The organism is Carboxylicivirga mesophila (assembly GCF_018271975.1).
In the GTDB taxonomy this organism is placed as follows: Bacteria; Bacteroidota; Bacteroidia; order Bacteroidales; family Marinilabiliaceae; genus Carboxylicivirga; species Carboxylicivirga mesophila.
Genome location: NZ_JAGUCN010000002.1, coordinates 230,685 through 288,355, shown reverse-complemented (window position 1 = coordinate 288,355; position 57,671 = coordinate 230,685). Strand labels below are relative to the sequence as shown.

Below are 57,671 nucleotides of genomic sequence, written 5' to 3'. Positions count from 1 at the left end.
AGCCAGTTATGAGCTTTGGTGTAATGGGTGGTGACTTTCAACCGCAAGGGCATGTGCAGGTTTTAATGAATATTATTGATTTTGGGATGAATCTGCAGGAAGCAGGAGATGCACCACGATTCAGTCATACTGGCTCATCGCAACCAACAGGTATAAAAGTAAAAGGGAAAGGTCAGCTAAATATCGAAACCGGCTTTAGCGACAAAACCATTTTAGAACTCTCAAAAATGGGTCACTCAGTAGGCTTCCTGCCAGGTTCTTATGGCGGCTATCAGGCTATATGGTACGACAGTAAAAGAGGAGTATACATTGGTGCATCAGAAAAACGGAAAGATGGAATGGCTGCCGGGTATTAAAGCATAAAATTATAAAACAGGCAAGTGTTTAACATTTTAATAAGCAATAATTCACCTTCAAACTATAAAAGTCGACCATTTGTCAAAAAAAGTTTAGAGCATATTCCTTTTTGAGTATTTTAAAAGTTCTTTAATCGGAAACCAGTATGAGTTTGACAAAACTGTTTGCAAATAAGAAATCTGTATTAAATCGTTTCAAAAAAATTGAACCGACCATTTATGACATTATTACACCCGTTAACCGTTATATTGGTCAGAAGTATTTTGAAGCCACAGCCATTCAGCTTTGTCAGCTAATCGAAGCAGATTATGTAATTATCGGTCGTTATTCAGCTCAAACCAATTCTGTTGAATCCATTGCCTTTGCCGATGGCGCTAAAGTTATGCCTCAGGTCAATTACAGTCTTGAAAATACGCCCTGCGACAACGTTATTGGCAAAAACACCTGCCGCATTACATCCGGTGCCTGGGAGCGTTTCCCCAAAGATAGCTTTTTGGCTGACAAGAAGATAGAAGGCTATATAGGTATTCCGCTTTTTAATTCAGGCTACCAACCCAATGGCATTTTCATCGCTCTTTATCGCAACCCAATTGCACAGGCTGAAGTTATCGAGTCACTTGTTTATCTCTTCACTCCACGTATGAGTAGTGAAATTGAGCACATAAAGGCCAAAGAGGAACTCAACCTTAGAAATAAAGAGCTTGAAATCACACATCTCGAACTCAAAAGAAAAAACACAGAACTGGATATCTCGTTAAAGAAGCTGCATGAGGCACAGAAAAAATCTGCAGAAAACGACCAGCTAAAATCAACCTTCCTGGCCAACTTAAGTCATGAAATTAGAACACCCATGAACGTTATTCTCGGTTTTTCAGAATTACTAAAGACCGAATCCTTAAGTTCCGAAGAGAGAGATGAGTATATCGGTATTATTAATCTCAACGGGCTGCAATTGCTCAAGGTTATGGATAACCTGATAGATATTTCCAAACTACAAACCCGTTTAATTCAGGAAGGCCCTAAACTTTTCAACCTCAATAGTCTGCTTGAAAACATGCTGAAGCATTACATGCGGGAGGTTAAATTAATGCATAAACCGCTACAACTATACCTGGAAAAGGGACTGGAAGATAGCAATGACCAAATTATTACCGATCAGCAAGGCCTGCTTAAGGTGTTAAACCATTTGCTTGACAACGCTGTAAAATTCACCAAAGACGGCTGGGTTAAGTTTGGCTACACTGTTGCTGAAGACCGTTTATGGTTCTTTGTGAAAGATACCGGCATAGGAATTCCTGAAGGGAAAGAAGAGGTCATCTTTGACATGTTCAGACAGGTATCCACCTCCAACAACCGCGAATTTGGCGGCAACGGCTTAGGCTTGGCCATTTCACAAAAATACATCGACACACTAGGGGGTGAAATTTGGCTCGACAAAACCTATAAAGAAGGTGCTAAATTTTGTTTTACTATCCCATTCCAAAAAACCCATAAACTTAACAATGAAATACCCAAAACAAGCCTTATGTAGCAATCAGAACGCTGCCATCAACAAGCCAATATCTTTATAAGGCATATTAAACCTACGGCCAATATAACTATTGGTCAGTATACCTTTATAAAGGTATACACCATTACTCAGCCCAATATCCTCTTTAATAAGATGATGTACACCTCCAGCCTCACCCAATCGTAGGATGATAGGTGCAAAAATATTACTTAGCGCAATGGATGATGTGCGTGAAACGCGGGATGCTACATTTGGTACGCAATAATGAATAACCCCATGCTTTGTAAATACCGGATGATCGAAGTCGGTACATTTACTGGATTCGAAACAGCCACCCTGATCCATACTCAAATCAATGATTATAGAGCCCTTTTTCATCTGAGCGACCTGTTCTTCGGTTACCATAAAAGAGCGTCCCGCATGCATATGACGTATGCTTCCCAGCACTGCATCGGCACTTTGCAATGCTTTAGTCAGCGCCTGCGGATGCAATACGGAAGTGAAAATTCGTTGGCCAACATTACGTTCCAGCTCCCGTAGCTTGTGATAAGAATTATCAAACACTTTGACCGAAGCACCTAGACCCAAAGCAGCTTTGGCGGCAAATTCACCAGCCGTACCTGCTCCTAGTATCACCAAATCAGCAGGAGAGATACCTGTTACACCTCCCAATAAAACTCCTTTTCCATTATGAGCTTTACTGAGGTACTCGCTGGCTATCATAACCGAGGTAGTTCCTTCTATCTCACTCATGCTGCGTACAACCGGATAGCAGCCATTTTCATCCTTTAGTAGTTCAAAAGCTATGGCATTCAAGCGCCTATCGAGCATCTTCTGCAAAGATTCGCGCGTTTGATTATACAAATTCACAAGGGAAATAATCAGCTGATTAGGTTCTAACTGATTGATCTCATCTTCGGTTAAAGCTGATACTTTAAGGATGATATCAGCTTTTAGTACTTGCGATTTTTCCTTAACAATCTGAGCACCGCATTCAGCAAAATCATGATCAAAATAATGCGCTCTATCACCCGCTCCAGATTCAAACAATACATTATGCCCATTTTCGACCAATAGCTCGACACCCTGCGGTGTCAAAGCCACTCGGTTTTCAAAATGAGAACTTTCTTTTGGTATACCTATTGATAGTTTTTTCTTCCGTCTGCCTACCTCTAACATTTCCTCCTGCGGAAGCAGGTGGCTTTGTCCCATTGGGAAATAGGAAGTTTTATCGCCCATCATATTCTATCTGTTTACCTTTAATACAAGGCATCAAGATAGCAAAAAAAGACTAATAAAGGAATTAGCTAAACCTTCTGAACAGATATCTTTCTGCGTCCGTCTGTCATTTCCTCAAGGGTAACTTCAAGGCGGCCTTCAGGCAGCAGAGATGCAATCTTTTCAGGCCACTCAATCATACTATAATGCCCTGAATACAGGTAATCCTCGTAACCCATATCATAGGCTTCTTCCTCCTCCTTCAGTCGATAGAAATCGAAATGATAAACAATATCATCCTGAGCTGTGTGATACTCATTTACAATGGCAAAACTTGGACTATTAACCGTGTCCTCCACATTAAGCTCTTCACAAAGCGCTTTAATAAACGTTGTTTTACCAACACCCATAGAACCATAAAACGCCAACACCCGTTCGCTGTTATATTTTGATAAAAACTCTGCAGCAACAGCATTAATGGTATCCAAAGAATCAATGTAAAAAGTATCCATCGCATCAAATAATTAGTGAGGCAAAAATAATTGAAGTGCTTGAATAAGCAATAAAAGTAATACTAGTTTAGTACCGTTTTGTGTCATTAAACAACCAGATAAGACGTTTACAAAAAAGCTAAATTTCAGTCAATAGCAGATTGGAATAACAATACCTGGTTAATGCTGTTAAGAACAATATCAATTCTATAGGTCCGCCCCTATCAATTTCGAGATGTTCAGCTACCAATTTTCATTATCTACAATATGAATAATGAATAAAAACCCTGCACCACCAGGTGCTAATTTATTCTCCAGTTACTTCACCTCGTAACTCAATCCTTTTTCTCTGAAACAACAAACCAGGTAATTTATCACTTATAATCTATCACTTAGCTACTACTACAAACAGATGACAAACCTGCCACCAAAAACCAAATACTGATTGACTGATGAGCAATACAACTATTGTATTGTATTAACTTTAATTAGATATTTGCTTAAACAACAAGGAGCATAATTTAATATATTTGCTCAACACACTTTGTACATTTATTGGGAAATTGACAACATATTTATGAGCACATTAACTGATAAAAAAGGCTTTGGAACAGCACCTGTATTTTTTACTGCTATTTCAACAATTTTAGGTGCTATCCTGTTCCTGCGATTTGGAATGGCCGTTGGCAACCTGGGTTTCTACGGAGCACTAGGCATCATTATTCTGGGTCATATGATTACCATCCCAACAGCTTTGGCTATATCCGAGATAGCCACCAACAAACGAGTTGAAGGAGGTGGAGAATACTTTATAATATCCCGTTCATTCGGTTTAAATATTGGTGCCACTATTGGCATGGCTCTATATTTCTCTCAAGCCATTAGTGTAGCTTTTTATGTCATTGCATTTACCGAAGCATTTGAGCCTTTCTTTAATTGGATGCTATCATCTTTTGACATTGCATTGCCAAGACAGGTCATAAGTGTGCCTGCTATATTGATTTTAGCCTATATTGTATTACAAAAAGGATCGGACATGGGTGTTAAAACACTATATGTTGTAGTGGCAGTGCTATTTATTTCATTAACTCTCTTTTTTGTTGGTCGCACATATTTTTTTGAAGCCGGTGATTACAGCCAAAACTTTGTGTTTAATAATCGTAACCAGTTTTTTGTGTGGTTTGCCATCTGTTTTCCGGCATTTACGGGCATGACTGCTGGTGTAGGACTTAGTGGCGATCTTAAAAATCCTACCAAGTCAATACCTCGTGGTACTATGTGGGGCACCATTTGTGGCATGCTTATCTACATCTTTATCATCTATAAATTCTCGATTTCTTTAACACCTGAAGAAATGAGCAGTTCACAGCTGGCCATGGCTAATGTGGCTGTTTTGGGTGCTATCATTATCCCCCTCGGATTGGGTGCTTCAACCATATCATCAGCCATTGGTTCGGTGCTGGTAGCCCCACGCACTATACAGGCCCTGGCGGTGGATAAAAGCTTCCCAAGCGTTGCACTTAACAGGTGGCTGGCCAAAGGCAAAGGCGAAACCAATGAGCCTTATAATGCAACCCTTATTACCATAGCTATCGCTCTGGTTTTTGTACTGATGGGTGAAGTAGATTTTGTAGCGCAAATCATCTCCATGTTTTTTATGATTACATATGGCTCTTTATGCCTGATATCCTTCCTGAATCATTTTGGAGCATCACCATCATACCGCCCACAATTTAAATCGCATTGGGCCATTTCACTCATTGGCTTTTTATTATCAATGTGGGTAATGTTTAAAATCAATGCGGCTTATACAATAGCGGCCTATGTGGTTATCACGCTCTTATACCTGTACCTGAATTACATTCATAAGGAAAGAGGCGGCTTGCAAAAGATTTTCCTGGGAGCACTGTTTCAATTGAGTCGCCGCATTCAACTCTACATGCAAAAACACCGCAGCTATGAGACTGATGACGAAGAGTGGCGACCATCAGCCATTTGCATCTCATCCAACTCATTTAAGCACAGTAAGGTGTTTGATCTGATGAAATGGATTTCATACAAACATGGCTTTGGTACCTATTTTCACTTTCTGAAAGGGTATTACTCTAAGAATACAACTACAGAGGCCAAACAAATTGTAGATAAGCTGATTGATGAACACCACGATCAGGAAAGCAGCCTGTATGTTGATTGTATGATTTCACCATCCTATACTACTGCCATTGCACAGGCAATTCAGAGCCCAAGTATCAGTGGTATGGAAAACAATATGATTGTGTTTGAGTACAGACGAAACGAAGCTGAGGCAATTGAGGCCATTTTGGATAATATTAGCCTGACCAGGGCTGGTGATTACGATGTATGTGTCTTTTCAGATGCCAATAAAAATACGCATTTTAAAAATGGCATTCATATCTGGATACGTTCCATTGACATATTGAACGCCAACCTAATGATATTACTTGGCTTTATCATATTATCGCACCCAGACTGGAAAAAGGGTTTCGTAAAAATATTCAGCATCTGCGACAAAGAAGATGTAGCCACAACGCGCAAACAACTGCAAGAACTGGTTCAAACCGGGCGTTTACCGATAACACTTTCAAATATTGAGATTATTGCTCAGGAGGAAGATAAATCGTCAAAAAGTTTGATTAAAGATAAATCATCTAACGCTGGCCTAACCATTATTGGTTTTAGGGAAGAACAAACAAAGCACTCCGGATCTGAAGTTTTCGAAGGTTTTGATGATATGGGTGACATCCTGTTTGTTAACGCAAACAGGCAACAAACCATTGAATAAAAACTGATACAAGTTGGAGAAATGAATGTGGTTCTTTGTGAATTAATCCAGTTTTTTTTGAACTGCTCCAACTATGATAGGAAACTTAACAATTGGATGCACTTTCATAAGGCTCTTGCTCAGTGACAGAATGCGATAGTTTTATGATGCCATCTTAACTAAGCTTTACGTCTCTTCTAAAAATTAATAACTTTATTACTCATTTGATAAAACTCAAATAATGATGAGTCGTTTGGTTAGTGCATCCCTATTGTTATTGCTCTTTCTTCCTTTGAGAGCGCAATATCCATCCATGCAAATAAATGAGGACTTGGAACTCATCCATCTGCAGGATTCTGTTTTTCTGCATGTTTCATGGGTCAATTCAGAAACTTATGGTCGCTTCTCATGCAATGGGATGGTGATTGTACGAAATAGTGAAGCAGTATTGATTGATACGCCGATGAGCAATGAGCAAACCAAGCAACTTTGCGATTACCTGGTTGAGCATTTCAAGGTGACAATTCGGGCTTTAATTGCCGGACATTATCATGATGATTGTATCGGCGGGCTGGAGTATCTCCATTCTATCGGTGCCAGGTCACTAGCCTGCCAGCTGACCATTGATAAATGTGAAGAAGAAGGAGTAGCTGTTCCTAAAATTGCATTTGACAAGGAATACGACTGCCTGTTTAACAACGAACTGATTGAATGTCGGTTCTTTGGGGCTGGCCATTCATTTGACAACATCACTGTGTGGTTACCCCAGCAAAAAATCCTTTTTGGCGGCTGCCTGGTTAAATCGGCTCAATCGAAAGGCCTTGGTAATTTATCTGATGCGAATATTGATGAATGGGACACCACCATAGAGAAAATTCAATATGCCTATCCTGATGCTAAATTAATTGTGCCAGGACATGGAAAAATAGGTGACGCCCAACTTCTTAGCCATACTATTGAACTCGTAAAAAAGCAGAAAAAGAAATAAGCATATGCCAAAATACATTTCCATCCTTCGGGGCATCAACGTTGGAGGCAAGCGAAAAATATTAATGAAAGAGCTGAAGGATCTGTATAAAGAGCTCGGTTTTACTAATGTAGTTTCATACATCCAAAGTGGTAATTTGATTTTTAATGCCAATGAAGCAACAATTTCCTCAATTGAACAGCGGGTTTCAAAGGCAATTCTTGAACGTTTCGGCTATAATGTGCCTGTATTAGTTTTAAGCAATCTCGAATGGAAACGCATGGTCAGTGAAAACCCTTTCTCTTCACACGACATAAACAAACTTCATGTTACCCTATTGAAAGACCTGCCAACTGAATATGATGTGGAAGTTTTTAAATCTAAAGATTTTGCCCCGGATTTATACCACCTCAACGGGCAATATATCTATATTAAATGCGATGGTAAATACCACCAAAGTAAACTATCCAATACTGCCATTGAAAGACATTTAAAAGTAGAGGCCACAAGCCGAAACTGGAAAACTGTGATCAAAATTTCTGAACTTCTAAATGAGTAAAAAATAAAAGCACCTAGAAGGTGCTTTTATTTAATTTTCTAATTGTCAACGGCAATTACCTCTACTATTTGTGGAACTGATTTTTTCACCACCATCTCCACGCCGCCTTTAAGGGTCTGCATACTAAGCGGACAGCCATCACACGAACCTTCCAAACGCACTTTTACAACATAGTCATCTGTGATTTCCACAAGGCTTATGTCTCCACCATCTCCTTTGAGGTAAGGGCGAATCTCTTCAAGAGCAGCCTCTACCTGCTGTGTCAATTGCAATTTATCCTCTCCCATGACTTATTATTTATTTCTTCATTTCAACAACCTTGGTTTCAGGCATGGTTTTATTTCTTAATTCCACCCTTTCAACCACTTTTTGTGCCAGATCTGCAAATGCCAGTCCCGTCATTGAGCTCTCGTTCAATGCCGCCGGTTCACCAGCATCACCACCCTCGCGAATGCTTTGCACCAAGGGAATTTGCCCCAGCAATGGGATACCCATTTTATTAGCCAGTCGGCTACCTCCATCTTTACCAAAAATATAGTATTTATTATCGGGTAACTCAGCAGGTGTAAACCAGGCCATATTTTCAACCAGCCCAAGCACAGGCACCTGTATATTTTTACTCTGGAACATACTCACCCCTTTCACAGCATCGGCCAGTGCCACATTCTGAGGGGTAGATACAATCACTGCACCTGTTATACTGATTGTTTGCACTATAGTCAGGTGTATATCACTTGTACCAGGCGGTAAGTCAATTAACAAGTAATCCAGCTCGCCCCAGTTACCATCATTAATCAGCTGACGTATGGCATTGGTTGCCATAGCTCCGCGCCATATCAAGGCATCATCGGGATTCACGAAATAACCTATACTTAACATTTTAACACCATACTTCTCCACCGGAAGGATTCTATCTTTACCGTCAATCTTCTCCAACACCGGACGAGCATCTTCCGTTTGAAACATGATAGGCACCGATGGTCCGAAGATATCAGCATCTAATAAACCAACTGAATAACCCGCTTTTGCCAAAGCAACGGCCAGGTTTGAAGTAACGGTTGATTTACCAACACCACCTTTACCTGAAGCAACGGCCACCACATTCTTCACATGTGGCAAAGATTTCTGCTCTACCGCCTTTTGTTTAGGTTTTATTTTCACATAGATATTCCCTTCAATCTCGGCGGCCTCATCCACATAGGTCTTGATAGCCTGTACACAAGCTTTTTTAAGTGAACCAACCATTGGATCGTTAGCTCTGTCGAAAAGGAGGCTAAAGCTGATACGCTTCCCTTCAATGCGTATATCATCTTCTACCATACCCAACGACACAATATCCGTTCCTTTGCCCGGATGCACCACATGCTTCAATGCATCCAATATGAGATTTGGATAGTATTCCATCTTATCTTTATTTAAACCTTTTTAAAATTAGACTCAAAGGTATAAAAAAAAGAGAAACGCACTTTCTCTTCTTTATTGTATTATAAATGCTTTACAACAACTCGCTGGACGGGTCCCAAAACACTTCACTAAAATTTACAATCTGATTATCCTCTACCTGAACACCTTCATTTTCCAACAGTTCTTTCATCGTTTCTCCACCTGGAAAATGGTGCTTGCCGGTTAACAAACCTTTTCGGTTAACCACGCGATGAGCCGGTATAAAACGGGGCCAGCTGCTGCATTTATTCATAGCCCAGCCAACCATACGAGCACTGCGACTGCTTCCCAGGTACGTGGCAATAGCACCATAAGAGGTTACGCGCCCTTGGGGAATCAACTCGGCTACCTGATACACGCGCTCGAAGAAATCTTTATTGTCAATGGCCATATTGCGAGATTACTTACCCTTTCGACGTGCATCGGCATGCTTAATAAGCGCCTCCTTTACTTTCACTACGCCTCGCCCGGCACTATGGTAGTTATCAAAATCTATTTCAATATCGGGTTCAATCCATTGCTCCCTGTCTTCGAGATGAAACTGCAGGTACTTAATACTAAGGCCATGCTTCAGCCATTTGGATTCGTAGTGGGTTTGAATCGACAAAATTTCATTGTCGTAACCTGAACCATATAAATCACTTTCGCTCACCTCAACCTTAAAGCCGTTTTCTTTAACCATCTCGGCCGTGTAGGTATAGAGAAAGTTAGAATCGGTTTTAAGATGAACCAAACCGCCCGGCTTCAGAAAGTTTTTATACAATTGCAAAAAGCGTGTGGATGACAGGCGCTTATTAACCTTCTTCATCTGCGGATCGGGAAATGTCAGCCAGATTTCATCTACCTCGCTGGCTTCAAAAAAAGCAGTGATAAACTCGATTCGGGTGCGCACAAAAGCAACATTCTTAAGCCCTTTGTTTTTAGCATCGGTAGCTCCACGGTGCATACGTGCACCTTTAATGTCGATGCCAATAAAGTTTTTGTCCGGAAATAATTCGGCCAGTCCAACAGTGTACTCACCTTTACCACAACCAAGCTCTATAACTATTGGATGATCATTTTTAAAAAAATTCTTATTCCAATTACCTTTCTGATAGAATGACTCTCCCTTCAGATCACTGTAATCGGCTTCAAAAACATGATCATAAGTTGCCATTTCGGCAAACTTCTTCAACTTATTCTTTCCCACCCTATTTATTCTTTTGCAACGTTGGCCCGCTCAACTCTCAGACCAATATTATGAATTCCTTCCAAATCCTCATCGCGCATACCCTGCACTATTCTGAAGGAGTATGCCCCTGTTTCGGCAAATTTCACACCCAATTGATACGGTATCTTTGCATGATACAAATCGCCCCAACCTGAGCCTATCCATCGCCCGGCATCATCAGCCAAAACACAATCCACTTTATCTTGCATTGTTTGCCCCGAAGGGCTGACCACCTCTACAAAAAGCCATAGGTTACTATTGGGATAATTGGAGCGGTTGCGCACATTTAATATCACATTGTATGGCTGCTCGGTGCTTTCTATATCAACTTTAAACACTGCCATCGAATCAACATGCCAGCCACCTTTGGGGATGGTTACATACTGATCAAATACAACCCCTCTATCGCAGGAACTCACAACAATGAGTCCTAACAATATAATTATGAGACTACTGTGTTTTATTTTGTCCATCGCCCCCTTGTTGTTTACGTTGATTATTAGGTCGGTAACGACGCTTGGATTTATTATACGGTTTCTTTCCTCCGCCAGACTGCTGCTGATTGCTTTGTTTATTTTCAGCTGGTTTAGCAGTTTGTTTACCTTCATTTTTTTGAGCTCCACTGCTACGTCTGCGACTAGGCCTCCGTTTTTTCTTTTTCTGTTCATCAAACCTGGTCAAACTCTCCTGACCAATCACGTTGTCATAGGTAGGCTCTGCCACCAAAGGCTTTAATACTTCATCTGCCAGGCGATCCACCTTTTTACCTCTGCGATTCAAACGGATAACCTCCTTCACACGGTCAACAGAAACGGAAACAATGCCAGCCGGGATATCTTTGTCGGTGCTATACCACATAGTACGCGAGAAGATATCAGTTTTAAAATGGTAGTAGTTACCATCAACCGTTTCCAGCACAATGTTTGTACGAGGGAAATCCTGCTGTGCATCAATATAGGCATCCAGCTCGTAGTTGAGGCAACACTTAAGTTTACCACACTGGCCTGCCAGCTTTTGCGGATTGAGTGATATTTCCTGATAACGGGCTGCATTGGTGGTTACCGACACAAAGTTGGTCATCCAGGTAGAGCAACAAAGCTCGCGGCCACATGGCCCAATTCCTCCTATTCGACCAGCTTCCTGGCGGGCACCAATCTGTCGCATTTCAATACGTACCCTGAAGGTTTCGGCCAACACTTTAATTAGTTGACGAAAATCCACCCGTTCATCGGCAATGTAATAGAAGATAGCCTTTGTTTTATCGCCCTGATACTCCACATCGCCAATCTTCATATCCAGATTAAGACGCTCTGCTATTCGGCGCGACTCCAGCATTGTTTCATGCTCAAGCCCTCTTGCTTCTTCCCATTTTTCAATATCAACGGGCTTTGCTTTCCTGTAAACGCGCTTAAACTCAAAAGTATCCAGGTTAATGTTATGCTTCTTCATTTGTAGCAGCACCAATTCTCCAGTCAGTGTTACTGTACCAATATCGTGCCCGGGCGAGGCTTCAACAGCAACAACATCCCCTTTTTCAATCCGAAGACCATTGCTGTTTCGGAAATAGCCCTTACGGGTGTTTTTAAACTGAACTTCTACAATATCGGTTGTATTGATACTGGCAGGTAAATCGTCCAGCCAATCATAAACATTGAGTTTTCCGCACCGACTGGCGCAACCCGAACAACCTTTTTTCTCTGTATCTTGAATAATTTCTTCCATAAAATAAAAATAAAAGGCTCAATGACCTTGTGAATCAATGCCTATTGCTTTAACAGCATAATTACCTTCAGGCACAAATCCATTAATATAATACGTGCATTCCCATTTTGTTCAAGATGAGAATGTGCCAAACTAAATTCCTCACTCAGTTGCAATACATTTCCATCGTTAATAAACGGTGAAAAACGTACCGAGAAATTTTCCTCTTCAGGTGTAAGATACAATAAATCCTTTTCCTGAATGTTCATCATAAAATTTTCGCGAATTAATCGCAAAGCAAACTCAAAGAAGTTTTTCTGACGCTCTTTGGATTGACGATTCATTTCATCGCACCAATCTATCAGTTCAAATAGCTTACGCCCATAAGCTAAACGCATCAGACTTACAAACTTATCAAAAAAGAAGGTACGCTCCTCGCTTTGATTGATTATTTCCCTGGCAGCCACATAATTCCCCACCGACAATTTAGCGTAGCGCTCGCACTCTTCAGCACTCAGGCTATACTCTTTATGCAATGCACCTGAGATATCCTCAATACTTAGGGCTGGTATATTCAAGCGTTGAGCCCGGCTCTGAATGGTTCCTAATATCTCATTAGGATTATCGGACACCAACAAAAACACAGTGCCCTCAGGCGGCTCTTCCAGCAGCTTCAGTAACTTATTGGCAGCTGCAACATGCATTTTCTCAGGCAGCCAGATGATCATTACTTTATATTTGGCCTCAAAAGTTTTTAGGCTCAATTTTTTAATAATCTCCTGACTTTCCTGGCTATAAATCAATCCTTGCTTATCGGCATCAAGGTTATTAAACCACTGGTTAATATCAAAATAAGCATTTGACAATACAAACTGACGCCATTCGGAGAGATAAGAGTCACTCACCGGATTTTTATACTTCGGGCTTTTAACAACGGGAAATACAAAGTGCAAGTCGGGATGAATCAGCTTGCCATATTTAACACATGAGGCACACTCTCCACAAGAATCGTCGTCCTGCCTGTTCTGACAATTAAGAAACTGGGCGAAAGCCAGCGCCAGGTTTACCTTTCCAACTCCCTCAGGACCACAGAATAACTGAGCATGACTAACACGATTTTCCTTCACCATGTTAATCAAATGTTTCTTAATACGTTCGTGCCCTATTACTTCCTTAAATTTCATTAAGCTGCCTAAAATTCAAGTCATCAAAGATAGCAATTTTGTTGGTTGTTAAAAATGCCATTTTCGTTGGATATCCAGCTAACAAAATGGCCTGTCATGATCCAAATCATTAAGTGAAAAAGATGTGCATTAGCATTAAAGAACTAGATTTGCAGAAAATTTGTAGCATGTCTGTTTTTCTTTTTGATGAAATTGTTTTTGGACCAGTAAACAGTCGTCGTCTCGGCGTATCACTGGGTATGAATCTGATGCCTGTTAACCGAAAGATATGTTCATTTGACTGCATTTACTGTGAGTGCGGGCTCAATGGACAATTAGGCGATAAAAATGGACAGATACCTGAAAGACAAATGGTGAAAGAATCCTTAGATAAGAAACTCACCAGCATGCTTAACAATAACTTAAAACCAGACGTCATCACCTTTGCCGGCAATGGCGAACCAACGCTTCATCCGGATTTCAAAGGAGTGATTGACGACACCATTGAACTGCGCAACAAATATTGTCCGGAGGCCAGAATAGCCGTTCTTTCCAATGCATCGAGGCTTCACAAGCCGGAAGTAGTAGAAGCACTGCTAAAGGTTGATGACAATATTCAGAAGCTTGATTCCGGATTAAAGGATACCATTCTGAAACTTGATCAACCGAACTACCCGTTTGACCTTAACACCACCATTGAGCAACTATGTGGCTTTAACGGTCAGGTGATTATTCAAACGATGTTTGTGGAAGGCGAAGCAAACAATGAAACCATAGATAACACAACAGAAGCTGATATTTTAGCCTGGCTGCAAGCTTTAGACAAAATCAAACCTGAAAAGGTCATGATTTACACCATCGAACGTGATACGCCCTACAACTCATTGAAAAAAGTACCGCTGGATAAATTAAAGCAGATTGCCCAAAGAGCAGAAGAACAAGGACATACAGTATCTATTTCGGGATAAGCACTACATGCGAGAGTTAGTTACTATATTTGTATAGTGACAGCCACCAACACATATCGCCGCATACTCGTTAGCCCACTGAATTGGGGATTAGGGCATGCTACTCGTTTAATACCCGTTGTTGATGCACTTGTCAAGAAAGGTCACTATGTGTTACTAGCTGGCCAATCACCGTCTCTGGATGTATTGCGCCAAACCTTTCCCGCGCTCGAGTGGGTTGAATTAAACGGATTTAATGTGCAGCTGGCCACCAGCAGGCATCAATGGCTGAGCTTAATGAAGCAAATACCTTCTTTCTTCAGTTCCATCAGACTGGAACACAAACTCACCCAAAGCATCATCAAACAATATAACATTGACTTAATTATATCTGATAACCGTTATGGCCTTTGGTCAAATGAAGTGCATTCTGTCATCATTACTCATCAAACAACACCATCGACAGGCAAGCACTTCTCTTTTTTTAAACCTTTATCGAATGCGTTAAGCAGGTATTGGCTCAGGAAGTTCAACGAATGCTGGGTACCTGATATAGAGTCCCCCACAAAATTATCGGGCACATTATCAGGAACCATCACGCAATTAAACACTCATCACATCGGATTACCATCCAGATTGTCACTGGTGGACTGTACTACCGATGACACCTGCGAGGTATTAATCATTCTTTCCGGTCCTGAACCCCAGCGAAGCATCCTGGAGCGCACCTTAATAAGGCGATTTAAGAATAGTCATTTTCAGACTATCCTTTTAAGCGGGACACCAGGTGGAGTCATCCGAAAAGAAGGCTCTGTTCAGATACTTCCCCATTGCCATGCCCGCCAACTAAAAAGCCTGATAATTAACAGCAGATACATCATCTGCCGTTCGGGCTATTCAACCCTGATTGATTTAATACATTGCCATCGGACAGCTTTACTAATTCCGACACCAGGCCAGTATGAACAGGAATACCTGGCTGTTAGAGCAAGCGATCTGTGGGGTTTTAGCTACATTAACCAGCAACAGTTAGAGGAAGTGGCGTTAGAACGTCTTTTACACGAACAAATAACACTGCTACCATTCAATGGCTCAACCGACATGAAGCTTCCAATGTGGCTTTAAATCCGTTTTTACACACTTTAACCATCATTTTATACCTTTCATCACACAGTTTTAATATCTCATCAACAAAAACGTAACTTTTCCTGTCCATACGAGTATTACTAATCAGCATCGGCAAACAGATGCTAAAAATAATTAACCCAGGTCTTTAATGGTTAAATATTATTAATAAGACAAAATGACAACGCTACTCGTAATATTATTCGCACTTCTTGGATTCGGACTATGGTTCTGGAAAAAAGGTTTGGCACTTTTGGCTGAGAAAAATGCTTCCAAAGAACTGGAGAAAATCCTGTTTCCTAAGGGCGCCTCAGAAAAAGAAGCGACACTTGTCTCATTACAAAAAATTACCAAAGACAAATACAACAACGATTTACTGTTAGATTATTTCCTTAAGATTAAAGGCTTACAAGTAATTAACATGTACGATCCGGTTAATTTCTGGACTCGTCGATTTTTGATGAGCCCTACGAAAGTTAAGCTCAACTACTTTGAACAGGTAAAATTTTACGAGAGCTTTTTAAATTATCCTCAAAGTTCAGCACGGATAATTTCAACTGCCAGTAAAGAATATATCACATCCGAATCAAATGGGGGCTTCTACAAGAAGCAACAACTGGCTTAGCCAGTTTAATAACAAAGGGAGCAAGCGGAAAACAATTGCCTCTTGCCAGGAAAGAGAAACGGGAAGCTAATGCTTCCCGTTTTGTTATATATCAAATCTGATTAAATTACTACTTCAACTCAAATGAACTTGTGCCAATATTAAATCCGTCAACAAACACATCAACCACATAAACACCTTTGAGCAATTCGCCATCTACAACTGAATAAAAGACGCATACATCAACATCTTCGCCACCATATTCAAACTCACGTTTAGCTGAAAAGTTAATGTCTTCCCCTTCATATTCAAACACATTGTCACGTGAACTTATCAGCAGCACCTCATCGGGTCGCATGATTCTTATATAGATGGTCTTCATTCCAACAGGTGCGGTAATATTTTTCTCAATAGTACAGCACATGCGAATTTTGGCAACATTTCTGATTTTTTTGGTATCGTTACCCTTGGCATTTAAGCCCATCAATTCAATGTTACGTGTTTCCAGTTGCGAGGCAATTTCCACTTTCTTATCCAGCGTTTCTTTTACCTTTTCCAGTTCCTTATAAGATTGTGCTATTTTATCGTGCTGCTTTCGGTACTGAATATTTTCCTGAACCAACTCCTCATTGCGCCGGTTTAATGAATCTATCTGAATCACAAAGTTACGCATCACCCCTCTCAAGGTAGAAAGCTCCTTTTTGTATTCCCTTATTTTACTGGCGTTGGTGGCTTTAATGGTCTTAATCTCTTCTATCAGGTGAGTAATTTTTTCCCGCTCCTGCTCCAACTGCAGATTCAGTGTATCATTATTACTGTGCAACGAATCATAATCCAAAGCCAAGGCCTGAAATTCTTCTGTCAATATCAGCTTTTCCTCTGTCATTTCTTCAACCACCGCCTGGTATTGCTGCTTATTTGAAATAAACAAATACAACAATACAGCTATCACTACCAGGGCAATACTCCCTATAATGTATATAGCCTTGTTCGACGACGGTTTCTCAATATTATTCTCCATAATCAACAGTATTCTTTAAGGTCCAGGCACAAAGTTATTATTTTTTAGGTGGTCTGCAATGAACAAACATTGTGTTAAGCATTGTCAAAAACAGGCTCTGAAATTATTATTATAGCACATGTATGCATAATCTTTATAAATTTGTGACGAATAAAAAGCATCTGTTTTGAAGAAAAAGATATTTCAGTTAACCTTACTTGTTCTGTTCACACAGCTTTTCTGGTATTGCGCCAATGTTGGTATGCCAACCGGAGGCACAAAGGATGAGATCCCACCTGTTGTAATCAGGTCAACACCCGAAGCTAATGCCCTTAATTACACAAAAAAAACGATTTATATTGAGTTCGACGAGCTGATTCAACTTAAAGACTACCGTTCAAAATTTGTTGTATCACCTCCGGTAAATAAACAGCCAATTGTAGAGGCCAGAGGTAACCGGCTGATGGTGACTTTTGAAGAAGACCTGCAACCAAACACCACTTACACATTAGATTTTGCTGATGCCATTGTGGATAACAATGAAGGTAATGTTCTGGAAAACTATTCCTTTTCTTTCGCTACAGGCGAATACATCGACTCACTGCAGGTATCTGGTAACTTGTACGATGCCGATGACTTATCACCCTCAGAGGGCGTTCTAATCTTCCTGCATAATAACCTGAACGATACAGCCATCCAAAAACTGGTACCCATCCGCATGGCTAAAACCAACAAACAAGGACGATTCAACATTAGAAATGTGAGCCCGGGCAAGTACCGCATCTATGCGCTGGATGATGCTAATCGTAATTACCTATTTGATCAGCCGGGTGAGGCCATGGCCTGGTCTGATATAGTTGTAGAACCAGGATTTGAATACCGCGAGTTTGCCGATACCATCCGCATTGATTCACTCGAAACAGATTCGATTCATTACTATGAAGAGCTGGTATATACGCCAGACAGTTTTCAGTTGTTTAAGTTTCAACACGATTATAAAAAACAATACCTGATGAGTGAGGAGCGAAAAGAAAGAGCCAAACTCACCTATTACTTTAATCGTCCGCTGGAGGAAGATGCTAAACTCGTACTCACCGGCCAAGACCAGCTGCAGGATGTTTTCATAATGGATCGCTCAGTGAAAAATGATACGGTCTCGTTCTGGTTAAGAGACAGCACTTACTACAATCAGGACTCCCTGTCGATATCGTTAAGCTACATTATGCGTGACTCGCTGGATAATCCTTACACCAAAACAGATACCATTGCCATGTACTTTTTCGAAGTAAAGGAGAAAAAGAAGAAACGCAAAAAGGATGATGAACCGGAACCAGTGCCCACCATTAAATTAAGAAATGTCAAAAACAAGCTGGATGTATTTGGGCAGTTTCACTTTTCGCTACCGGCACCAGCTGTAGCCTTCGACACAAATGCCATTAAGCTATATAATCATAAAGATACTATACCTGAGGAGGAAACATTTGAGTTTATCCACAATCAACAATCTATATTAAATTACACCATCAAAAACGACTGGGAACCGGGGGTTAAGTACGAAATGATTATTGACTCAGCAGCTATTCAAGATATTTATGGCCTGATGAATGATTCGACCAATCTGCAATTTACGGTAAAACCACTCGATAGCTATGGTAAGCTATTTGTTAATATAGTTAATCCTCAAGACAATTGGTTAGTGCAAATACTCAACCGTAAGGAGGAGATTGTTCAACAAACCTACATCAGAAATAAATCAGGTAAGATTGGTTTTCGCTATTTAAACCCGGGTGATTACATGCTTCGGATTGTGGTGGATAAAAACATGAATGGCCAGTGGGATAGCGGCAATTATTATGAGCGCATACAACCCGAAAGACTGATGTATTATCCACAGAAGATAACAGTGCGCAAAAACTGGGAGATTGATGCTGAAACGTGGGATCCGGCACTGTTTAATACCGATGAATTTTCGAAACAATTCCGCAAACCAAAGAAAAAAGAAGAATAATGTCTGTACTACTTAACTTTGCTATGTTTCCTACCGACAAAGGAGATAGCGTGAGCCAATATGTCAGCCAGATAATCAACCATATTAAGGAAAGTGGCGTCAGTTACAAGCTTAATCCTATGGGCACAACTATTGAAACCAATACCATGGAAGAAGCCCTTAAGATAGTGCAGGAAAGCTACGATATACTTGAACCAGTATCCAACAGGGTGTATTGTTCAATAAATATTGATGCTCAAAAGAACAAAGACAAACGTATTACCAGTAAAATAGCTTCCATTGAGGCAAAAATTGGTGATGTCAACAAGTAAACAGCCATGTAAAGGCACTGTTTTTGTTAGCTACCTGACTTTAATTTATTGATATGCAAAGATTAGTTTCGTTGGTTCTTTTAACGCTGATAACACTGCAGATAAAGGCGCAATGCAACGATATAAATACTGCTTTTAAAGCAGGTGAGCTTGTGAAATACCATGCCTATTACAACTGGGGTTTCATCTGGATCAATGCGGGTGAAGTTAGCTTTAGTGTAGATGCTGCCAGGGTTAACAATCAGCCTGGCTATCATCTGAAAGCACATGGAGCCACCTATAAATCCTATGATTTTCTGTTTAAAGTACGCGACACATTTGAAACAAAGGTAGACACACTTCACCTCGAACCATTTGAGTTTAAGCGGATCACCAACGAAGGAAGTTACAAGGCCAATTACCTGTACCATTTTGACCACAATAAACGCTTGATCAACGCTAGTATACAGAAAGAAAAGGCTCCTGAACGCGATACAACTTTACAATGGAAGGATTGTTCTTTCGACTTGCTCACAATGGTATACAAAGCACGAAATATTGATTACTCAAAATATAAGGTGAATGAAAAAATTCCCATCAGCATGGTGGTAGATGGAGAGATACATGATATTTACATTCGTTACCTGGGTAAAGAAACCATCAAGAACAGGGATGGCCGACGGTTCAAGTGCCTGAAATTCTCCCCACTGTTGGTTGAAGGGACTATTTTTAAGAGCGGAGAGGATATGACTGTATGGGTAACAGATGATGCCAATCGCATCCCCATCATTGTTGAAGCAAAGATACTAATAGGATCGGTGAAAGCAGTTTTTGTAGATGCCATCAATACCCGCCATCCGGTAACGGCAGAAATTACAAAATAAACCGTTTACGCCAGTCGGCAAGGGGAGCTTCCGTTACAGCACATAAGTTGGTAAACTGCTGCTTCAATTCATCAGGGGCATTATCAACCACATATGCATTTTTAAAGGCACCCAGCATATCCAGGTCATTATAATCATTGCCCACTACTGACACATTAGCTTGCTCGACACCCTCCATCTCACATACCTCCAGTATCCCATTGGCTTTTGACACCTCATTATGAAAGCACTCCATCCAGATACTAACGCCATCAATCGGTGAGGTTGCTCTTACCACCTTTACACCTGTCAGCTTTTGCTCAATGGCTTTAAACATTTCCACATCTGGCATAAAAGCGAGGGTCTGGGTATAATCCAACTGTGGTACGTTCCCGTTTATTACCTCTGCATGTGCCTGGTTAAACTCCAGGTATCGTTCAAAATCGGGATGCGGATCATCACCTTCGGGATGAAAAAACAAGTGGTTTTCCGGTATTGGATGATGCAGGGTATACTCCACATGATGCTGCTGAAAAACTGCCACCAGCTCTTTTGTTTTCTCATAACCAAGATGCTTTGTTATCAGCAACTTTTGTTCTTTCCAGCAGTAGATACCCGCACCAGATGAGAACACAAGGTAATCAATTGGGAAATCACGTTCTAAAACACTTAGAGCTGACTGCAAGGTACGCCCGGTAGCCACTACCCTCACAAAGCCTTCCTCTCCAAGTTGCTGCAATACCTCAATATCTTTGCGATGAAATGCACCCTTATGAGCCAATATTGTTCCATCCAGATCGGTCGCCAGTAGACGTTTCATAACTATTGTATTTGTTCAAGTTGAAAAGGAGTAGCCTGATATACGTAATAATTTAGCCAATTGGAATACAGCAAACTGGCATGACTGCGCCATAAGACCAAAGGTTCATTTTCGGGATTATCATCCGGGAAATAGTTATCCGGAATAGCAATATCCAAGCCTTTGGCTACATCGCGGTCGTATTCCTCTTTAAGGGTTGAGGCATCATACTCTGAATGGCCTGTTACAAATACCTGGCGCCTGTCTTTGGACATCACCATGTATACACCTGCCTTTTCCGATTTAGAAAGCAACACCAAATCAGGATGCTCCAATATATCATTTTCCTTCACCTCGGTATACCTCGAATGAGGCGCATGGTACAAATCGTTAAATCCACGCATAAGTGGTTCTTCGGGCTGTTCAACAGTATGCTTGAATATACCGAACATCTTTTTCTCAAGCGGATACTTTTTAATGCCGAAATGATGAAACAACCCGGCTTGTGCTCCCCAGCAGATATGAAACGTACTGGTAACATTCGTTTTGCTCCAATCCATTATTTCGGTCAGCTCGGGCCAATAGTTGACTTCTTCAAAATCCAGCAGTTCAACCGGTGCACCGGTAATAATCATGCCATCGTACTTATTGGAACGCACCTCATCAAACACCTTATAAAAGGCAAACAGGTGCTCTCTGGGTGTATTCTTCGAAACATGACTGGATGTCATCAGAAAATCAACCTCTACCTGTAATGGACTGTTAGACAGAGCCCTCAATAGGTGTGTTTCGGTGGCAATTTTAAGCGGCATCAGATTAAGAATCAGAATCCTTAGAGGTCTGATATCTTGATGCAGCGCTCGTGTTTCACCAATCACGAACACATTTTCATTCTCCAGCACATGACGTGCGGGCAATGCGTCAGGTATTTTAATTGGCATAATGTGGTATTAGTTGTGTGGTGGTTAATGTTTTGCTTGTTCTATCGTTTAACAATTCCAAAGAACAGAATATTCAGAATATTATCAATCTGTATCTTAAAATCATCAAAGTTATCCATTGCCTGAAACAGCGGTCCTTCCAATCCTTTCAGTGCAATAGCAATAGCGACGGCTGCCATATGTATATTTTTTACCTGGAAGCTGTTATCCTTCTGCCCCTCCTCCAACATCCTGGTTAGTAAAGCAGCTTCTTCGGCCTCTCCCTTACCTCTCAATTTGTCAAAGAAATCATAAACACCCAAAGCATCATCTTTCAGCACCTTCATATAGTTTTCAAGCATATGAATGGTTTTCATCCGGGTAATTACATACTCTTTAAACTTATCTTTAGGTGATAAATCAGAGTCCACCACCTTATTAAGCTCGGTAAAAAGTATGTCTTTCTCCTGCTCAATAACGGCCTGAAAGATTTCCTCCTTGTTCTTAAAGTAATAGTAAAGAGAACTTTTCCCCTTGCGCAGCGCATGCGCTATGTCTTCCATGGTGGTTTTCTTATACCCAAATTTGGCAAACAGCTCCCTGGCTGCTTCAATGATTGCCACGCGCATTCCATCACTGCTGGTTTCAGATGGATAAGCAACTCCTAGTGTCATCCCGTCTATGAATTTAGAATTTTATTGCAACAAAAATATAAATACTTTTTCCTATTCAAAATTGCCACCAGGCCGATTCTAAAATCAAGCCATACATCCATCTGAATACCTTATACTTATGCATTGTCGAATTATTTAGTCGAATCGGTCTCACCATCAGCTAAAGCGAAATCCAGCTGTTTCTTTTCAAGGTTAGCATTGGCTATCACAATCTTCAGTTGATCGCCCAATTGATACTTCCTGTTATATTTGCGGCCAACCAGGCAATAGTTGTCTTCGTCGAAATGGTAAAAATCATCATCCAAATCACGAATAGGAATCATGCCCTCGCATTTATTCTCAATAATCTCAACGTATAGTCCCCATTCGGTAACACCCGATATCACGCCTTCAAAAGTCTGCCCTATGTGGTCTTTCATAAACTCCACCTGCTTGTATTTAATCGAAGCTCTTTCGGCATCGGCAGCTCGTTGCTCCATATCAGAGCTGTGCTCGCACATCTCCTCATAGGTTTCTTCATTCACTGAACGGCCACCATCGAGGTAGCGTTGCAGCAGGCGATGCACCATCATATCGGGATAGCGACGGATGGGTGAAGTAAAGTGTGAGTAAAACTTAAACGACAAGCCATAATGGCCAATGTTATGGGTTGAATACACAGCCTTAGCCATGGTGCGAATAGCCAGCGTTTCAATCATGTTCTGCTCGCCCTTACCTTTCACCTCTTCGAGTAAACGGTTGAGCGAAGCACTAACGGTTTCAACACCTTTTGGCATAGCTTCGTAGCCAAAGCGCCTCACAAACGAAGCAAAATTTTCAAATTTATCAGGATTAGGTACATCGTGAATACGATACACAAAGGTTTTAGGTTTACCGCGACTGCCTTTATCCAGTTCCTTATTGCCAATTAACTGAGCTACTTTTTTATTGGCCAGCAACATAAATTCTTCAATGAGCTTATTGGCATCTTTCGATTCTTTAAAAAATACGCTTACCGGCTTCCCTTTTTCATCAATATTGAACTTTACCTCTACTCTTTCGAACCCTACAGAACCTTCACTGAATCGTTTATCACGCAGGGCTTTTGCCAGTTTATCAAGCGTCAGTATCTCGTCGGATAAGTCCCCTTTACCTGTTTCAATAATTTCCTGGGCTTCCTCATAGGTAAATCGCCTGTCGGAATAAATAACTGTTCGTCCGAACCAACTATTGATAACATTGGCCTGATCATCCATCTCAAACACGGCTGAAAAACAAAGTTTCTCTTCATGCGGACGCAGTGAACAAATAAAATTACTCAAGCGCTCTGGCAGCATAGGCACCACCCTGTCAACCAGATAAACGGAAGTTGCCCGGTCATAAGCCTCTTTTTCGAGGAGTGATTTGGGTTCCACATAATGTGTTACATCGGCAATATGTACCCCTACTTCCCAGTTACCATTATCCAGCTTTTGTAAGGATAAGGCATCATCAAAATCCTTGGCATCAACAGGGTCAATGGTAAAAGTTGTTACTTGACGAAAATCGCGACGCTTCTTAATCTCTTCCGGCGATATTTCCGCATCAATGGTTTCTGCCTCATCAATAACTTCCTGTGGATAGCGATACGGCAGATTAAACTCGGCCAGTATGGCATGCATCTCGGCCTGATTATCCCCCACATCACCAAGCACATCAATGATTTCTCCAATCGGGTTTTTAGCACGTTCGGGCCACTCAACAATTCGTGCAATGGCTTTTTGTCCGTCTTTAGCACCATTAAGCGCCTTTGGCGGGATAAAAATATCGTGGGGCATTACGCGGTCATCGACCACCAGAAAGGCCAGTCCCCTGGATATTTGCATCACTCCGACAAATGTCTCTCGCTTTCGTTTCAGTACCTCAATGATCTCACCTTCCGGCTGTCGATTACGCCGACGGGCATGCATAAACACTTTTACATGGTCGCCATGCAAAGCCTGATTCATATTATTACGGGGGATAAAAATATCGCCGCCCTCATTTTCCTCATCAGGCACCACATAGGCCGAACCGGTGGCAGTCATATCTACCACTCCAGTTAAAGTAGAGCCCCTGCTTAGTAACTTATATTTACCGGCAGCTACTTCGGTGAGGTAGCCCGACTCGAATAATTCATTTAGTATTATCTGAACCTGCTGTCGGCCCGTTTTCTTTTTCACTTCAAGCAAGCCCGACACTTGCTTGTAATTAAATGTTCGTTTGGGATTATTGAAAAATAATCCTTGTATCAATTGTCTTAATTCCGTCTTTCTGGATGACTTCTTTTTCTTCTTTCCCATTATTAAATATTTAAGGTTAAGGGAGTAACTTTTGAAACGACAGGATGTTTCATTGATGAAGGGAATCTATTATTCACCTGTCTGTATAGTAACCAAAGGTATAAAATAATTCCGTTACCAAATCTTTTTAGGTTTATGATAACCTTTTAGTGATTTTTGAGTATAAAAAGGTCTATTGCAAATAAACATTTAACTACTACTAGACACCCAAAATAAAATGCGACACGCTTTTATAATCATATGCCTGATAATAAGCAGCTCAGCACTAGCTCAAAGCTATGAGCTTTATAAGGGCGACACCATCAATTACACTGATCTACAAAAACGCAAGCAGGGTTTGTGGATTAAATTTAATAATACGGGCGACAAGCTACTGGAACAAGGCCATTACAAGGCTGACAAAAAAGATGGCTTGTGGGTTACGTATTTTCCTGATGGCAATATTAAGCACAAAATCACTTATAAGAATGGGAAAGCCATTGGACTGGCTCAGTTTTATTACGATAATGGTTTAATCTCAGAAGAAGGCATTTGGCACATTGACCACTGGCAGGGCAACTATAAGTTTTATAATAAAAACGGACGATTAGCTTATGACTGGCAATACGACGATAATGGCCAGCGAACGGGTACTCAAAAATACTACCACGAAAACGGCACCCTAAAATACACTGGCGAGTGGACAAATGGCAAAGCTACCGGCACATTAAAAATCTACAACGAAGAAGGATTATTGGTGACAGAGCGCGTGTATAATGATGGAGAATTCCTGGAAAACGTTGCCATAACAGAAACCATCACCACCGACGAAGTAGCTCCCCGGCAAACCCTGGCTCAGGCCAAGGACCATGGCACTTTTAAAGGAACTGGTAATCACACCGTCTACAACCTGCAGGGCTTGGTTGAAAAACAGGGATTCTTTGTCAATGGTAAAGTATTTACTGGCAAACATTTCTTCTATAATAACGATAAGCAGATAATAAAGGTAGTACACTACCAAAATGGCAATGTGGTGCAAACCGAAGAATATTAAAAGGTATTAACTAATAGCATTCAGCACCTCTTTCTCTCAGATTTTTGTAATTTAGCGGCTTGTTTAAACAATACGATTAGGTTTCAGCAAGCATGGAGAATACATTATACCTTTACAATACCCTTTCGCGTAAGAAAGAAGAGTTTCAGCCTATCAATCCCAAGCACGTTGGATTATACGTTTGCGGGCCAACGGTATATGGCGATCCGCATTTAGGTCACACACGTCCGGCCATCACTTTTGATATTTTATTTCGTTACCTGAAGCACAGCGGTTACAAAGTGCGCTATGTGCGTAACATTACCGACGTGGGTCACCTCGAAAACGATGCTGATGCCGGTGAAGATAAGATTGCCAAGAAGGCACGCCTGGAGGAACTGGAACCCATGGAAGTGGTGCAGTACTATACCGATCGTTACCACTACTATATGGACCTGCTGAACGTGCAGAAGCCCAGCATTGAGCCGCGCGCATCGGGTCATATCATTGAGCAGCTGCAAATAGTTGAAGACATTTTAAGCAAAGGTCTGGCCTACGAGAGTAATGGGTCGGTGTATTTCGATGTAGAAAAATACAACAAAGACAATCATTACGGAGCGTTATCGGGTCGTAACATTGAAGACTTGCTAAGTACTACCCGCGAACTGGACGGGCAAACCGAAAAGCGCAACAGCTTTGATTTTGCTTTATGGAAGAAAGCGGCTCCTGAGCACATTATGCGTTGGCCATCTCGATTCAGCGATGGATTCCCGGGCTGGCACCTGGAGTGTTCGGCTATGAGTGCCAGGTACCTGGGGACAGAGTTTGACATACACGGTGGCGGCATGGACCTGCTGTTTCCGCACCACGAGTGTGAAATTGCACAGAGCACTGTAGCCAATGGTCACACACCGGCCCGTTACTGGATGCACAACAACATGATTACCATCGATGGCCAGAAAATGGGCAAATCACTGGGTAACTTCATCACCTTGGAACAAATGTTCTCAGGGGAACACGATAAGCTGGCCCAGGCCTACAGCCCAATGACCGTTCGCTTCTTTATTATGCAGGCGCATTACCGCAGTACTCTTGACTTTTCAAACGAGGCATTGCAGGCATCTCAAAAAGGCATGGAACGTTTACTGGAGGCTACGGCCAATCTGGAAAAACTGCAGGCGTCTGACAGTTCTTCATTCAGCGTTGCAGAACTGAAGGAAAAGTGCTATGCAGCGCTTAACGATGACCTTAACACACCAATTCTGATTGCTCACCTGTTTGATGCGGTAAAAAGCATTAACAGCATGCTGGCCGGTAAAGCTTCGCTGACTACTGAAGATTTGCTAACGTTGAAGCAACTGATGCACGATATGGTGATTGACATCTTAGGCCTGTCAGTTAACACCTCAGGTTCGTCGGAAGGTAATGATGAGTTATTATCCGAAACCATTAACTTACTGCTTAACTTACGGATAGATGCCAAGACCAATAAGGACTGGGGCACTGCCGATAAGATTCGCAATGAATTGCAGGCTTTAGGCGTTGAGATTAAAGACACTAAGGACGGCTTTGAATGGAGCATAAAATAATACGATGCAGATGATATTAAAACATACAACAGCAGGTTTGGCACTGGTTGCCAGCCTGCTTTTTTTTAGCTGTAACTCAAAGAAATCGGATAACACATCAACCATTTCTACCAACAAAGCAACTCAAATAACAACGCCTGTTTTTAGTGGCGATTCGGCATACAACTATGTGGCCCGGCAAGTGGCTTTTGGCCCTCGTGTACCCAATACACCTGAGCATGAAGCTTGCGCCAACTACCTGGCAGGCGAACTGAAGCGCTTTGGTGCCGATGTAATTGTTCAGGAAGCTGATGTGGTGGCTTTTGACAACACCGTGCTGAAAGCCAAAAACATTATCGGACAGTTCAATCCTGAAAAAAACAACCGCATCCTTTTATTTGCTCATTGGGACACACGCCCTTTTGCTGACTATGACAAGGATGCATCGAAACACAACACGCCTATTGATGGTGCCAACGACGGGGGCAGTGGCGTTGGAGTATTATTGGAAATTGCCCGTCAGATTGGCCAGGCAGGCCACCACCTTGGCATCGACATCATCTTTTTTGATGCTGAGGATTATGGCCAACCCAATCATCTTGATTTACAATACAAGGAAGACACCTGGTGCCTGGGTTCGCAATACTGGGGAAAAAACCCGCATAAGCCCAATTATACAGCTCGATACGGCATATTGCTCGACATGGTAGGTGCTAAAAACGCGCTTTTCTACAAGGAACTCTATTCACTGGAATTTGCGCCTGAGCTGGTTGACAGAGTATGGAACACAGCTTCTGACCTGGGCTACGGACAGTATTTTGCCTACGACCAAGGCGGCATGATAACAGATGACCATGTATACGTCTATCAATTGACGAATATCCCATGCATCGACATCATCCAGCACGACCCATCGTCGCCAACCAGCTTCGGTAGCTTCTGGCATACGCATGAGGATAATATGGACAACATTGATAAAAACACGCTGAAAGCAGTTGGGCAAACTGTGCTTGAGGTGGTTTATAGTGAGAAGTAGATTGAATGTAATATTTAACCGCTGAGTTTAAGAAGTAAAAGGAGAAAGCTAACAAATGATTACTTTGTATTTTTGATGAAAATGACGATTACTTAACCATGGCCAATCCAAATGACATAACACGAAGTATAATTGAATGCGCATTAAAAGTCCATTCTGCACTAGGTCCAGGCATGCTAGAATCGGCCTATCAGGAATGCTTGTATTACGAACTGAAGAAGCAAGGCCACAAGGTTGAGAAAGAAAAAGAACTGCCATTGATTTATGATGAAGTCAAAATGGAATGTGGATATCGCATTGATTTATTAGTTGATAATACAATAATTGTGGAGCTTAAAGCTGTTAATGAGATAAACAACTTACATATTGCTCAGATATTATCTTATCTCAAGATGTCCAATAAACAAATTGGACTGATACTTAACTTCAATGTTACTATGCTGCGTGATGGCATAAAGCGGATTGTGAATAATTACCATAAAAACTGATTAACAAAACCATTAGAAAAACAAGAAGTTTGAGCATTTTATTCTCTGCGACCTTTGTGCACTCTGCGGTAAATGATTTGAAGCAATTCACTAATTTGTTAAAATAAATAACCGCAGTGTTTAAAGAGCAAAAGGAGAAAAGACACACACTTGTATATAAGCAAAACAAAAGATGGAGATTTTTATTCTCTGCAATCTTTGCGTTCTCCGCGGTAAATAATGTATTGCCAATATTAATTAACTGCTGAGACTAAAGAGTAAATGAAGAAAATAAACACACTTTAAATCAACTTGTAACAAACAATAAAAAAAGATGGAGATCTTTACTTCTTTTTTCTCTGTGACCACTGCGTGCTCTGCGGTAAATAATTTGAAGCAATACATTTATTTGCTAAAACAAATAACCGCAGTGTTTAAAGAGAAATCAAAAAACACATATAAACACTATAACTTTATTCATTAAAAGAAGACGAAGCTTTTTACTATTCTTTCTTTGAGACCTTTGCGTACTCTGCGCTAAAAACACCTAAAATATCCTCACTTCCATCTAATGACCACTGACTAATAATAATTCCATGGCAAATTTACTTTCCTACCTACATAAAGACCTGATAGAAGCCGGTTGTGACGAAGCCGGGCGCGGTTGCCTGGCTGGGCCGGTGGTGGCGGCAGCAGTCATTCTACCTCCCGACTTTAAACACGAGCTGCTAAACGACTCTAAGCAACTGACCGAGAAACAACGTCAGAAGCTGCGCCCCATTATTGAGCAGGAAGCTTTGGCATGGGCCGTTTCCTTTGTCGATCACCAGGAAATAGACGAGATAAACATTCTGAAAGCCTCATATGTGGCCATGCATCGCAGCGTTGATCAGCTTAAGACCAAGCCACAACATCTGCTGATTGATGGTAACCGCTTCATCCCCTACAAAGGCATCGACCACACCTGCATTGTTAAAGGCGATGGCAAATACCTGTCGATTGCGGCCGCCAGTGTGCTGGCAAAAACGCACCGCGACGAGTATATGGAGGCCATGCACGAGCAGCACCCACACTACGCCTGGAACAAAAACAAAGGCTATCCCACTAAAGCTCACCGGGCAGCCATTAAAGAACATGGCATATCCCCCATTCACCGGCGTACCTTTCGCCTACTGGACGAACAGATGAGTTTGTTTTAATACTGCTTACAGGTTTTCGGCAGCCCTCCAGGCTTCTGTTACATGCCTATAGCACTGCCTGGATAAAGAGCTTGCTGTAAGGCTGAAATCCATTATCCTTAGAAGCTATTCACAACTGTATTCAAGAAGATTTCCAAGTTAGTTTTTCATTTTAAGTATATACTTAAATACATTTTACCATATACTTAAACAAAGGTTTAGTATAGGGTAAAATATAAAAACACTTGCATATTAAACCGTGACCTGAGCTTACAAAGGGCATCTACTAAACCTTAAACATTCATTACCACGCTTGTGTAAACGCAAAAAGCCGGCTCATGGCCGGCTCTATTGTACTTTTATAGTATCTCTCAAAGACAAGATGCGGAAAATATCACCGATTCTCTTCACCAACTTCCATGAGAGTCTCTGCCGCACTACTCCATATACCAGCTCCATTACTGACGTTACTATGTATTTGCACTGGTTCCGCAAACGGGTCTTCATCGTAATAGATATGCGATTGCACAGAGCTATAGTACAAGAATAAATCTTCATTGAGGTGCTGTAGTATAATACGCATTGGTCGGGCTCCATATGCGTAGTACGAGATACCTACACGCAGCTGATAGGTTTCCCCATCGAACAATGCATCGTCAAATACCATGTAGTTATTATCAGGATAGTCGCTAAAATCACTCTCATCACCACTTACCTTATTAAAATTAAGTACAGGATCAGACGAATTGATAAATGCCTTTACATATCCTTCTTGAATTACATTACCATCATAATCATAAATGACATCATCTACATAAGCCAGCAATCGATAGTAATCATCGCCAGGCAGATCGGTTATAGCGAGTGTAACATCGTACATATAGGTATTTTCATTGTAAGCAGCCGATTGAATAATTGCATCTGCCCTGGTTGGAACTTTGGTTTGACCACTGATGGTTTCATAGCTTTCATGGCTAATATTAAATGAATAGTTTTGCCCCTCCACTGCTTTCAATGAAGCAGATCGGTAGTACCCATCCGGCGAATAAGGCAATACCTCCACCAACTCTTTATCCTGATACACTTCAACAGTTGCGTCTCCAATTACCTTTATCGTCTCATCATCGAAGATGGTATTGCTGCGGGTTACCCGGCAACTGAGCAGCGAGTCGGGCAATAACACCGAATTAACCACCATAAAATTTTCAAGCTCTTTGCCCTTGTAGGCTATTTCCTTTTCGCAACTGCTCATCAAAAAGGCAGTCGCCAGTAATATATATATCGCTCTCATACTATTAGAATTTATAGGAATAGGTGATTGATGGAAGTATTGGGAATAAGGACACCTGCTTCAGCACCTTTTTGCCACCATCGTTATGCCCGGTATAAATAAAGAAAGGATTTTTGCGGTTATACACATTGTATACACTGATATTCCAGGTGCGCACACCACGCTTCTTCTGCTTATGGAAATTAATCCCCACATCCATACGGTGATAATTGGGCATGCGATAGTTGTTACGGTGCTCGTAGTATTTAACCGTTGGATTATAATCACTGCCTCCATCAATGCGTTCAATCTCGTAGGTGGGTAAGGTTATGGCATTACCAGTGCCAAATACCCAGGTGGTACCAATGTCTATCTTATCATTTATTTTATGACTAAGGACAATACTGGCATCGTGCCGGCGATCATAGCGTGCCGGAAACCACTCGCCAAAGTTCAGGTTATCAAACTGACGTTCCGTTTTTGACCACGTATAACCAATCCATCCGGTAGTGTTTCCAACATCCTTCTTCAGCATCAGTTCAACACCATAGGCCTTACCCTGCCCAATCTCTACCTGCTCTTCCCATCCGCGCGATGAGCCAATAAATGACGCACCCTCTTTGTACTCAATCAGGTTATCCATCTCTTTATAGAATCCTTCGAGCGAAACATCAATATTTTTCAGGCCACCGTAAACAGCACCAATTGCATATTGATGCGATACCTGAGGCTTCACACGTTTGGTAACAGGCAACCACAGATCGGTTGGCAGGCCAATGGTTGAGTTGCTTAGCAAGTGCAGGTATTGCTGCATTTTGGAGTAGGCCGCTTTAAGTGTTATCTGATCAGATGCCAGGTAACGTAAGCTGGCGCGGGGCTCAAGCGATGTGTACCAGGTATCTTCCACATTAAATGCCGAAGCATGCAGCCCAAGGTTGGCCTTTAAGCGTCCGGTAAGTTCAAAATCATCTTCGATATACACATTCATTTCATGTCCGTAGGTATTGTTGTTACCAATGGTACGGTGCTCAATATCGCTCCCCTCACTATTATCCTTTATAACCTCAATACCTGGCTTAAAGGTATGGTAGATATAGGCCGACCCAAACTTTATCTGGTGGCGTGGCGCAGGGTACCAGTCAAACTCTATTTTAGCACTCCAGTCCTCAATACCCGATCTATACTCATAAAAGGTATCCTGCTCTTTGATGCCATTCTCATAGCTTTTAGAATGGTCGCTCACGTTAAAACGATAATCACTGAAGGTTAGAGTGGTATTGGCAAACAACTTATTATTAAAAATATAGTTCCAGCGCAAGGCTGTGGTAATATTTCCCCAAAACAGCTTACTGTCGTACTCACTTTTGGAGCTGCTACCCTCGTAACTGTAGCTATCGTCATATTTGTTGTAGGCCTTATCACGCCCGGCATAGGCGCTTAGGTACACACGGCTCTTATCCGAAAATTTATGATTCACCTTCACATTGGTGTCATAAAAGAAATAGCCATTTGTCTCCTCCTGATTCATAAAAGGACGGGCTATCAGGTCGATATAGGTTCGACGTGCTGACACATGAAAGGCAGTACGGTCTTTTACAATAGGCCCTTCGGCAAAAAAACGGGATGAAATAAGCCCGATTTGTGCTCCGCCATGAAATTCTTTTTCATTCCCTTCTTTCATGCGAATATCGACTACCGACGACAAACGCCCACCAAAACGAGCTGGAAAACCACCCTTGTAGAGTGATACATTCTTTACCGCATCGGTGTTAAACACCGAAAAGAATCCAAAGAGGTGGCTGGCATTATAAACCGGCACACCATCAAGCAACATCAGGTTTTGGTCAGGTCCACCACCGCGTACATATAATCCGCTTGATGCTTCACTGCCCGACTGCACACCCGGCATCAACTGGAGGGTTTTCATCACATCAGCCTCCCCCATAAATGCAGGCAGGCGCTCAATGGCCTCCATACTGAGGGTCTCCTTACTCATCTGCGAATCGGTTTGTTTATGGGTAACGGCTCCACCTACAACAGTCACTTCCTCAATAGCCTCAGCATAATCGAGGTTGACATTTAACTGCATATCCGAAGTGAGATTAACCGTTTTGGTGATGGCTTTAAAACCAACGTAGGAATAAATAATGGTATACTGCCCTGCCGGAAGAGTTAAACTGTAGAAGCCATAGACATTACTGACGGTTCCCCGAAGCTGTTCGGCCTCGTATACATTGGCATTTATCAGTTTTTCTCCACTACCTGCATCGGTAATATAGCCGCTGAGTGTGTACTGTTTTGATTGAGCCTGCCCAATAAAACAGCATAGCAGCACCATAGCTGCTAAAAAAAGCTTTCTCATAAGTATAAGTTAGTGTTACGCCTTATTGACAAGCCAACACAACTTTACCCGTATGTCATTAAGCTTTTTTAACAACCAGCGGCGAGTAATAAAAAAAGCCGGCACATGGCCGGCTTTATACTTATATGCAGTTGATAAAAATTACTTCTTACCACCACCAATCTCGAAACCAACTTTGAATGACAAGTAGTTACGAGATGGCAACACGTCATCAATACCTGTTATGATATTATACTCCAAGCCTAAACGGAAATGACCTAGAAGAAGACCAGCGCGCGGTGCAAAACCAAATTTAGTTCCAAACTCAGGCATAACTTCATCCACCATTAAGTCACCAGCATCAACAGTAACTCCACCAATAGACATTTGTGTATTTGAGGCGGTTACACTACCCATTGCGTAAATACCTGCGCCTAAACCTACAAATGGGCGAACTTTTGAGTCCCCAAAATAATAATCACCTGTAAGTTGATAAGTACCTAATGCAGAAATATCAACATCATACTCATCTGCAGCACCCATAATAGCCCATTCCATTTTTAAACCTAATGCAAGGTTATCTGTCATGTTGTACTTTGGCTCAATGTAGAAACCAAGACCTGATGCCATTTCCTCTGCCCCTGGAATAGCATACAGCGTACCTACATCTACTTTAAAGGCTTTGTAGTTTTCGCTCTGAGCGTTTGCTGAAGCAATACCTGCTACAAGTACTGCTACTAATAATAAAACTTTTTTCATGTTCGAATGTGTGTTAGTTATTAAATAACGAGCGGCTAAATTACATAATTTACTATACCCACATACATCTTTTATCAATGTTTTTCATCCATTCATCAACTCATACAGCCCTTTCATCAACTACAGCTTGACTTTTACACACTAACCGTTTGCTAATTAGCCCTATTTTGACCAATACACACCGATTAATTTTGTTAATAGCATAGCCTGCTATGGGCATAAAAAAACCGGCACTAAGCCGGCATTTTTATATTTTAAAATTATATTCTTAGAAATATAATGAGAATCCTACATTAACAGCCAGTCCTTTAACTTTCAATTTCATCTTTTCATCCTCTTTACTGGTAACGGTACCTCCTCCATAACCAAGACTAAAATCGATTGATGCAAATTCATTAATAAAGACTGCAGCTCCTCCGCCTATATCCCAGGCTGTAGCTTTTGCTTTACTTTCATCCACATCATTTTCTTCGGTTTGTGAACCAAAGTAGTAACCTGCCTGAACAAATGGCTTCACATTGGAGCTACCAATATAATAGCGTGCCATTGGGCCAACTAACAAAGAGTTACTGGTTATATCATCCTGTTTACTATTCTCAATATTGAAAGATAAACCCAAAGCCAATCCATCTGCAACAAAATACCCGATGGTAGGTGTAAAATTAAACGATGAAAGATCTGCATCTCCCATTTCTTCACCATCATACTCCAAAGTCATTGTTGTAGAAGTGAGGCTAAGATCAGATGAACCCATAATAAACACTTTACCTTTTTCGGTTTGTGCAGACGAGTTAATGGCCATCCCGGCAATAATTAATACAGTTAATAAGATTTTTTTCATTTTGTCTGGTGTTAGATTTATAAGTAAGTACATATAAATCTAATGATATTATATTAATAAACAATAGACACAAAAAAACCGGCACAAGGCCGGTTTTAAATAAGTTATTTGATCCTATAAATTAGAAAGCGTAGCTTACAGTAATTTGGAATACACCATTTTTAGCAGTTTCCTCATCTGAATCAATAATATTGCTTAGACCCAGGTTGTAACGAGCGTCGAAACCAAGACCATTCTCCAATTCATAACCAGCTCCGAAATTTAAGCCAAAGTCAATACCTTTCATTTCATCTTTAATATCTTCATCAAAGTTTTCTTCGCCAGCTCCAGTAAGCTCGGCGTTAGCCGACATCAAAAAACCGATTTGAGGACCAGCCTGTAAACTAAAACCTTCTGCTAAGTAATATTTACCCATCAAAGGCAAGTTCAAATAGTTAGCTTTAATCTTCATTTCAGCACCGCCTTCTTCAAGCTTTGCTCCTTGAGCAGAAAACAATAATTCTGGTTGGAAAGCAAATTTCTCAGATAACTCAAATTTAGCAAAAGCACCTACAGCCAGACCCATTTTTGAATCCATATCACTAAAGTCATCAGATAATGAAGCAAAGTTTACACCAGCTTTAACACCAAAAGTAGTTTGAGCTGAAGCAGAAGCTACAAATGCCATAACGGCTACAATCATTAAAATTTTTTTCATGTCTAATTAATTAAGTTAATATAAACTGGCGACGAAAATATGATTTTATATGGTAAAACAAATAAGCTAAATATTACTTTAACATTAAAAAAAGTGTTATTAATCATCACAAACATGCTTTTCGTCCTAAGTTTAATGACTTCTATCTAATTTTCAACAAAAACAGAATCATGGGGTTTATTGTTAATAGCAATGCGCTAAAAAATGGCCAGATATAAGACCCTGTCAGATTTAATGGAAAATTATATCTTTGACCGTCAGAATTAGATAATAAATTAACAGAGTTTGAAAGTTGAGCGAGCTTTGATTGTTGATAACTGTCCCATTTACAATCAATAATAACAATTAAAATTTGTAAGTAACTTCAAAATCTTAAAGGACAACATTTATGAGAAAGATTGCAGCATTATTGCTTATCAGCTGCCTGGGTTTTGTGCAGTTTGCCAAGGCAGATGAGGGGATGTGGCTTTTGCCACTTATTAATAAATTAAACATTGAAAAGATGCAGGAGATGGGCTTTCAGCTTTCGGCTGAAGACGTTTACAGCATCAACAACAGCAGCTTAAAGGATGCCATCGTTATTTTCGGACGAGGCTGTACCGGTGAGATGATTTCTGATCAGGGACTGCTTCTTACCAACCACCACTGCGGATATGGCAATATTCAGGAGCTTAGTTCGGTTGAGCACAACTACCTGAAAGACGGGTTCTGGGCCAAGAGTCTGGAAGAAGAACTGCCAGCTCCTGGTTTAACGGTTACCTTCTTAAAATACATGACCGATGTAACCGAAAAAATTACGGCTGAGCTGAACAATGAGATGAGTGAAGCTGATCGTGCCGCAAAAATCAAAGAAGTTTCAGCTAAACTGGTTGAAGAAGCCAAAGAAGGTAATGAGTACCAAATTAGAGTACAGGATTATTTCGAAGGCAACCAGTTTTTCCTGATTGCGTATGAAACATTCGAGGATGTGCGCTTTGTTGGTGCACCGCCATCATCAATTGGTAAATTTGGTTTTGATACGGACAACTGGATGTGGCCTCGTCACACTGGCGACTTCAGCATGTTCCGTGTTTATTGCGGCCCTGATGGCAAACCAGCTAAATATTCGAAAGATAATAAACCATATAAGCCTGCCCATCACCTGCCTGTTTCATTAAAAGGCGTGGAAATGGATGATTATGCCATGACAATCGGTTTCCCTGGAAGCACCGAGCGTTACCTGACTTCATGGGGTATCACAGAACGCATGGACATTATTAACCATGCTCGCATTAAGCCTCGTGGCATTAAGCAAGATATCTGGTTAAAAGATATGCGTGCCGACGAGAAAGTGAATATTCAGTACGCCTCAAAATTTGCCCGCAGCTCAAACTACTGGAAAAACAGTATTGGTATGAACCGCGGCTTAGAGAAACTAAATGTACTTGGCAGCAAACGTGAACTTGAGAATGAGTTTACGAACTGGGTAAATGATGATGCACAGCGCAAAGAAAAGTATGGCAATGTGCTTAACGAATTGGAAAAAGCCTATGAAGCCCGCGCGCCTTTTATGTCAGCCACTTCATTCTTACTTGAATGTCAGCTGCGTGGTGCCGAAGTTTTTTACTTTGCTTTAAATGCTCAAGGACTGGAAAAAGCCCTGGAAGAAGAAGACCAGGAAAAAATCAACAAAGCTGTTGAAGGTCTGAAAAAAGCCGGCGAAGGTTTCTTTAAAGATTACTATCCTGAAACAGACCGTAAAGTAATTGCTGCTTTGTTAAAGCTTTACAATGATGATATTGAAGCACAATACCATCCTTCGTTCTATGCTGATGTCAACAAAAAGTTCAAGGGTGACTTCCAGAAATTTGCCGACAATGTTTACAGCAAGTCTGTTTTCATGGACGAGGCACGCTTCAATGCTTTCCTGGAGAAGCCTTCATTGAAAGTACTACAAAAAGACCTTGCCTATATAGCTGGTATGTCATCACTGAACAAATACCGCGAGATTAAAGGCATGGAGAAAGAAAGTGCCATTGCTATTGACAAAAACAATCGTCTGTTCATTGCCGGTTTGATGGAAATGCAGCCTGATAAAGTATTCTATCCGGATGCCAACTTCACCATGCGCTTATCTTATGGTAAAGTAGGCGACTACGAACCTAAGGATGGGGTGATTTACAAGCATTTCACAACCATTGAAGGTATCATGGAAAAAGAAGATCCTGACAACTTCGAGTTTGAAGTGCCTGCTAAATTAAAAGAGCTTTGGAAAAACAAAGACTATGGCCAGTATGCCGATGCCGCTGGTTACATGCCTGTTTGTTTCACATCAAACAATGATATTACCGGTGGTAACAGTGGTAGTCCAGTTATCAACGCCGAAGGTCACCTGTTTGGACTGGCTTTTGACGGCAACTGGGAGGCTATGAGTGGTGACATTGCTTTTGAAACTGAATTACAGAAATGTATCAATGTGGACATACGCTATGTGCTGTTCATCATCGACAAATATGCCGGTGCTACTAACCTGATTGATGAAATGACATTGGTTAAGTAGTCTGCTGCAGATAAGATATAGAAAGGGCTGCCGGAATATTCCGGCAGCTTTTTTTTGTTAAAATTGTTTAAAAACACATTTAAATAATAGTAATCCCACTTATTATCTTGTAGTTTCGTGCCTCCCGATTAAAAGCTAACTATATCAATGCGAAATATTTTTGTCCTTCTAACTACACTAATGCTATCGCCTGCTATTAAAGCAGATGAAGGCATGTGGCTCCCCTTCCTGATAAGTGATCAACAAATTGAAATGATGCAACAAAAAGGTCTTGAGATACCTTTTGAAAGTATTTACAGCCACTCGGCACCATCACTCAAAGATGCAGTTGTTTCCCTCGACGATGGCGCCTGTACTGGTGAGTTTATCAGTGACAAAGGCTTGTTACTAACCAATCATCATTGTGGCTATAACGAAATACAACAGCACAGCACACTGCAACACAACTACCTTGAAAATGGGTTTTGGGCCAAATCACTGGAGCAGGAATTACCGAATCCCGGAAAAACAGCCACACTTTTAATTGAAGCACATGATGTTACTCAGCGCATCCAGGAGGCTGCAAAGAATTTAATGGGAGCTGAACGCCAGCAGGCCATTGACAGCATATGCGAAATAGTTGAAGTAGAGGCCTTTGAAAAAAGCAAACTAGAAGCCACCGTAAAATCATTTTTCTACGGCAATACCTATATCTTATTTTTGACCGAAACCTATGCCGATGTGAGATTGGTTGGCACACCTCCATCGTCTATTGGCAAATTTGGGGGCGATACCGATAACTGGATGTGGCCACGCCACACAGGCGACTTCAGCTTTTTCAGGGTATATTGCGCACCGGATGGTTCACCGGCTGAATATTCGCCTGAAAATATCCCATTTACGCCTAAAATGCATTTAAAAATAAATACACAGGGCTATACTAAGGGTGACTTTACCATGACCATGGGATATCCGGGTTACACACAGCGCTACCTTACCTCGCACGGCGTTCAGGAAATTCAAGATGTCATAAACCCCATTGTGGCTGAAGTGAGAGGCATCAAGCAGGCCATATGGGCTGATGCTATGCAATCTTCACCAGCCATTAATATTAAGTATGCCGCTAAGTATTCCGAGTCGAGCAATTACTGGAAATACGCTATCGGTCAAAATCAGGCGCTCGAAAAGCTATCGGTTATTGAGCAACGCGAGCAAACAGAAGCCTCGTTTAATAACTGGATTCAAAAGGATTCTGTGCTGTTAAACCAATATGGCAAGACCTTATCAATAATAGAAGCCTCCTACATGCTGGGTAATAAACTGACCCTTGCTGAAACCATTACCGATGAAACCATGCTTCAGGGAGCTGAGTTAGTTAATTTTGCGCTGGAAACGAGCTCTTTATTTATGGAGTTAATGGAAGCAGATGAAGATGAAGCTGCATCTTCGGCATCGAATAAGGATGAATTAACTAACACAATTCAATCGCTTTATAAGGATTACGACGCAACACTAGACCAACAGGTGTTTGAGGCCATGCTGCAATTTTATCTGGAAGAAGTACCTGAAAGTCTGAGGCCTCCTGTGGAAGAGCTGGTTGGTAAAAAATATGTGAATGATCTCTCCGGCTTTGTCAAATCCCTATACAAGCAAACAGCCTTTACCAGTGCCGACAAGGTGATGGCGCTATTCAGCAATCCTGATGAGGAAGCGCTTTTTGCTGATCCTGCCATTGTATTCTCATACCAGGTACTTTCCTACCTCTACCAGATGATGGATATCCATGACAAGCTACTCCTTCAGTTTGATGACTCGCAACGCCAGCTAATTAAGGGATATATGGAGCAGAATAAAGGGAGAGCCTATTATCCGGATGCCAACAGCACTATGCGTCTTTCATTTGGTTCCGTAGGCGATTATGAACCTAAAGATGGCGTAAAATATAAATACCTGACTACCCTGAGTGGTATTATCGAAAAGGAAAACCAGGAGCTGGCAGATTTTCAGGTACCACAGCAACTAAAGATCATCTTTGAAAATAAAGACTATGGCCCTTATCAGTTGACCGATGGACAAATGCCAGTTTGCTTTCTAACCAGTAATGATATTACAGGAGGCAATAGTGGCAGTCCGGTGTTAAACGGAAAAGGACAGCTCATTGGTGTTGCCTTTGATGGCAACTGGGAGGCCATGACAAGTGACCTGGCCTATGAGTCACGTCTGCAAAAATGTATTTGTGTTGACATCAGGTATGTACTGCTGATAGTCGACAAATTGGCGGGGGCACACAACCTGATTGAAGAAATGGATGTTGTGACTGAATAATATTTCGGGTTATATTTGTGGGCAAATAGCATCTGTTCATGGCAAAAAACAAGTACTACGTAGTTTGGGTAGGAGCAAATCCTGGTATTTATAACAGCTGGACCGAGTGCCAGGCGCAAATAAAAGGTTATCCAGCGGCCAAGTTTAAGGGATTTGCCACTTTGGAAGAAGCTCAAACGGCATTTAGCAGAGGATATGCTAAATATATAGTACCTGCCACTAAAGCCAAAACAAGCAAACCTGCTACATCTCATAGCCAGATTATTTCGAACAGCATTGCCGTTGACGCTGCCTGCAGCGGCAACCCCGGCGTGATGGAATATCAAGGCGTATATACCAAAGATGGCCGACAGCTGTTTCATCAGAAGTTTAACCTGGGCACTAATAATATTGGTGAGTTTCTGGCCCTGGTTCATGGCATATCGTATTTACAGAAGAACAAGTTGAACCTGCCGATTTATTCCGATTCGAAGATTGCCATTGGATGGGTCATGAAAAAACAGTGTAAATCAAAACTGGCCGAAATGCCCAAAACAAAAGAGCTGTTTGAGCTGGTGAGACGCGCTGAAGACTGGCTAAAAAATAACACAATAAAGGTGAAAATCCTTAAGTGGGATACCAAAAACTGGGGCGAGATACCTGCCGATTTCGGTCGAAAGTAGTTTAGTTTAGCGTCATAAAGGGAACCTGAAATACCACACGTGTACCTTTTAATCCATAGGCCGATAGATCTTCTATCTTAAGCGTCACATCCTTGCGGTTCTCTTTATTATTTAACAAGCTTAACCGTTCGTGTGTCAGGCTAACTGCCAATGATTTATGCTTGTGCTTTTTCCCTTTGCCTTTAGCCAGCGAGCTTTTTATGCCAATACCATTATCCTCCACTGAAAATTCCAGCTTATCATCTTTGCGACGGAGATTCACATGTATGTAGCTGTTCTTTTCATTTAACTGACCATGCTCAATCGCATTTTCAAGAAAGGGCTGGGTTAACATGGGCGGCACCAATACATTCTCCAGTTCTATGTGCTCATCAAACTCAATCTTATAGTTTATCTGATGATCAAAACGCCTGTTTTGCAAGCTCATATAGCGGTCCAGTATTTCCTTCTCTTTTTTTAAAGTAATGTGCTCCTCTTTGGCGTATTGCAATACAAGGCGCATTAAGCCCGAGAAATCTGCCACAAAATCAATGGCATCTTCCTTATTGTTTTCCATGATAATGCATTGCAGGGCCGACAATGAATTAAAGATAAAGTGTGGATTCATTTGTGTACGCAGCACTTTTTGTTCCATGGACAAACGACGCTGCTTTTCCTTTATTTTAAGCACATACACCCATATAAGAACAATCACCGTTAGTAACAGAAAGAACAGTGAAATTCCCCACATGTACATACGTGTTCGTTCTTCTTTGGCCTTCAATATGACCAGCTCTTTCTGCCCCTTTTCGGCATGATACCTTTTTTCGAGCGCAATCAATTTCTCCAACTGCTCCTGGTTATATATGGAGTCTTTCAGGGCATAAGATTGTTCCAAGACATTGTTAGCCAACTCATACTTACCCAACTGCCTGTACACCTCATATAATTCATTCAAATTATCTAGCTGCACTTCCCTCAATCCTACTTTACGGTTAAAAAAGTTAGCTTGTTCATAAGCTTCAATGGCTTCATTCACCATACCTCTATCCTGATACATTTCACCAAGCATACTGTAGGTGTGTACCAAACCTATTTTATCATCTAAACTGGTAAACACCTTTAAAGCCGCGTCAAAATACTCCTGCGCCCTGTTATATTGCCTGTCTGTAGCAAAAAGTCGCCCCAGGTTGGTGGCCACAGTCGCCATTTTTTGCTCATCGCCAATAGCACTAAATGCATCATAGGCTTTTTTATAATGATGAAAAGCTTTTTCACTATCCTGCATGCGTAAGGCAATCACGGCTATATTATTATTGACATCAGCAGCCGCTGAATGATTGCCCAGTTCATCGTATATAAGCAAAGCATTATTGTAATATTCGTATACCTGATCGTAACGTTCCCACTTGCCATATATAATACCCAGATTTTGATACGATTGTGCTATCCCCTCCTTGTTGCCGTCATATTTTTCATGCTCGAGAGAATGTGAATAGGCCACCAAAGCACTATCATAATTGGCGCGTAGATAGTGAATAAGGCCGATATTATTGTATAACACTGCAAAACGCGACGAATCATTGACACTTCCAAAGTACCTCAAGGATGCCTGATAAGCCTTTAGCGAATTATCCAAATCCTGCATATAATAATACACCTCGGCCATAAAAGACTGGTAATAGGCAGCTGCTTCATCTTTACCTAAGGGGCAGGCAGTGAAATGATGATTGGCCAACTCCTGAATACTATCAATATTATTACCGACTTCTCGGGTAAGCACATTGATACGCTTAATCCAGTGTTCCCTATCTGATTCATTACCTTCGCCAATGGCAGTAAAAACAGCAGAAAACAATACTAAGGCCAGGAGTAATAGTCGTTTGTTAAGCATGGTTATTTCGATAAGCAATCAAAAATAACACATTTTCTCTGATAGTAAAGAGTTAGCTAACATTAAGATGGACATTATTTTAGCATCATAAGCATTGAACAAAACATCCCCTTCCTTTTACCAACAAATTTCCAGTATCTTAAGCCGTTGACGACGATTGCCAGCCATCAATATTTTTAATTACTTTGCCAGCTATTTAATGGAGCAAACAAGCCAAGGCAGTATGGATCACTTTATTCAGCTAAAAGACACATCTGGCGTTCATTTGCCACAGTTATTCACTAATCCTTTCGATTACAGTGTTCACCCTCTGTGTTTGTCAGCCAAAGAACACCTTGAGCATTATTTACCCAATCCACAAACGATGGCTAAAGGTAAGATGTATGGAATCCTGGTGGTAAAAAATATGGCAGGCCAAATTGGTTACCTGGCAGCTTACTCCGGCAATGAACAAAATAATGCCATTGAAAAGCATTTCGTCCCCCAGGTATTCGACATCACTCATCCTGATGGTTTCTTCAGAAAAGAAGAGGAACAGTTGAATAAACTAAACAGGCAGATTGAACAGCTCTTGATTTCGCCTGAGCTAAGGGCCTTAAATGACCGCCTGATTGATTGCCAGAGAAACTCCGAGAAGCAACTTACTGAGGCCAAAGAAGCACTTAAACAAGCTAAAACAGAACGGGCTAAAAAGCGGTCCTTAACCAACAATTCTGAAACATTAAGTGGCCTGATTAGGGAAAGTCAAAATCAAAAAAGCAACTACAACAAACTTAAAAAGAAGCTGCGCGAAGAGGAACAACAGATAGCTATAGCCATTAAAGCCTTTGACGACGAAGTTGAGCGATTAAAAAAACTGAGAAAGCAACAGTCGGCCCTGGTTCAAAAACAATTGTTCGACAGCTATGTGTTTTTTAATGCCAAAGGTGAACAAAAAAGCGCAACTGATATTTTTCAAACCACGCCTGTTAAAGTGCCTCCTGCCGGCGCGGGTGATTGTGCAGCCCCAAAACTGTTGCAGTATGCCTTTATGAATAATCTGCATCCAATTTGTATGGCTGAGTTTTGGTGGGGACCATCGCCCCTTAACGCTGTGCGTAAACACAACCACTTTTATCCGGCCTGCAAAAGTAAATGTGAACCTATACTTGGTTTTATGCTTCAGGGCTTGACTATTGAAAAAACAAATAACCATCAAGCACCTGCAATTACCATTCTTTATGAAGACCCTTCGCTGGCTATTATCAATAAACCAGCCGGCCTGCTTTCTGTGCCGGGCAAGGAACTGGATGAGTCTGTACTAACCCAGGCCAATGCATTGTTTAAAGATACCACAGGGCCTCTCATTGTTCACCGCCTCGATATGGCTACCTCGGGATTAATGCTGATTGCCAAGACAAAGGAGGTGCACGAACACCTGCAAAAGCAATTTTTATCACACTTTATCAAGAAAAGCTACGTGGCAATACTTAATGGTGTGCTTAAGAGTGATGAAGGGGAAATTAACCTGCCGTTAAGGGTTGACTTGAATGATCGACCGCGTCAGATGGTTTGTTATGACCATGGAAAACAGGCATTAACCAAATGGAAAGTCATCCACAGACAAGAGGGATTTACAAAGGTTATTTTTAAGCCTATAACAGGCCGCACACATCAACTGCGTGTGCATGCCGCCCATCACCTTGGCCTGAACACCGCCATTGTTGGCGATCCACTTTATGGCAAAAAAGCTACCAGGCTAATGTTGCATGCCAGAGATATTGAATTTTATCATCCAACACTAAAAAAACAGTTTTCTTTTACAATACCGGAAGATACGCAGCCAGATTGGAACGGATTTTGATGTTCATCGCCGCCCAAACGGATGACAAAACCTGTATTAATATGTATTTTAGAGAAAAAATTGACCATGCAAACTAAAACTTGTTTTATAACTCTCTTATTACTAATCTGCACGATAGCCGCAAAATCACAGGAGTTTGACAGAGGCATAACCAACCCGGTGTTTATGCCCAAAGGTCAATGGATGACCGGAGGAACTTTATCATATCAGACCAATGATCAGAATAATTTTAAGTTCCTTTTTATCGAAAATTGGGAGGGTAGCAACTACAGCTTTCGAGTGACCCCTTATTTTATGTATACTTTCAGAGAGAATACAGGTGTTGGCGGTAAGTTTTCATACAAAAGAACGTTTAACAAAATTAAGTCTTTTAATATTAAGATAGATGATAACACCTCGCTCACACTAAAGGATTACGAATCGGTGAGTCATATGTTTTACTCAACTGCCTTTCTGAGAAACTACCTGGCCATTGGTGAAAGCAGACGTTTTGGGCTTTACGTTGATACCGAACTATCCTATGGCTTTGGTCAGAGCAAAATTGTTTCGGGCAAAGGCGCCGATTTGAATGGTACCTATGAAACAATTAACGAGCTGCAAATTGGTGTTGTACCAGGTCTCTGCGCATTTATCAACAACAATGTAGCACTTGAAGTTTCGGTTGATGTGGTTGGCATCAGTTTCAGAAACATCGATCAGGAATTTAACCGCATTGATACAGGTTCACTCACCACATCAGGTGCCAATTTCAAAATTGATTTATTCTCAATTAAGTTCGGTGTTTCAATTTATATCTAAGCACAAAAATTATTGATTATGCCAGGCAGTAAACTTACCAAATATTGCTTCTTCATACTAATTACAGTCTTGAGTGCCTGTATTGAAAACGACATACCCTACCCGACCATTCTCGGCGAGTTTACCTCTTTTGAGGTAGAACACCAGAAAGGCAACAGCGTCATCAACAGTCAGAGCCAAACAGTAGATATTGAGCTGGAGGAAACTGGAGACCCGGCAGCTGTTAAGGTTCTGAATTATAGTATTACCGAAGGTGCTACCATCAGCCCGGAGATAACAACAGCCATTGACCTGCGCGACAGCGCAGTATATACCATTAGCACCTACCAGGACTATGTTTGGACCATCAAAGCAACCCAAAGTATCGAACGCTACTTCAGAATTGACAACCAAGTGGGCAACCAACTGATTGATGCAGAAAAGCGCACTGCCAAGGCCTTTGTTGTAAAAGGGAGTGATCTTAATAACATTACCGTTACCGGTTTAAAACTGGCTCCGCCTGACGCCACCTATGAGCCCGATCCATCAGCAATCAAAGACTTTACTGCTGAGGTAAGTATTAAAGTAAGCTACCGCGATATCGTTGAAGAATGGACTTTATCGGTGGAGCACGGCGAAGGAACGCCCGGACAGGATGATGCGGATATTGAAGCACTCCTGCTGACAGAACAGGTTGATGGGAGTGAAACAGAGATTGCTGACATAACTGTAGATCAGATAAATGGTTTTATTGATATCAACGTAAACGCGACCGATTTATCTGCTTTGACCATTAATGACATCCGCTTGAGTGAGGGAGCCACTTGTGAATGGCAGGTTAACGACCAGGTTGATTTAACCACTCCTACAGAATTTATAGTGACAGCCGGCTCGGGTAAAACCAAAACCTGGCTGGTGAGAGCTCATCCTGCACTTGAACTACAAAACAGCCTGTTTACCCAATGGCATATGGCTGGTAAGGTATGGAACCCCTATGCTGCAGGCACTGCACGCTACTGGTGCACCGGCAACGAAGGCGTTGTAACGCTGAGTGACAGTAACACCGTACCAATTGATAATGGCGGCAACTACCAGGGTGCCAGGCTCGAAACCGTTTCCATGGGCTTTTTAGGCGGTGTAGCCGGAACACCTATTGCTGCCGGTAATATGTTTATAGGCGACTTTGTAACCAATATTAGCAGCCCCGCCGAGAGTGCCAAATTTGGACGTCCCGCGGTTGTAAGACCAAAACAACTACACTGTCAGTTTGATTATTCGCCAGCCATAAATGAGGAGACTGCTGAAGGCATCTCCATGGAAAAGGGCGACGAAGACTATGGTCATATCTGGATTAAAATAATGCACGTAGCCGATGATACAGGCGAATTTGACCCGGTTACTCACCTGCCGGTTGGCGCGATTGTTATTGGCGAAGGAGAGCTGGTTCTGAATGGTCAATATCCGGCAGGCAGCGAAGCAACCATCGACATAAATTATGATGCTAATAAAATTGACAAAGCCCCGACGCACATGGCCATCGTGGCCACATCCAGCTATTATGGTGAGTTCTTTGTAGGCGGCGTTGGTTCTGTCCTCAATATAATGGAAATGGCACTAATCCATTAAGAGTTCAATCCATCAGAAACTCCTAATACAGCTTCTATAACTTGAGCGAGACAAACAAAAGATAGGCTGCTAATTTTCAACATTGACTTATTTAAATAATTGTGATAAAAGAGACCTCTTTTCGTCACTCGGCTTGCTGTACCTGCTTTTTAGGTTACTGACATAAAATGAGATTACAAAAACAAACTCCTTTTATTCAAGATATTGTGAAACAATTATACCGCTAAATTATTATATTTAAGCAAAGCAAGCCTATGTACATTCGAGTAGTTCTAATACTTATTCTGTTGGGGGTACAACTGCACAATACCACGTGCAGGTCGCAAAGTAGCATACACTTTAATCACCTCACCTTTAACGAAGGATTACCTTCGAATGCAGCTACATGTATCACTCAGGATGATAATGGTTTTATCTGGATAGGAACAGAAAACGGGTTGTGCCGTTTTGACGGATATGAGACATTGGTATTTAAGCACAGTAGCAACAATGAGCTGAGCATATCTTCAAATAACATTAGTGATATTTATGCTTTTAGCCGTGACAGTTTGCTCATTGCTACCCGACAAGGATTAAATGTATTCAGGCACAGCACGCAAACTTTTCAGCCTTACATAACTGATGATACGCTGACAAATAACATATTAAATGAGCGTGAAATCAGACAAATTTTTATCGATAGTTCAGGAAATATGTGGATTACACATCCGCACCTTGGCATTAGTTTAATTGATTTAAAAAGTGGCAAGGGGCGCTTTTTAGCAGCCCAGGATTACCTTAATGGAGTTATGCGCTATTATTATAAGCTCATTGAAGATAGCGAGGGCACAATATGGGGGTACACTAAAGATGGTGATTTAGTAAGTTCGTTTAAATATGCTGAAAAAGGTAATATTCATTCAATAAGCAGCAGTTCGATTGAACAGTACATAAATAGCAGAATCACAGGCATCAGAACTATTGCATCTTCTACAGATGGAAATACCTGGTTTGTATCTGATAAAAGAGCTTATCGCTTGAATTATAAGCATCAGAATGATATCGTTCTGGAGAAAATAGATTTCTCATTGAATGAACATAAGGAATTGGATTACGTCAGACCACGATGCGTAACTGAATATAATGGACATCTGCTTGTGGGTTATCACAATGGTGGAGTTTACATGCACAATATTGCAAATAACACCAATACTCACCACCATAAATTTTCGAAGACAAATTCAATTCCAACTAATGGAATAACAAATTTTAAAATTGACAGTAAAAACCGCTGCTGGGTCATCGGCTATAACTTTATTGGCCTTGTTGATTCCACTTGCCAGCAAATACAGATCTACCAACACGATCCAATCAATCAACATTCACTACACCCTGATTTCAGACATGATGAGAAAATAACCGAAGATGAATCCGGGACACTGTGGATACCAAGCTTATCAACAGGTGTCAACTTTTTCAAACCCGAAAAGCAAAAATTTGATGTATTACAACATCATCCCTATGATGCGAACAGTTTATCAAGTAATAAAGTACGATCGATCTACGAAGATGCGAAAGGCTACCTATGGATTGGCACTACCGATGAAGGTCTGAATGTATACAACAGACAGGCAAAAGTCGTAACACGCCTGGATAAGAGCAAAGGTTACATAACAGATCGGAAGATCTATCAGATACGTAAGGATGGAGATGGCCTTATCATTGGTGATATTGAACTAAATAAGTATAAGGTCAATTACAGTGACTTGAGTGTCAAACATCAATACGCTCTGCAAAATGAAGATATAACGGGTAGAGGGATAGCCGGATGGTTAATTAGTGCCTATTACGAGGATAAAGATGGTTACTTATGGTTGGGGTTTCAGGGACTAAATATTGTACATAAAGATTCGTTGCACAATGGTAACATCAGAAGCTTAAAATGCAACGATTCTATTGCCGAGCATGCATTAAATCAACGAATATGGGATATTGCTGAAGATAGGGATGGTAACTTTTGGTTTGGTACTATAAATGGCATCGTTAAGTACAATCGGTTAACAGAGCAATTTCAGTCGTTTGTAATATCTGATGAAGAGAATTATGGATTGAAAAGCGACTTTGTTAATTGCATCCATTTGGCAAAAGATGGAACGCTATGGTTTGCAACCAAAGGAGGAGGTTTAAGCACTTATAATAATAAGACGCAGAATTTCGAGACCTACACAACTGCTCAAGGACTGGCCGGCGATATTACATGGGGAATACTTGAAGATAAAAATGGTCGTTTGTGGATTAGCACCAACAATGGCCTGTCGTGCTTTGATAAGCAAGACAATCAATTTACCAATTACAATGAAGCGGATGGCCTGGTTTCCAGCGAATTTGCTGTAAACGCTTATTTTAAATCGGGAAGTGGAGAGATGTTTTTCGGAACCAATAATGGCATGAGCTTCTTTCACCCTGACAACATCATACATAGCAATTATAAACCTAAACTTAAGATCACTAATATCCTGGCGAATGGTCAATCACTGATTAACGGTTCAGATATTGATGATACTGAGCCCGTTTGGGATAGAAAGGTGATCAATTTAAACCATCAACAGAAAGATATTGAAATATCCTTCTCTGCATTTGATTACGCATCACCTCAAAGTATACAATATCGTTATAGACTTCTTCCGCGTGATACCAACTGGACTTATGCTTCATCAATGCAATCGCATGTGATGTATTCAAATCTTGAATATGGAGATTATACTTTTCAGTTGCAAAGTACTAATGCTGATGGAATATGGTTTGAAGATGTAACCTCCGAGTTAAAGATACACTTACCACCGCCTTACTACCTGACATTTTGGTTTTGGGCGCTTGTTGTAGCCCTGTTAGTAATTGGTTTTACAGCCTTTCACCTTTACAGATTGTATGCCGTTAAACGGCGTAACAAGATATTGGTTCAGGCTGTTGATATGCGAACAAAAGAGTTGGTAAAGGTGAACATGCTATTGGAAGAAAAGAAGGAAGAAATAACGGTACAAAACGAAGAGCTCGTTAAACACCGCGATCACCTGGAAAAGATTGTTGAAGAACGGACCATAGAGTTAATAGATGCCAAAGAAAAAGCTGAAGAAGCAGATCGTTTGAAAACGGCCTTTTTGGCCAATATGTCACATGAAATTCGTACACCCCTAAATGCCATTGTGGGATTTTCTGATTTATTAACTCAAGGTGGCTTTTCGAATGAAGAACAAACAGATTATCTTAATCTGATCAATAAAAACAGCTATTCCTTAACAGTACTAATTGATGATATCCTGGAGTTAGCGAAAATTGAAGCTGATCAGTTAATCATCAATAAAAGGGAAATACACCTTCAACCATTATTTAAAGAAGTGGAGGCATACTGCGATTTAAAAAAGAGTGATAAGGTGCAAGTGTTGATGAATTTGCAGAGTGATGTTATGCAAAAAACACTATTGATTGATGATGTCAGGATAAAAGAAGTCATCTTCAATATACTAGAGAACGCCTTCAAATTTACAGCAGAAGGTATTATCAGTTTAAAATGTTATGCCAATGCTTCAAATCTTCATTTCGAAATTAGCGATAGCGGCATTGGTGTAGACGACAGTGAGCAGGAGCGCATTTTCAAAGCTTTTCATAAAGCAGTTGAAGGAAAAGATGCCATTTATGGAGGAACAGGACTTGGCCTTGCCATATGCAAAAAACTAATGCGCCTGATGGATGGTGACATTACCATAGAATCATCAAAGGGCAATGGTACCAGCTTCTCCTTTTGGTTACCAGTTACTCCAGGTAAAAAAAGCTAATGCCTAATTCAATAAAACACGGGTACGCCTACCCGTGCTGTGCTATATAGTTTTTGCTTTCTACAATCCTGTCTTCGATGAAATTAACCACCTGCTGGCACGATGAATAGCGGCTATTCAAATGGTTCCTTACTTCAATGTCTGCATTTTCAGGTGCCTCAAATGTAGAACTGATACCAGTAAAATTAGGAATAACCCCTGCCCGTGCTTTCTTATATAGCCCTTTGGGATCGCGCTGCTCGCACACTTCAAGTGGCGTATTGACAAACACCTCAACAAATTGCTCATCACCAATAATAGCTTTGGCCTTTTCGCGGTCGGATTTGAATGGAGATATAAATGCCGAGATAACCACCATACCGGCATCGCACATAAGTGAAGCCACTTCACTTATGCGCCGGATATTCTCCTGTCGGCCCTCATCACTAAAATCCAGGTCATTATTCAAGCCTGAACGGATATTATCACCATCCAGTATGTATGTTCTAATGCCCTTTTCCCATAAAGCCTGTTCTACATCGCCCGCCAATGTTGACTTACCTGAACCACTCAGCCCCGACATCCAAATAACCAGGCTCTTATGCCCATTCATCTTGTTTCTGTCTCGCTGATTGACTTTATGATTATGAAATGTAATATGCTTATTCATCGCTCCGTTTTTATGTTTTTTTACTTACAATACATCATAATTCCATTGCTTAAGAGCGAACCTCCAATGCTCATTAACTTTATCAATGGTTGATGCGGCGTAAGCATACTTATTTTTTTTATGTCCTTTTTTCTCCCCGATGTATTCTTTGATTGCCGCTGATGCTTCTTCAAAGCCATCAAGGCCAAGCCTGTTATAAATATCATTGGTCAAATTAAATGCGTCTTTTTCGAAATCTTCAAATCTTAATTCATAGAGGTTACCAGCAGGTATTAGCTGCTTATCGCGTTCATAAGCTTCAGCCATCAGCTGATAAATCTTCAGTATATTTTCCTCCAGCTCTTCATCACTAAAATCCTGCAGCATCAATGGTTTTATCACATTACTGAAATAATCTTTTGTGGATTCAAAAACCGTATAAGGATTACGCACCAGGTAGATAAACCTGGCATTGGGAAATATTTCCAGCAAATCTTTTACCCGTCCTGTATGTGGCGGATTCTTTGATAAAAACCGTTTTCCTCCGGTATTGTAAAGAGATGTTTTTATCAGGCGTATAAACTCCTCTCTGAATTGTGTCTTTTCTTCTGGCGTAATACTATTAAATAACAGATACTTATCGCAATATTCCATGGTTTGTTTAGGAAAAAACCAGAAATTATAGAAGCTGACGGGCATTACATTACTAAATGCAAATTCTTCTTCCTGAGGCTGATCAGGTTTTAATTCAAGGTTATCAGTTGGTCGGCGATCGGGCATAATGGTTTGCATGATACTTTTAAAAAAAGGTTGCCCCCAAACCATAGCATTACTAAAGATGGTCTGATATGTTGTGTTGTACCCGAACTGTTTATCCTTGGATAGTACATTATGCAAGAAAGTAGTACCACTGCGCCAGTGACCTAAGATAAATACCGGATCATCGCCAACAGACAATGGTGCTACACGCTTATTGTATCGCCTGTTTTCCAGTGGGTAGGTCAAGCTCATCAGCGCAGAAATGGATTTGCTCAGAACATACTTTAAACGATAGTCATTATCGATTACACGATCTTTACTGACCGTTTTGAAATTATGATAACGACTACCAAATAAGGGAGTTACGGGCAGTTTGTTGAAATCTAATTTAAGCATGATTTAATGTTATGTTATTGTGATTAGGTAAAAAACAAATAACATACCATTGCCATGACAGAAAGACCAAGTAATTGTTAATCAATCATAAATAAGCTGAATATTATCTATCCACAACTTACTTTCAGGCGATCCAATATATGCACCGCCTTCATAACTGGCTGAAAATACAATAATAATATGCGTAATGTCATCGGCGTTATTACTCCACCCACTCTCAACATAGCCCACTTTTTGTCCTTTGCTATTGATGGCATAATAGGGATCAGCATCCGTGATCAGATTCATGTAGGGCTTGAATCCTGGTTGCTGACTGGCATCACCATAAACTACCGGTATTTGATAATTATTAATCCATTGCATCTTCGATTGTTCAAATCGTTGCCAGGCTGTACCTACGCGCTTAACCGTCAGGCTACCATCCGGATTTTCCTTTCTGCTTTGTAAAAGCATATATACTTCTGATTTATCGGCTCCAGCTATTTTTTTTACGGAGAATCCACCAGTGGCCTGCAAACGCTGCTGCCCGGCAATCAATTTATAATCAAATGACAAAGCCGAAGGAGCCTCATTAAAAGGTATACCCATCAGGGTGTTATGGCGGGGATTATTCGGATCGGTTATAGGATCAACCATACTGCCTGTGAATATACTGCCGGAGGCTATGGCCTTGACATTGACGATACCTAAAACGACCACCTTTTTGAGGTTGGTTTCCAATCGGGCACAATAACCATCTCCTCGCTTCTCGCGAAAAACTGATTGATTAGCAGCCCTCACTCCCACCTCTGCCTTTACATTTGAAGTAGCCCAGGGTGTAAGATGTTCAATGGTGCCTTCTATTTTTTGATAACGCTCATCATCAGGTCCCGGTTCGAAATAGATGACTTCACTTCCGCCTATCAATCTTGATTCTGTAACATGTCTGGACCACCAGGAATCCATATCGCTGTAAGAAATCTGCGCTCTTTTTAGAGTCACTGGTTGAGGCACATTAATTTGCGCAACAATCTGAACCAGTGAAACAAAAGAAATGGATGTAATCAGCAATAATCTACGCATTGGGCACAGTTCTTTAATATGTTTGAGGTACAAGCTTTGCAATTACCTTGCCAACACTTATGCTATTTAATTAATCTTTTTAGCCAAATGCCGCTGCAGAGCACTTACATATTTCGTCGATACTGTCCACCCACTTCGTACAAAGCTTGCGTTATCTGACCAAGCGAACAGCGCTTCACTGTTTCCATCAATTCTTCAAAGATATTACCATCAGCCAAAGCCACCTCCTTCAGTCTACCGATATAGTTGGCTGCCTCCATGGCATGCTGCTGATGAAACTGATGAAGGGCCTTTAGTTGCTGCTGCTTTTCCTCTTCACTGCTTCTGATTACTTCACGTGGCAATATGGTGGGTGAGCCACTTTTCGACAAATAGGTATTCACCCCAATCAGTGGCAGTTCTCCCGTGTTCTTAACCCGCTCATAATGCAGCGACTCTTCCTGGATTTTACCTCGCTGGTAATTGGTTTCCATAGCTCCCAAAACGCCTCCACGCGCGTTAATGCGTTCAAACTCCAGCAAAACGGCTTCCTCCACCAATTCAGTCAGCTCCTCAATAAAAAAAGCACCCTGCAATGAATTCTGGTTTTTGTTAAGGCCCAGCTCGTGATTAATAATCATTTGTATGGCCATGGCACGGCGAACCGACTCCTCTGTTGGCGTTGTAATGGCTTCGTCGTAGGCATTGGTGTGCAACGAATTGCAGTTATCATAAATCGCATACAAGGCCTGTAATGTTGTGCGGATATCGTTGAACTCAATCTCCTGCGCATGCAATGAGCGACCCGATGTTTGTATATGATACTTCAGCTTTTGCGACTTTTCATTGCCACCATACTTAAACCTGATGGCTTTGGCCCATATCAACCGGGCTACACGTCCAATGACCGAGAACTCAGGATCGATGCCATTTGAGAAGAAAAAAGACAGATTAGGTGCAAAAGCATCGATGTGCATGCCTCGCGACAAATAATACTCCACATAAGTAAAGCCATTAGCCAATGTGAAAGCCAGCTGAGTTACCGGGTTGGCACCGGCCTCGGCAATGTGATAACCGGAGATGGAAACTGAATAGAAATTACGCACCTGATTTTTAATGAAGTACTCCTGCACATCACCCATCATCTTTAGTGAGAAATCAACAGAATAGATGCAGGTATTCTGCGCCTGGTCCTCTTTTAAAATATCGGCCTGCACAGTACCACGAACAGCACACAGGGCTTTGTTTTTAAGTTCCTCATAAACTGATACCTCCAACAGTTTATCGCCCGATACTCCCAATAATTTTAAACCAAGTTCATTGTTTCCATCCGGCAAGGCTCCATTGTATTGTGCATAGGCCTTTTGTTTTGTCAGTAAGTTTGGTTGATGTGCTTCCAGGTATTGCTCACACTGCTGATCAATGGCCGCATTCAAAAAGAAAGCCATTAGTACCGGCGCAGGCCCGTTGATGGTCATGCTCACCGATGTGAGAGGAGCGCACAAATCAAAGCCCGAATAGAGCTTTTTCACATCGTCCAAAGTGGCAATGGAAACACCTGAGTTTCCCACCTTGCCATAGATATCTGGGCGCACATCGGGATTTTCACCATAGAGTGTTACAGAATCAAAGGCGGTAGATAATCGTCGGGCAGACTGACCAGCCGACAGGTAATGAAAGCGCTTGTTAGTACGCTCGGGACTACCCTCTCCGGCAAACATGCGGGTTGGGTCTTCATACTCGCGTCTGAATGGAAATACGCCTCCAGCGAAAGGAAACAATCCGGGAAAGTTCTCTTTCAGTTGCCATCTTAAGATATCGGCCCAGTTGCTATACTTCGGCACCGCAATTTTAGGTATCTTCAGGTGCGACAGAGACTTTGTAAACGTTTGAATACGTATCTCCTTATCCCGTGGTTTAAATACAAATTCCTCCTGTTTATATAACTTTATCAACTCATCCCAATGTTCTATCAAAGCTTTGTTTTCAGGATGCAGCTTATTCTCCCAATAATCAATGGTCTCACCCAGGGTTTGAACAGAATCACTTTCCTGCTTGATTAAACAAATGCTTTGCTTCAATGCCCAGAGCTTGCCAGCCACATCAGCCTGTTCTTCAGCCTCCTTATTATAATTCCGAACCGTTTCACTAATCTCAGCCAGGTAACGTACTCGGTTGGTGGGTATAATGGTGTGCAATCCCGATTCCCTCCTGCCGAAGTCTGTCTGGTTAATTTTCAGGGATGGAAAATCCCTCTCCAGCTGAGCTGTTAAAGCCCTGTAAAAGCAATTAACCCCTGCATCAAAACAATGAGAAGCATTCGTCAAATACACAGGCATCTCCTCTGCTGGTTGATGCCACAACTGCTTATTGCGTTGCACCTGTTTCTTCACATCGCGCAAAGCATCATCAGCCCCCTTTTTGTCTGATTTATTGATAACCACCAGGTCAGCGAAATCAAGCATGTCAATTTTTTCCAGCTGCGATGGTGCCCCAAACTCGGGTGTCATCACATAAAGCGCCACATTACTGTAATCAATAATCTGCGAATCGCCCTGGCCAATGCCCGAGGTTTCTAATATGATCAGATCGGCTCCGGCGGCTTTCAGCAACTCCACTCCTTCTTTCACGTGAGCAGCAATGGCCTGTCCTGTCTGACGAGTTGCCATGGAGCGCATAAACACATTCTCGTGGTGGATGCTATTCATACGAATACGGTCACCCAGCAAGGCACCGCCTGATTTTCGTTTGCTTGGGTCAATGGACACAATGGCTATTTGCAAGGCTGGCGCATCGATGAGCAGGCGTCGTACCAGCTCATCAATCAACGATGATTTACCGGCGCCGCCTGTTCCGGTGATACCAATAACAGGTATGGATGTATGATCAGTCACTTCCGACAGTAATGATTGAATAATTTGCGCATACGTATCGCCCATCTCCAGCAGGGTAAAGCATCTTGCCAGACTCAGGGTATCTCTAAAGACTGGCAGCCTATGAATCAAGTTCAATTTGGCCAGGTTATAATCAGCTTTTTTTAATAACTGATTCACCATCCCCTGCAAGCCCATTGAACGACCATCATCCGGTGAATAGATGCCTGCAATGCCATATTGATGCAGCTCCTCAATCTCGTGAGGGAGAATAACACCTCCACCTCCACCAAACAGTTGGATATGTCCGGCTCCTTTCTCTTGTAGGAGGTCAAACATATACTTAAAAAATTCCATATGGCCACCCTGATAAGAAGTTACTGCGATAGCCTGCGCATCTTCCTGTATGGCAAAGTCTACAATCTCTAAAACAGAACG

At 41.4% G+C, this 57,671-nt stretch carries 47 protein-coding genes (2 of these 47 cut by a window edge); 23 read left to right on the top strand and 24 right to left on the bottom strand.

Translation table 11 applies throughout. The annotated features are described in order from the left end of the window. Together ggt and KEM09_RS03165 are read left to right on the top strand one after the other, a co-directional pair. Positions 1-356: the final stretch of a gamma-glutamyltransferase gene (gene ggt / locus KEM09_RS03170; RefSeq protein WP_212225400.1), read on the top strand. 1,333 nt of this gene lie to the left of the window's left edge; the window shows 356 of its 1,689 coding nt (coding positions 1,334-1,689); its start codon lies beyond the left edge, outside the window; it ends in the stop codon at positions 354-356. 146 nt (positions 357-502) lie between these two features. Continuing rightward, entirely contained in the window at positions 503-1,888 is a 1,386-nt protein-coding gene (locus KEM09_RS03165; protein WP_212225398.1) for a GAF domain-containing sensor histidine kinase, read from the top strand. A 3-nt stretch (positions 1,889-1,891) separates the two neighbouring features. Here KEM09_RS03165 and KEM09_RS03160 read toward each other — a convergent pair whose 3' ends face one another. Both KEM09_RS03160 and tsaE read right to left on the bottom strand, forming a co-directional pair. Beyond that, on the bottom strand, positions 1,892-3,109 hold the full coding sequence (locus KEM09_RS03160; protein ID WP_244824791.1) for an alanine dehydrogenase: 1,218 nt from the start codon (positions 3,107-3,109) through the stop codon (positions 1,892-1,894). 65 nt (positions 3,110-3,174) lie between these two features. Continuing rightward, positions 3,175-3,597 (bottom strand): tRNA (adenosine(37)-N6)-threonylcarbamoyltransferase complex ATPase subunit type 1 TsaE, encoded by a 423-nt coding sequence (tsaE, locus tag KEM09_RS03155; RefSeq protein ID WP_212225396.1) that lies wholly within the window; start codon positions 3,595-3,597, stop codon positions 3,175-3,177. A gap of 556 nt (positions 3,598-4,153) precedes the next feature. On the opposite strand from tsaE, the gene KEM09_RS03150 reads away from it, so the two are divergent. The 3 genes from KEM09_RS03150 (at position 4,154) to KEM09_RS03140 (ending at position 7,884) form a co-directional block, all read left to right on the top strand. After that, positions 4,154-6,379, top strand: coding sequence for an amino acid permease (locus KEM09_RS03150; protein ID WP_212225382.1), 2,226 nt, complete (start codon positions 4,154-4,156; stop codon positions 6,377-6,379). Between the two features lie 220 nt (positions 6,380-6,599). After that, positions 6,600-7,346 (top strand): subclass B1 metallo-beta-lactamase, encoded by a 747-nt coding sequence (bla, locus tag KEM09_RS03145; protein WP_212225380.1) that lies wholly within the window; start codon positions 6,600-6,602, stop codon positions 7,344-7,346. 4 nt (positions 7,347-7,350) lie between these two features. After that, entirely contained in the window at positions 7,351-7,884 is a 534-nt protein-coding gene (locus KEM09_RS03140) for a DUF1697 domain-containing protein (RefSeq protein WP_212225378.1), read from the top strand. Positions 7,885-7,922: 38 nt separating this feature from the next. Here the strand turns inward: KEM09_RS03140 and KEM09_RS03135 are convergent, their stop codons facing one another. The 7 genes from KEM09_RS03135 to holB all read right to left on the bottom strand — a co-directional run bounded on the left by KEM09_RS03135 (position 7,923) and on the right by holB (position 13,422). Then, on the bottom strand, positions 7,923-8,171 hold the full coding sequence (locus tag KEM09_RS03135) for a NifU family protein (RefSeq protein WP_212225376.1): 249 nt from the start codon (positions 8,169-8,171) through the stop codon (positions 7,923-7,925). A 10-nt stretch (positions 8,172-8,181) separates the two neighbouring features. Further along, positions 8,182-9,288 carry an Mrp/NBP35 family ATP-binding protein gene (locus KEM09_RS03130; protein WP_212225374.1) on the bottom strand — a complete coding sequence of 369 codons (1,107 nt, stop codon included), beginning with the start codon at positions 9,286-9,288 and terminating at the stop codon, positions 8,182-8,184. 91 nt (positions 9,289-9,379) lie between these two features. Further along, positions 9,380-9,718: an MGMT family protein gene (locus KEM09_RS03125; protein WP_212225372.1), complete on the bottom strand. Its 339-nt coding sequence runs from the start codon at positions 9,716-9,718 to the stop codon at positions 9,380-9,382. Positions 9,719-9,727: 9 nt separating this feature from the next. Next, positions 9,728-10,516, bottom strand: a complete 789-nt coding sequence (gene trmB, locus KEM09_RS03120; RefSeq protein WP_212225365.1) for a tRNA (guanosine(46)-N7)-methyltransferase TrmB — start codon at positions 10,514-10,516, stop codon at positions 9,728-9,730. Between the two features lie 5 nt (positions 10,517-10,521). Beyond that, positions 10,522-11,010 carry a gliding motility lipoprotein GldH gene (locus KEM09_RS03115; RefSeq protein WP_212225364.1) on the bottom strand — a complete coding sequence of 163 codons (489 nt, stop codon included), beginning with the start codon at positions 11,008-11,010 and terminating at the stop codon, positions 10,522-10,524. Then, entirely contained in the window at positions 10,988-12,259 is a 1,272-nt protein-coding gene (locus tag KEM09_RS03110) for a PSP1 domain-containing protein (protein ID WP_212225362.1), read from the bottom strand. Before KEM09_RS03110 ends, KEM09_RS03115 begins: the two co-directional genes overlap by 23 nt. Positions 12,260-12,300: 41 nt before the next feature. Further along, complete coding sequence (gene holB / locus KEM09_RS03105; RefSeq protein ID WP_212225360.1) at positions 12,301-13,422, bottom strand: DNA polymerase III subunit delta'; 1,122 nt, start codon at positions 13,420-13,422, stop codon at positions 12,301-12,303. Between the two features lie 167 nt (positions 13,423-13,589). Between holB and KEM09_RS03100 the strand changes: the two genes are divergently transcribed. The 3 genes from KEM09_RS03100 to KEM09_RS03090 all read left to right on the top strand — a co-directional run bounded on the left by KEM09_RS03100 (position 13,590) and on the right by KEM09_RS03090 (position 16,098). Beyond that, positions 13,590-14,369, top strand: coding sequence for a radical SAM protein (locus tag KEM09_RS03100; RefSeq protein ID WP_212225358.1), 780 nt, complete (start codon positions 13,590-13,592; stop codon positions 14,367-14,369). 36 nt (positions 14,370-14,405) lie between these two features. Beyond that, entirely contained in the window at positions 14,406-15,473 is a 1,068-nt protein-coding gene (locus KEM09_RS03095; RefSeq protein ID WP_212225356.1) for a glycosyltransferase, read from the top strand. 178 nt (positions 15,474-15,651) lie between these two features. Further along, positions 15,652-16,098, top strand: coding sequence for a hypothetical protein (locus KEM09_RS03090; RefSeq protein ID WP_212188261.1), 447 nt, complete (start codon positions 15,652-15,654; stop codon positions 16,096-16,098). A gap of 109 nt (positions 16,099-16,207) precedes the next feature. Here the strand turns inward: KEM09_RS03090 and KEM09_RS03085 are convergent, their stop codons facing one another. After that, positions 16,208-17,098: a hypothetical protein gene (locus KEM09_RS03085; RefSeq protein WP_212225354.1), complete on the bottom strand. Its 891-nt coding sequence runs from the start codon at positions 17,096-17,098 to the stop codon at positions 16,208-16,210. A 166-nt stretch (positions 17,099-17,264) separates the two neighbouring features. Here KEM09_RS03085 and KEM09_RS03080 point away from each other — a divergent pair, with 166 nt between their 5' ends. Genes KEM09_RS03080 through KEM09_RS03070 form a run of 3 tightly spaced genes read left to right on the top strand, consistent with a single transcriptional unit; the run spans position 17,265 to position 20,259 of the window. Then, entirely contained in the window at positions 17,265-19,085 is a 1,821-nt protein-coding gene (locus KEM09_RS03080; protein WP_212225351.1) for an Ig-like domain-containing protein, read from the top strand. Next, positions 19,085-19,396, top strand: a complete 312-nt coding sequence (locus KEM09_RS03075; protein WP_212225349.1) for an MTH1187 family thiamine-binding protein — start codon at positions 19,085-19,087, stop codon at positions 19,394-19,396. Before KEM09_RS03080 ends, KEM09_RS03075 begins: the two co-directional genes overlap by 1 nt. A 53-nt stretch (positions 19,397-19,449) precedes the next feature. Further along, positions 19,450-20,259 (top strand): DUF3108 domain-containing protein, encoded by an 810-nt coding sequence (locus KEM09_RS03070; RefSeq protein WP_212225347.1) that lies wholly within the window; start codon positions 19,450-19,452, stop codon positions 20,257-20,259. On the opposite strand, the gene KEM09_RS03065 is transcribed toward KEM09_RS03070, so the two are convergent. The 4 genes from KEM09_RS03065 to rnr all read right to left on the bottom strand — a co-directional run bounded on the left by KEM09_RS03065 (position 20,249) and on the right by rnr (position 24,931). Continuing rightward, positions 20,249-21,058, bottom strand: coding sequence for an HAD family hydrolase (locus KEM09_RS03065; protein ID WP_212225345.1), 810 nt, complete (start codon positions 21,056-21,058; stop codon positions 20,249-20,251). The two genes, KEM09_RS03070 and KEM09_RS03065, sit on opposite strands and share 11 nt — an antisense overlap. A 2-nt stretch (positions 21,059-21,060) precedes the next feature. Further along, positions 21,061-21,978 (bottom strand): homoserine O-acetyltransferase MetA, encoded by a 918-nt coding sequence (gene metA, locus KEM09_RS03060; RefSeq protein ID WP_212225343.1) that lies wholly within the window; start codon positions 21,976-21,978, stop codon positions 21,061-21,063. A 41-nt stretch (positions 21,979-22,019) separates the two neighbouring features. Next, positions 22,020-22,631: a TetR/AcrR family transcriptional regulator gene (locus KEM09_RS03055; RefSeq protein ID WP_244824789.1), complete on the bottom strand. Its 612-nt coding sequence runs from the start codon at positions 22,629-22,631 to the stop codon at positions 22,020-22,022. Positions 22,632-22,762: 131 nt separating this feature from the next. Then, positions 22,763-24,931 (bottom strand): ribonuclease R, encoded by a 2,169-nt coding sequence (rnr, locus tag KEM09_RS03050; protein WP_212225341.1) that lies wholly within the window; start codon positions 24,929-24,931, stop codon positions 22,763-22,765. Positions 24,932-25,148: 217 nt separating this feature from the next. Here rnr and KEM09_RS03045 point away from each other — a divergent pair, with 217 nt between their 5' ends. The 5 genes from KEM09_RS03045 to KEM09_RS03025 all read left to right on the top strand — a co-directional run bounded on the left by KEM09_RS03045 (position 25,149) and on the right by KEM09_RS03025 (position 30,213). Next, positions 25,149-25,964, top strand: coding sequence for a toxin-antitoxin system YwqK family antitoxin (locus KEM09_RS03045; protein WP_212225332.1), 816 nt, complete (start codon positions 25,149-25,151; stop codon positions 25,962-25,964). 92 nt (positions 25,965-26,056) lie between these two features. Next, positions 26,057-27,532: a cysteine--tRNA ligase gene (cysS, locus tag KEM09_RS03040; protein ID WP_212225330.1), complete on the top strand. Its 1,476-nt coding sequence runs from the start codon at positions 26,057-26,059 to the stop codon at positions 27,530-27,532. A gap of 10 nt (positions 27,533-27,542) precedes the next feature. Then, complete coding sequence (locus KEM09_RS03035) at positions 27,543-28,547, top strand: M28 family peptidase (protein ID WP_244824787.1); 1,005 nt, start codon at positions 27,543-27,545, stop codon at positions 28,545-28,547. Positions 28,548-28,645: 98 nt separating this feature from the next. Further along, on the top strand, positions 28,646-29,035 hold the full coding sequence (locus KEM09_RS03030; protein WP_212225320.1) for a GxxExxY protein: 390 nt from the start codon (positions 28,646-28,648) through the stop codon (positions 29,033-29,035). Positions 29,036-29,610: 575 nt separating this feature from the next. Further along, complete coding sequence (locus KEM09_RS03025; RefSeq protein WP_212188272.1) at positions 29,611-30,213, top strand: ribonuclease HII; 603 nt, start codon at positions 29,611-29,613, stop codon at positions 30,211-30,213. 373 nt (positions 30,214-30,586) lie between these two features. On the opposite strand, the gene KEM09_RS03020 is transcribed toward KEM09_RS03025, so the two are convergent. The 5 genes from KEM09_RS03020 to KEM09_RS03000 all read right to left on the bottom strand — a co-directional run bounded on the left by KEM09_RS03020 (position 30,587) and on the right by KEM09_RS03000 (position 36,100). Next, positions 30,587-31,483, bottom strand: a complete 897-nt coding sequence (locus KEM09_RS03020) for a DUF4249 domain-containing protein (protein ID WP_212225318.1) — start codon at positions 31,481-31,483, stop codon at positions 30,587-30,589. A 4-nt stretch (positions 31,484-31,487) separates the two neighbouring features. Beyond that, positions 31,488-33,824: a TonB-dependent receptor gene (locus KEM09_RS03015; protein ID WP_212225316.1), complete on the bottom strand. Its 2,337-nt coding sequence runs from the start codon at positions 33,822-33,824 to the stop codon at positions 31,488-31,490. Positions 33,825-33,965: 141 nt separating this feature from the next. After that, complete coding sequence (locus KEM09_RS03010; protein ID WP_212225314.1) at positions 33,966-34,562, bottom strand: outer membrane beta-barrel protein; 597 nt, start codon at positions 34,560-34,562, stop codon at positions 33,966-33,968. A 268-nt stretch (positions 34,563-34,830) separates the two neighbouring features. After that, the gene (locus tag KEM09_RS03005) at positions 34,831-35,403 is read right to left on the bottom strand and encodes an outer membrane beta-barrel protein (RefSeq protein ID WP_212225312.1); all 573 of its coding nucleotides are present in this window, start codon (positions 35,401-35,403) and stop codon (positions 34,831-34,833) included. Between the two features lie 121 nt (positions 35,404-35,524). Beyond that, on the bottom strand, positions 35,525-36,100 hold the full coding sequence (locus KEM09_RS03000) for a porin family protein (protein WP_212225310.1): 576 nt from the start codon (positions 36,098-36,100) through the stop codon (positions 35,525-35,527). A gap of 388 nt (positions 36,101-36,488) precedes the next feature. Here KEM09_RS03000 and KEM09_RS02995 point away from each other — a divergent pair, with 388 nt between their 5' ends. The 3 genes from KEM09_RS02995 to KEM09_RS02985 all read left to right on the top strand — a co-directional run bounded on the left by KEM09_RS02995 (position 36,489) and on the right by KEM09_RS02985 (position 41,605). Beyond that, positions 36,489-38,639, top strand: coding sequence for a S46 family peptidase (locus KEM09_RS02995; protein WP_212225308.1), 2,151 nt, complete (start codon positions 36,489-36,491; stop codon positions 38,637-38,639). Between the two features lie 147 nt (positions 38,640-38,786). Continuing rightward, positions 38,787-40,943, top strand: a complete 2,157-nt coding sequence (locus tag KEM09_RS02990) for a S46 family peptidase (protein ID WP_212225306.1) — start codon at positions 38,787-38,789, stop codon at positions 40,941-40,943. Positions 40,944-40,981: 38 nt separating this feature from the next. After that, on the top strand, positions 40,982-41,605 hold the full coding sequence (locus KEM09_RS02985) for a ribonuclease H1 domain-containing protein (RefSeq protein WP_212225291.1): 624 nt from the start codon (positions 40,982-40,984) through the stop codon (positions 41,603-41,605). A gap of 1 nt (position 41,606) precedes the next feature. Here KEM09_RS02985 and KEM09_RS02980 read toward each other — a convergent pair whose 3' ends face one another. Beyond that, a complete protein-coding gene (locus KEM09_RS02980; RefSeq protein ID WP_212225283.1) occupies positions 41,607-43,478 on the bottom strand; it encodes a tetratricopeptide repeat-containing sensor histidine kinase in 1,872 nt (623 codons plus the stop codon). Between the two features lie 223 nt (positions 43,479-43,701). On the opposite strand from KEM09_RS02980, the gene KEM09_RS02975 reads away from it, so the two are divergent. From KEM09_RS02975 to KEM09_RS02960, 4 genes are all read left to right on the top strand, one after another. After that, positions 43,702-45,321 (top strand): RluA family pseudouridine synthase, encoded by a 1,620-nt coding sequence (locus KEM09_RS02975; RefSeq protein WP_212225281.1) that lies wholly within the window; start codon positions 43,702-43,704, stop codon positions 45,319-45,321. Between the two features lie 165 nt (positions 45,322-45,486). Further along, positions 45,487-46,119: a hypothetical protein gene (locus KEM09_RS02970; protein WP_212225279.1), complete on the top strand. Its 633-nt coding sequence runs from the start codon at positions 45,487-45,489 to the stop codon at positions 46,117-46,119. Between the two features lie 18 nt (positions 46,120-46,137). Next, positions 46,138-47,724 (top strand): PCMD domain-containing protein, encoded by a 1,587-nt coding sequence (locus KEM09_RS02965; protein ID WP_212225277.1) that lies wholly within the window; start codon positions 46,138-46,140, stop codon positions 47,722-47,724. 254 nt (positions 47,725-47,978) lie between these two features. Then, positions 47,979-51,536: a ligand-binding sensor domain-containing protein gene (locus tag KEM09_RS02960; RefSeq protein ID WP_212225275.1), complete on the top strand. Its 3,558-nt coding sequence runs from the start codon at positions 47,979-47,981 to the stop codon at positions 51,534-51,536. A gap of 28 nt (positions 51,537-51,564) precedes the next feature. On the opposite strand, the gene cysC is transcribed toward KEM09_RS02960, so the two are convergent. The 4 genes from cysC to KEM09_RS02940 all read right to left on the bottom strand — a co-directional run. Continuing rightward, positions 51,565-52,185, bottom strand: a complete 621-nt coding sequence (gene cysC / locus KEM09_RS02955; protein ID WP_212225273.1) for an adenylyl-sulfate kinase — start codon at positions 52,183-52,185, stop codon at positions 51,565-51,567. A gap of 24 nt (positions 52,186-52,209) precedes the next feature. Next, positions 52,210-53,319: a sulfotransferase family protein gene (locus tag KEM09_RS02950; RefSeq protein ID WP_212225271.1), complete on the bottom strand. Its 1,110-nt coding sequence runs from the start codon at positions 53,317-53,319 to the stop codon at positions 52,210-52,212. 81 nt (positions 53,320-53,400) lie between these two features. Beyond that, a complete protein-coding gene (locus tag KEM09_RS02945; RefSeq protein WP_212225269.1) occupies positions 53,401-54,381 on the bottom strand; it encodes a PCMD domain-containing protein in 981 nt (326 codons plus the stop codon). 104 nt (positions 54,382-54,485) lie between these two features. Further along, a protein-coding gene (locus KEM09_RS02940) for a methylmalonyl-CoA mutase family protein (protein WP_212225260.1) crosses the window boundary here: on the bottom strand, positions 54,486-57,671 show its 3' portion. Its footprint extends 141 nt past the window's final position; the window shows 3,186 of its 3,327 coding nt (coding positions 142-3,327); its start codon lies off the right edge, out of view; its stop codon occupies positions 54,486-54,488.

Bases quoted from the DNA above. Each gene is read 5' to 3' on its own strand.
- KEM09_RS03165 (WP_212225398.1), top strand. From the start codon at position 503: ATGAGTTTGACAAAACTGTTTGCAAATAAGAAATCTGTATTAAATCGT.
- KEM09_RS03160 (WP_244824791.1), bottom strand. From the start codon at position 3,109: ATGATGGGCGATAAAACTTCCTATTTCCCAATGGGACAAAGCCACCTG.
- tsaE (WP_212225396.1), bottom strand. From the start codon at position 3,597: ATGGATACTTTTTACATTGATTCTTTGGATACCATTAATGCTGTTGCT.
- KEM09_RS03150 (WP_212225382.1), top strand. From the start codon at position 4,154: ATGAGCACATTAACTGATAAAAAAGGCTTTGGAACAGCACCTGTATTT.
- bla (WP_212225380.1), top strand. From the start codon at position 6,600: ATGATGAGTCGTTTGGTTAGTGCATCCCTATTGTTATTGCTCTTTCTT.
- KEM09_RS03140 (WP_212225378.1), top strand. From the start codon at position 7,351: ATGCCAAAATACATTTCCATCCTTCGGGGCATCAACGTTGGAGGCAAG.
- KEM09_RS03135 (WP_212225376.1), bottom strand. From the start codon at position 8,171: ATGGGAGAGGATAAATTGCAATTGACACAGCAGGTAGAGGCTGCTCTT.
- KEM09_RS03130 (WP_212225374.1), bottom strand. From the start codon at position 9,288: ATGGAATACTATCCAAATCTCATATTGGATGCATTGAAGCATGTGGTG.
- KEM09_RS03125 (WP_212225372.1), bottom strand. From the start codon at position 9,718: ATGGCCATTGACAATAAAGATTTCTTCGAGCGCGTGTATCAGGTAGCC.
- KEM09_RS03115 (WP_212225364.1), bottom strand. From the start codon at position 11,010: ATGGACAAAATAAAACACAGTAGTCTCATAATTATATTGTTAGGACTC.
- KEM09_RS03110 (WP_212225362.1), bottom strand. From the start codon at position 12,259: ATGGAAGAAATTATTCAAGATACAGAGAAAAAAGGTTGTTCGGGTTGC.
- holB (WP_212225360.1), bottom strand. From the start codon at position 13,422: ATGAAATTTAAGGAAGTAATAGGGCACGAACGTATTAAGAAACATTTG.
- KEM09_RS03100 (WP_212225358.1), top strand. From the start codon at position 13,590: ATGTCTGTTTTTCTTTTTGATGAAATTGTTTTTGGACCAGTAAACAGT.
- KEM09_RS03090 (WP_212188261.1), top strand. From the start codon at position 15,652: ATGACAACGCTACTCGTAATATTATTCGCACTTCTTGGATTCGGACTA.
- KEM09_RS03085 (WP_212225354.1), bottom strand. From the start codon at position 17,098: ATGGAGAATAATATTGAGAAACCGTCGTCGAACAAGGCTATATACATT.
- KEM09_RS03075 (WP_212225349.1), top strand. From the start codon at position 19,085: ATGTCTGTACTACTTAACTTTGCTATGTTTCCTACCGACAAAGGAGAT.
- KEM09_RS03070 (WP_212225347.1), top strand. From the start codon at position 19,450: ATGCAAAGATTAGTTTCGTTGGTTCTTTTAACGCTGATAACACTGCAG.
- KEM09_RS03065 (WP_212225345.1), bottom strand. From the start codon at position 21,058: ATGAAACGTCTACTGGCGACCGATCTGGATGGAACAATATTGGCTCAT.
- metA (WP_212225343.1), bottom strand. From the start codon at position 21,978: ATGCCAATTAAAATACCTGACGCATTGCCCGCACGTCATGTGCTGGAG.
- KEM09_RS03055 (WP_244824789.1), bottom strand. From the start codon at position 22,631: ATGACACTAGGAGTTGCTTATCCATCTGAAACCAGCAGTGATGGAATG.
- rnr (WP_212225341.1), bottom strand. From the start codon at position 24,931: ATGGGAAAGAAGAAAAAGAAGTCATCCAGAAAGACGGAATTAAGACAA.
- KEM09_RS03045 (WP_212225332.1), top strand. From the start codon at position 25,149: ATGCGACACGCTTTTATAATCATATGCCTGATAATAAGCAGCTCAGCA.
- cysS (WP_212225330.1), top strand. From the start codon at position 26,057: ATGGAGAATACATTATACCTTTACAATACCCTTTCGCGTAAGAAAGAA.
- KEM09_RS03035 (WP_244824787.1), top strand. From the start codon at position 27,543: ATGATATTAAAACATACAACAGCAGGTTTGGCACTGGTTGCCAGCCTG.
- KEM09_RS03030 (WP_212225320.1), top strand. From the start codon at position 28,646: ATGGCCAATCCAAATGACATAACACGAAGTATAATTGAATGCGCATTA.
- KEM09_RS03025 (WP_212188272.1), top strand. From the start codon at position 29,611: ATGGCAAATTTACTTTCCTACCTACATAAAGACCTGATAGAAGCCGGT.
- KEM09_RS03020 (WP_212225318.1), bottom strand. From the start codon at position 31,483: ATGAGAGCGATATATATATTACTGGCGACTGCCTTTTTGATGAGCAGT.
- KEM09_RS03015 (WP_212225316.1), bottom strand. From the start codon at position 33,824: ATGAGAAAGCTTTTTTTAGCAGCTATGGTGCTGCTATGCTGTTTTATT.
- KEM09_RS03010 (WP_212225314.1), bottom strand. From the start codon at position 34,562: ATGAAAAAAGTTTTATTATTAGTAGCAGTACTTGTAGCAGGTATTGCT.
- KEM09_RS03005 (WP_212225312.1), bottom strand. From the start codon at position 35,403: ATGAAAAAAATCTTATTAACTGTATTAATTATTGCCGGGATGGCCATT.
- KEM09_RS03000 (WP_212225310.1), bottom strand. From the start codon at position 36,100: ATGAAAAAAATTTTAATGATTGTAGCCGTTATGGCATTTGTAGCTTCT.
- KEM09_RS02995 (WP_212225308.1), top strand. From the start codon at position 36,489: ATGAGAAAGATTGCAGCATTATTGCTTATCAGCTGCCTGGGTTTTGTG.
- KEM09_RS02990 (WP_212225306.1), top strand. From the start codon at position 38,787: ATGCGAAATATTTTTGTCCTTCTAACTACACTAATGCTATCGCCTGCT.
- KEM09_RS02985 (WP_212225291.1), top strand. From the start codon at position 40,982: ATGGCAAAAAACAAGTACTACGTAGTTTGGGTAGGAGCAAATCCTGGT.
- KEM09_RS02980 (WP_212225283.1), bottom strand. From the start codon at position 43,478: ATGCTTAACAAACGACTATTACTCCTGGCCTTAGTATTGTTTTCTGCT.
- KEM09_RS02975 (WP_212225281.1), top strand. From the start codon at position 43,702: ATGGATCACTTTATTCAGCTAAAAGACACATCTGGCGTTCATTTGCCA.
- KEM09_RS02970 (WP_212225279.1), top strand. From the start codon at position 45,487: ATGCCCAAAGGTCAATGGATGACCGGAGGAACTTTATCATATCAGACC.
- KEM09_RS02965 (WP_212225277.1), top strand. From the start codon at position 46,138: ATGCCAGGCAGTAAACTTACCAAATATTGCTTCTTCATACTAATTACA.
- KEM09_RS02960 (WP_212225275.1), top strand. From the start codon at position 47,979: ATGTACATTCGAGTAGTTCTAATACTTATTCTGTTGGGGGTACAACTG.
- cysC (WP_212225273.1), bottom strand. From the start codon at position 52,185: ATGAATAAGCATATTACATTTCATAATCATAAAGTCAATCAGCGAGAC.
- KEM09_RS02950 (WP_212225271.1), bottom strand. From the start codon at position 53,319: ATGCTTAAATTAGATTTCAACAAACTGCCCGTAACTCCCTTATTTGGT.
- KEM09_RS02945 (WP_212225269.1), bottom strand. From the start codon at position 54,381: ATGCGTAGATTATTGCTGATTACATCCATTTCTTTTGTTTCACTGGTT.